Below are 54,899 nucleotides of genomic sequence, written 5' to 3'. Positions count from 1 at the left end.
TGGTTACAATTCAATGCTTATCAAGGCTTAGAATTCACTGAGAACCCTGGTCTCAAAGTCCCCCAAAATTGGCACTTGGGAGGCAGAAGATCTCAACAACGCAGCCTGGAGATTCATTGAGATTCATTGAATTGACATACCAATTAAAATTCAGGCGTTGCTGAATCAGGGGATGAATTGCCCCAAAGCGGCGGGAAACCCAAGGTTCAAAGTCCCCCAATTTTGGGGGATTTAGGGGGCGAAAAGATGGACACTTCCCACAGAGTCATCCCTCCAATCAGCAACGCCAAAATTCACTGTTTGCAATTCATTGTACAGGACTCATATTTAGCTGCGAAACAGGCGACTATAGAGCGTTTCATGGGCCATACTTGCCAGAGATAATCCCCAGCCGCAGGTCGAGAGGTCGTCGTCTTGCAGCGTCAAAACTTCTTGAGTCGATCGCTCGATCGCTTCCCCCAATCCCAGCAATAATCTTTGTCCAGCCGTCTGTCCGAGGGGAATCAGTTTCACGCCAGCGCTGATCAAATTGGTCGCCCAACTGTGGAGATAGCCCAACACTGCCGATCGTTCATCAATTTCCCAACTCGCGGACACAATGCCGAAGGCGATCGCAAAGTTGCAGTTTTCGGAGGGGGTGAGGAGCGAGGCGTGAGGCGTGAGAAGCAGTGAGTCGGGCTGAAGGTCTTGAAAGAGGCGTCGTAGCGATCGCCCCATTTGCCAACTTTGCGATCGTAGTTCTTCGGTTTCTCTCACAGCCGATAGCCAGCGGTTCCAATACAGCACAGTGGCAGGGTCAGAGAGCGAACGGGCCGCCCGCACCATCACAGCCGCTTCGAGGCGCACCGCTCCATACCGCAATTCTTGTCTTAGCCAATGTTCTAGACTTTCTGCACTCTCAATTTTTCCAGATTGAACGATCGCCTCAACCCCTTCTGAATAGCTGTAAGCTCCCACAGGCAACGTAGAACTGGCAAGCTGTAACAGGCGTAGCAGAGCAGTCTCTTGCATCATTTCTTGAACCATTAAGCCACCTTAGTTAATCTGAAGTCGCGACATGCCGCACTCTCATCTATTAACCCAACCTCACACATCAATCGTATCCATCTATTATTTGTCTAAAATCTTCACCCAAAACTGCCTAAAATGCTAAGTAAGTCCAGTTTGAGGTAAATTATGGCAATCAAAAGAGGCGATCTGGTGCGTGCGGTGCGAGAAAAACTAGAAAACAGTTTGGAGGCACAGGCCAGCGATGCGCGGTTTCCCTCCTACATTTATGAAACTAAGGGCGAAGTGGTCGATATGAAGGGCGATTATGCTTTCGTTAAGTTTGGTGCCGTGCCCACACCCAATGCCTGGTTGAGAATTGATCAGCTTGAACCTTTTGAATCATAGAGTGCTGATAAGTTAAACGAGTCGTTGGTGAATTTTAATCGATCGCCAGCGACTTTGCTTTTTGAGCATCTTCTGACTTTGCTTTTTGAGCATCTTCATAAAGGCTCGATCGTAAGTGGCTATTTCGTGACAAGCCTGAATTTTGAATCACACTCATGAAGAAGACTCAACTTGAGAAAGAGTTAAGACTTTGGGCAACTAGGGCAAAGTGAGGCTATCAAGTTCTTAATCTATAGAAAGCGCGATTAACCATGAATCGACGATGGGCAGGTTGTCTGATAGGTTGTCTGGTTTTGACGGCGGCAGGAGGATACACGTTTTCATTGGTCGCTGCGACTCCAGAAGAAGCGCTACGCCAGCCTTTTTCATGTCCCGGTAGGCCAGATTTAGAAGCAAAGAACTTTCAGGTCTTGACCACGCGCAAGTGGTCGAAGGGCATCGTCGCGGTTTATCGGGGGGCTTGCCCAGATGACGATAAGCCCACCTTTGCCAGCGAAAAGAAGGCCTCAAAACAGGTATTAAGCTACCGAGCCATGAAGCGAATCGGCATGGAGTGGCACCTGAGCAGCAGTGGGAGCCATCCGGCTCAGGAATCTCAAAAGGCTAAATCTACGTCAGCCAAGCTGATTGACTACGGAGTAAACCGCGCTGCCGTCAAAGGCAAAGACCGCCACACCGTTCTCTATGGTCAAGTACTGTCACCCCAGGTCTCGGCGATCGAAGCCACCTTTAACAACGGCAAAAGCCTGCGTGATGAGAGTCCAGACGGCATGTTTGCGATCGTCGCTCCGGGTGCAACGGGTGTCTGTGACATTCGAGTTTTTGGCTACGACAATCAAATCTTGCAGCGCGAAGAACTGATTTCACGCAACTCATCCGGCAAAGATGGCAACACCTGTCAGCCCATCTCAGGGCAATTGTAAAGGGGAATAGGCTGTAGAAAGCTTTGACCAAACGGCTCCCGACCTCCATTCCCCAATTTTTTTACGCTTCGTCCAGGGCTGCAATTCCGGGCAATTCTTTGCCTTCGAGCAGTTCGAGACTGGCACCGCCACCTGTAGAAATGTGGCTCATCTGACTGGCAAGACCAACTTTTTCGACGGCTGCTACTGAGTCACCGCCTCCGATAATGGTTGTAGTGCCTTTGGGTGTGAGTTCGGCTAGGGTGTGGGCGATCGCTTCTGTCCCCGCCGCAAACTTATCAAATTCAAACACGCCCATCGGCCCATTCCAAATCACACTCTTACAGTCAGCCAGCGCTTCTTGAAACACTTTGATCGAGTCAGGGCCGATATCCAAGCCCATCCAGCCGTCGGGAATGCTCTCAATGCTGGCGATTTGAGTGTTAGCATCCGCTGAGAAATTGTCTGCGAGAACCACATCCGTGGGCAACAGCAGCGCAACCCCTTTTTCTTTGGCTTTAGCTTCTAATGTTTTGGCGAGTTCCAATTTATCTTCTTCGACGAGCGACTTACCGACGCTCAGACCACGAGCTTTGTAGAAGGTAAAGATCATGCCGCCGCCAATTAGCAGTTTGTCAACCTTATCTAATAGCGTTTCGATTACGCCGATTTTGCTAGAGACTTTGGAGCCACCGACGATCGCCGCCAAAGGACGTTGAGGCTGCTCGATCGCGTTCTGCAAGTACTCCAATTCTTTCTCAACCAGCAGCCCAGCGACAGAAGGTTTGAGATACTTGGTAACGCCTTCGGTCGAAGCGTGGGCGCGGTGAGCCGTTCCAAAAGCGTCATTGACGTACAAGTCAGCCACAGCAGCCAGCTTTTGAGCAAATTCGGGATCGTTCTTTTCTTCTTCTTTGTAAAACCGAACGTTTTCGAGCAGCAGCACATCGCCCTCTTTTAGCTGAGAGACGGCGGCAGACACTTCATCTCCGATACAATCGTTGGTTTTGGCAACAGGCTGACCGAGCAATTCAGAGAGACGCTGAGATACAGGAGTCAGACGCAGCTTATCATCCACCCCTTTTGGTCGCCCAAAGTGACTGCAAAGGATGACTTTTGCCCCTTTGGATGTGAGATTTTGAATCGTCGGCAAAGCGGCCCGAATGCGGGTATCGTCCGTAATGTTGCCCTGATCGTCTACCGGAACGTTAAAATCTGCTCGCACCAATACACGTTTGCCTTGCAGATCAGAGGAGGATAAGTTGTTGACAGTCTTCTTGGGCACGGATGGGTCTCCTAAGTGAGTCTTTCTACCTATTCCTATTTTTCCATTAAATTGTCACGTCGATCGCAGATTTGAGCGATCGTGCGCTAACTTCAGAAAATAGAGAACGTTTTGTTCAATTGTCCGAATTTCGGAGACAACATTCATGTTTAAGACTGTTCTGTTTCCAGTGGATCAAAGCCGCGAATCTCGTCAAGCCGCTGAAACGGTTGCTGATCTGGTACAAACTCATCAAAGTCGGCTGGTGATTCTCTCTGTTGTTGAGCCTTCTGGCGAAACTCCTACGCCTGACACCATGACTTCTCCAGAAGCAGTGGCAGAACTCCTGCAAAATGCCAAAAATCTCTTTTCTCAGCAAGGCATCGAACCCGAAGTCCTAGAGCGAGAGGGAAAGCCCGCCTTCACGATCTGCGATGTTGCCGACGAAGTAGGAGCCGATTTAATTGTTATGGGCTGCCGAGGATTGGGATTGACGACCGAGGGAGCGATCGAGAGTGTTACCAATCGAGTGATCAGCTTATCGCCTTGTCCGGTGCTGGTTGTTCCGTAAGAGAGGGATGAGGGATGAGGGATGAAAGCGCTTAAGATGGAGGTTTGTGAGTAACCCATACAGGTAGTCAGTTCTGAAAGTCCTTGACGGGTGAGCTTGAATTTAGGTAGAGCCGACGAAATTCTGAGCTTGGAACGAGAACTTTTGTCTGAAAGTCCCCCAGAATTGGGGGGTTGGGGGGCAGAAGCGTTGAGTAACGAAGCAAAAAAACTTCATCACAAACGACTGAACTTGAAACCTGGTTACCCTGACTCCCATTCATCCCTCATCCCTCATCCCTCCCATGTCCTCCCCTCCCATCCAGTGGTATCCCGGTCACATCGCCAAAGCAGAACGATCGCTGCTTGAGCAACTTAAGCGTGTCGATGTCGTTCTGGAAGTGCGCGATGCACGAATTCCGTTGGCGACGCACCACCCCCAGGTCAATCAGTGGATCGAGGGCAAAGGGCGCGTCTTGGTTCTCAATCGTGTCGATATGGTGTCTTCTGAAATGCGGCAGCGCTGGACAAAATGGTTTCGGTCACACGGCGACGAGCCTCACTTTACAGACGCGCAACATGGTAAAGGGATTGAGGCGATTTCTCAGGCAGTCCAGGAAGCGGGGGCACAGGTCAATCAGAGAAGGCGCGATCGCGGAATGCTGCCCCGGCCGATTCGAGCGGTTGTGATTGGCTTTCCTAACGTGGGCAAGTCGGCGCTGATCAATCGCTTACTCAAACGTAGAGTCGTCGAAAGTGCTCGCCGCGCAGGGATCACTCGCCAATTGCGCTGGGTGAGAATTTCGGATCAAATCGAATTGTTGGATGCGCCAGGAGTCCTACCCAACAAGCTCAACGACCAAGACGCAGCCCTAAAACTTGCAATTTGTGATGACATTGGTGAAGCAGCTTATGATAACCAGCGCGTGGCGGCTTCTCTGATCGATCGCCTTCAGACCCTCCAGCTTACTTCCTCGCTGCAAGCCCGATATGGATTAGCGCTAGACGATTTGACTGGTGAAAGCTACATCAAAACCTTTGCGGAACAAAAAATTCAGGGCAATCAAGAGCGGGCGGCTCGTCAAATCCTTAATGATTTTCGGAAGGGAGCATTGGGCGCGATCGCGTTAGAGTTGCCCCCCTCAGATACCCTCTAATCGTTACGCTTCTACTGAGTCGTCGAGCTTTCTCCAGGCAGAATACAAATCTTCTTCGATGCGATCGACGACTCCTTTTGCGTCAACAACCATCACTTTCAAGGTTGTCTGATACACATCGTTGAGCATTTGATGACTGTATCCGACGACTTTTCCAAACCGTCCAGTTTTCCGATTCAAAGCAAAATCACCCACTGAAAACATTGCCCTGTCCCTATTTTTCTAAAAGTTACTTAAGAACAGAATGCAAAACTCAACCGGGGATCACCTCCCTCTATCAGTAGATTCCTAAGCGCTGAATGTCGCAAATCAGATCAATGCGATCGTGTTTTCCCTGGCGTACCAAAAATTTCAAGACGGGTTGAATTAAACTTTTCAAGAAATTTTGGAAGAAGTAGGAACCTTTAGCGATGCGGTTCGTCCACTACCTCGAAGCCAAGCGAAATCTGATGAACCCTTTGTGTTTGCAGCGGACTTTTTACGGGTTGTGATCGCCGTATATTAGCCGCAAATATTTCTAAATCGAAACGTCGGTTTTTGTCTAGATCAGCGAAAATCGTCAAGTAAGTTAAGAATTGCAACACATCGCTAAAGCGGTTGACCTGCATAAGCTTTTAGGTGACCCGGTGTATAGCTTGATAGAGATAGCTTCATATAGCAATGCTCTTGCTTAACTAAATGCGTCTTGGGGTGTTTTCATGGCTCTGATTCGTGAGGTAGTGCAACAGGCACTCAATACTGGCTTGCTGACCATCGAAGCTGAAAATCAACTCCGCCAGCTTCTGATGACCAAGTACGATCGAGAAGATTTTCGAGCCTTCATGGTTTTACAAAGCGCTGCGATGTCAGGCTGTGTGAAACAAGAGTCCCGATCGTTGATCTCCTCTTCATAACGTCCAAAGTCCAGAGTCCCAAAAGCAAGACGATCGAGAAGATTTCCAAGCCCTGATGGTTTTGCAAATCGCCACGATCCCTGCTGTGTGGAACAAAAGTTTGGCGATCGTTGTTTCTTCTTACGGTCAGCTTGATGAAGGGTTCACGTCGTTGTTCAGCCCTTCCGCCCAAAAATTTCCCACTTCTGAAGCACTTTCTAGACAAACCTTTCACTCTGAAGTCACTCACTTGTGGGTTTTGAGGGCATTTCCAAATTCGCACCTTCTGATGAACCAATCAAGGCGACAGTAGCAGCAAGATTTATCAAGCTCACATCTTCCAAGTCGTAGTGTCCAAAGTCTAACGTCCTAAAAGTCACCCACAAACAGACTTTTCCAAGGATTTTTCTCATTTTCAAGACTGTTGGTTAGAAAGCACACAAAAGCGCTCTATCTGTGGCAATCTGAAAGACAGAAAGACTACTGAGTCCGTCTTGTTGCTGTTGAGCTTATCCAGCGTATGCAAACTTTGCCTAGCCCTGTCACTTCTGTTGCTTCCCCACTGTCGATCGACACCACCATTCACCGTCGCAAAACTCGCCCTGTCCCCGTTGGCAGCATCACGATCGGCGGCAACAACCCCGTCGCAGTGCAGTCCATGATCAACGAAGACACCCTGGATATTGAAGGATCGGTTGCGGCGATTCGTCGGCTCCATGAGATCGGCTGTGAAATTGTTCGCGTTACCGTGCCCAGCATGGCCCACGCCAAAGCAATGGAGGAAATTCGAGACAAACTACACCAGACTTACCAACCCGTCCCGCTCGTCGCCGACGTACATCACAACGGACTGAAGATCGCCCTAGAAGTCGCAAACTATGTAGACAACGTGCGAATCAATCCAGGATTATATGTCTTTGAAAAGCCCAAGAGCGATCGTACCGAGTACACCGATGCAGAATTTCAAGAAATTGGCGAAAAAATTCGGGAGACATTAGAACCGCTTGTCATTTCCCTTCGTGACCAAAACAAATCGATGCGGATTGGCGTTAACCACGGCTCCCTCGCAGAACGAATGCTCTTTACGTACGGCGACACCCCCCAGGGCATGGTCGAATCCGCTCTAGAGTTTATCCGTATTTGTGAATCCCTCGACTTCTACCATATCGAACTCTCGCTCAAAGCCTCCAAAGTGCCCGTCATGCTGGCCGCAAATCGCCTCATGGTGCGCCGCATGGACGAACTGGGAATGGACTATCCCCTCCATCTAGGCGTGACCGAAGCCGGAGACGGCGAATACGGACGCATCAAGTCTACCGCCGGGATTGGCACTCTACTTGCAGAAGGCATCGGCGACACCATTCGCGTTTCTCTCACAGAAGCGCCCGAAAAAGAGATCCCCGTCTGCTACGGCATTTTACAAGCCCTGGGACTCCGCAGAACGATGGTCGAGTATGTCGCCTGCCCTTCCTGCGGACGAACGTTGTTTAATCTCGAAGAAGTTTTGCACAAAGTGCGCGAAGCCACTCAGCATCTCACGGGGCTAAACATCGCGGTCATGGGCTGCATCGTCAACGGGCCAGGCGAGATGGCAGACGCGGACTATGGCTACGTCGGCAAACAGGCAGGCTTTATTTCTCTCTACCGAGGGCGAGAAGAGATTAAAAAAGTTCCTGAAAGTGAGGGCGTGACGGAGCTAATTAATCTAATCAAGTCTGACGAGAAGTGGATCGACCCTTAAAAGGTAAGCGGTGGGTTTTGAGGAAGATTGCAAATTTAACGCTGATCCCTCAAAACTCATTGCGCTCCAGCGATCGCTCATCGTCGCCTATGTTAAATTGAGCATAATCTTTTAGTCACTCTTCACGGTTCTAGCGGTATGACGATTACGAAAAAAGCAATTGTCCTTAGTGCAACGGCCGCAGCAGTCACGGCAGTAATCGTTACAGGAGCAGGGCTGCAACTCTCCAAAAGCCAGGCGCTTTTTCGTGAAAGTCCTAAAGAAATTGTCGATGAAGTCTGGAACGTAATCGATCGCAGCTATGTCGATGGCACGTTTAACCAGGTCGATTGGAAAGCCCTGCGGATGCAGTATCTCAATCGCAACTACGCCAGCAAAGAAGAGGCGTATAAGGCAATCCGCGAAATGCTGAAGAAGCTCGGCGATCCCTACACGCGCTTCATGGACCCTGCCGAGTTCAAAAATATGCAGATTGATACCTCTGGTGAACTGACCGGGGTTGGGATTCAATTAGCAGCAGATGAAAAAACGAAAAAACTGACGGTCATTTCCCCTGTCGAAGGCAGTCCGGCCTCCTCTGCGGGCGTTTTGGCCAAAGATATTATCACCAGGATTGACGGCAAAAGTACCGAGGGTATGGATGTCAACAAGGCTGTAACCCTGATTCGAGGGCCCATCGGGACACAGGTAAAATTGAGCGTTTTAAGGGGCGATCGCGAACTCGAATTTCAACTTAAACGCGCCAAAATTGAGATTCATCCCGTCCGCTTTAGCGTACAAAAATCTCCTACAGGGGGAAACATTGGCTACATTCGCCTCGTCCAGTTTAGTGCCAACGCTGCGCCCGAAATGCGGGAGGCCATTCAAAACCTAGAAAAGCAGCAGGTTTCTGGCTACATTCTGGATCTGCGCTCCAATCCTGGCGGTCTGCTCTATGCCAGCGTCGATATCGCTCGAATGTGGCTTCAAGACGGGGGCATCGTCTCCACGGTTGACCGTCAGGGTGAAAGCGATCGCGAAACCGCCAACCGTCGGGCGCTTACCGACAAACCTCTGGTTGTTTTAGTGGATGGTGGATCTGCCAGCGCAAGCGAAATCCTCTCAGGGGCGCTCCAAGACAACAAGCGAGCGACGATCGTCGGCACCAAAACCTTTGGAAAAGGACTAGTCCAATCCGTCAGAGGCTTAGGAGATGGGTCAGGAATGGCCGTCACGATCGCCAAATACCTGACTCCTAACGGACGCGATATCAACAAACACGGCATTGATCCCGATGTCGTCATCGAACTCACCGACGAACAGCGTCAGGCATTGGTGCGCGATCGCGACAAGATTGGCACCGCGGCTGATCCACAATTTGCCAAAGCGCTGCAAGTTCTCAACCAGCAGGCGGCCGCCAAACCCCAAGCAGTCCAGGCAGAGTCAAAACCAAATTAATCAGGCTTGCATTTACCCGCCCGAATTAGACCGACCCGACGAGCGATCGCCGCTCCCGATGACTCAAAGGGGCCCCACTGCTCTGTCTGAGTGACCTGAGCCGAAGATTCATTCCCAACCACCACTTCGCTGGCTGGCACAACTTCACAATGTCCATCTGTTTGCTTGATCACATACCAGGCTTCTATATTGCTCATGCTGTTTCTCGATCGCTCAATTAAGGACTAAACAATCAGTTATCTCTAGTTTAAAGTGTGCCACCTGCAGGTTTGGACAATTAACACCATGCAAACATCCTTTATCTTATTTAATAGATGCGGCAGGGTGTGCTCAAAAAACTTTAATTTGCGACTTAAACCATTCGGGTTGGCAAAACCCGGTTGAAAGGTTTTCTTGTGATGAGAAGGTAGCGTGTGAGCAGCATTGCTTTCTACCAACCCCAGACACGCTTGATATAGCATCTGAGCTTTTGGGCAGTCTTAGTAACAGTTAGGGGTCTGTCATTTCAATGACTTAAAAAGCGTAAAAACTTTGTAAAACACTGACTCATTCATAAGCTAAAGAATTGTTCTAGTTGCGCGCTCACCCCCAGTAGAAAACTAGATGACCGACCGTTAGTTCGCTTTGACCAAACCCCGCAGCACCTTTAAGGGCCTTCTCATCACCACGCAGGAATATGACACCAGAAATACAGCGTCCGTCTATCACGCCTCCTCCAGTGCCTCGTGTTCCCCCGGCTCCTCCTCCACCCATGCGGGTTTCTTCGACTAACACGCCGATCGAGATTAGTGAAGCCACCGCCGAAAAACCAGATGCAACCCTGCAAACTCTGGTCATGCCGTCCTCACCCACGACTTCTAATTCAACTAATCTTGTGTCGTCTGTTGTGTCGTCACCCGCAGGGCCGTCTGGGTCGCAGGTTTCGGCTCCGCCCCCTCCCCCGCCTGTCACAGGTCACCGTCCCGCGGCCCCTCCGTCCGTTCCAGGAACTGCTCAGAGACTGCCAAATGGCTCTCCTAGACTCGATCAACTCATTCGGACAGCTTTTGATAAAGGGTTTTCAGACGTGCATCTGGGTGTGGGAGAAGTGCCGCGCTATCGCAACCGAGGAGAAATCGAATCAACGGAGTGGCCAGAGACCGATCGCGAAACCTTTTTTAGCTGGTTAAGAGAAATTCTTACAGAAGCAGAGATCGCCCAATTTCAGGAAACTCTGGACTTTGACGGAGCAACCCAGTATGAATTTGCGCGCGTTCGGATTAATATTTTTGACTCACTGCATGGGCCAGCGATGGTTCTGCGGCTGATTCCGCTCAAGATTTTGACGTTAGAGCAGTTAAATCTGCCGCCTGTCTTTAAAGACATTTGCCACTATCACAAGGGGTTAGTCCTCGTCACGGGGCCGACTGGTTCTGGGAAGTCAACGACGCTGGCAGCGATGATTGACTACATCAACAAAGAGATGCCCAAGCACATTATTACGATCGAAGACCCGATCGAATTTATTCACAAGAGCCAGAAAGCGCTGATCAAGCACCGAGAAGTGGGAATGCACACCTTAAAGTTTGATAGTGCTCTAAAAGCGGCTTTGCGGGAAGACCCTGATCTGATTCTTGTAGGTGAAATGCGCGACAAGGAAACGGTCAACACGGCGCTCAAAGCGGCTCAAACTGGACACTTGGTCATGGGGACGCTACACACAAATAGCGCAGTAAAAACGATCGAGCGGATTCTCAGCCTTTACAACCCCAGTGAGCAAGAGCCGATGCGGGTTTCGCTCGCAGAATCTCTAGTGGGAGTCATCGCCCAGGGGCTGTGTCGGACGACTGACGGCAAACGGGCTGCATTCCATGACATTTTGATTAACACAGACGCGATTAAAGACTACATTCGCAAGGGTGACATTGACGAGATCGAAGCCATCATTCCCAAATGTACGTTTGATGGAATGTGTACGATGAATCAGTCGCTCTACAAACTTTATGAAGCGGGACGAATCACTGAAGAAGTCGCCCTCGAAATGTCACCAAAACCAAATGAAATGGCCCAAATGCTGCGCGGTCGAGTGTAGAAGCTTAGAGGGTTTCATTCAAATTTCTTAGCGTCCCCAGACGACGATCGACCGGATCGATCGTCGTCTGGGGACTTTTTTGATCCGATAGTACAATCCAGTACAATCTTCCATAAGGCAAACCCATGAAAAGGCACTGCTATGACCTCTTTTCTAAGCCAACTCAACTACGATCCAGATACGATCTACCCAGAATCGGACGGCAATCCGATGACTGAGAGCGATCCAACCCGCGATTATTTGGTCTACAGCGTTGAAGCGTTGAGTATTTATTTTCAGGAACGATCGGATGTCTATGTCTCAGGCAATTTGTTTGTTTATTACGAACGAGGTGTCCCGGATGCCGTGGTGTCGCCGGATGTCTTTGTGATTTTTGGCGTTGAGAAGAAGAAGCGACGCACTTATAAAGCTTGGGAAGAAGGAAACAAGCTCCCTTCATTTGTTCTGGAAGTGACTTCTAAGACGACTCGCGGCAACGACGAACAGGATAAGCCACAGAAGTATCAGCGCATGGGTGTATTGGAGTACTTTCAGTATGACCCGACGGGCGATTATCTAAAGCCGCCGCTCAAAGGTTCGCGCTTGATTGGAAATCGCTATGAGCCAATTCCAGTCACGACTTTGGCCGATGGCAGCGTTTCGATCTACAGCCAGACACTTGCGCTCGATCTGAGATTAACAAACGGTGAATTGCGCTATTACGTTCCTCACACAGAGACAAAGCTCTTAACTCACGCTGAGACAGAACAGGCGCGACAAGAAGCAGAACGATCGCGATATGAAGCGATTCCTCGTTTGAGGGAAATGGGGCTGACCGTGGAGCAAATTTCTGCTGCACTAAATTTATCGGTTGAGCAAGTCAGACAGCATCTCTAAGCGAATGCTCTGAAAAGACAATTCTGCCCTTAAGCAGTAAGCAGCTAGAGAGGCACTTTGCTACTTAACTGTAAAACTCATCGTTTCTAGATCTAGAAGTTTCTACAAAATGTTGCTTCCAAATCGGATTATATTGGCGACAATACTGATTGAAGTTTGGCAGCTTATAGCGAGGTTGAATGGGAATCCATCTTGTTCGCAGCGCGTCAGCTAAAGAATTAGTAGAATGGTACACGTCCTTGAAATCGTCGTCCCTAGCATGAAGCCTCGTCGCGTACTCAAGAGTACTGAGGATAGCGGATTCAGTATTCTGCCAGTAGGCGGCAAGAGTCTCCTGTAAAACGCGACTAGTTAGGTACACATGAATTTTTTCCAGTGCTGGTTTGTAGAGCACTAGATGCTCGGCAATGTAGTCTGCGAGTTCCTCGTCCAGATCTGCATAGAAAAGATACTTTCGTTTGAAAATCTCAAGATCAGAAAGAGGGCGGTCAAAATTCTTTACTGCTCGACTAATTTCGGAAACGCGATACGTAATTTCATCTACCATGCCAATTCTGTCATAGCAGTATGGCTTATCTTATCAGCAGACTAGATTTAGTTCAAGCGTTCTATCTGAATTGAGTTAACAATGAATTGTCACAACAAAGCTGGAAAACCAAACAAAAAGGAGGGCAAAACTCCCTCCCTGTTGTGTCAATTGAATGATTAAAGTTTCTAAATCGAACCACCTGCGGCTTGAAGTCGGGCACGGGCACGTTTTAGCGCTTGAGTTGCCTGAATCTGTTCTTGCCTTGAGGTACTAGACTGCATCTGGTTAAAGCGAGACTCAGCTTCGGTGTAGGCAGTCCGAGCTTCTTCGAGGTTGATAGTGTCTCCTCGTTCGGCACCGTTGACAAGAATAGTCACCTCGTTGGCTTCCACTTCGGCAAAGCCCCCTAAGAGAGCGATCGGCACCCATTTTTTGTCAGCCCGAACGCGCATCACACCCGTATCTAGAGCCGTCAGCAAAGGCGCGTGACCGCTAAGAATACCCAGTTGCCCAGTCGTGCTAGGCAGAATCACTTCGTCAGCTACAGAATCCCAAACCGTTTTATCTGGAGCGACAACACGAACAGTTAAAGCCATAATTTTCTCCAAGGGTTAGGCAAAGGTTTTGAGCGTTTGAGTTTTGAATTTTGAGCGGTCAGACAACTCACTCAAGACCCAAAACTCAGAACTAAGTTACTTGCCTTCTGCCTTCATTTTTTCGGCTTTGGCGATCGCTTCGTCGATGTCCCCAACCAGATAGAATGCTTGCTCCGGGAGGGCATCCAGTTCACCTGCGAGGATTTTTTTGAAGCCTGCGATCGTTTTCTCTAAGCTCACATACTTACCAGGCGAGCCGGTGAAGACTTCTGCCACAAAGAAAGGCTGAGACAAAAAGCGCTCAATCTTGCGGGCACGAGCGACGGTGATGCGATCGTCTTCCGACAACTCATCCAGACCCAGAATGGCGATAATATCCTGAAGCTCTTTGTAGCGCTGAAGGGTAGATTGCACAGCACGAGCGGTGTCGTAGTGGTCATCACCGACGATCGCAGGTTGCAGCATAGTCGAAGTCGAATCCAACGGATCAACTGCTGGATAAATTCCTTTTGAGGCCAAACCACGAGAGAGAACAGTGGTGCCATCCAGGTGAGCAAAGGTGGTAGCAGGCGCGGGATCAGTCAAGTCATCCGCAGGCACGTAGACGGCTTGAATGGAGGTAATTGAGCCTTCCGTCGTCGAGGTGATCCGCTCTTGCAGATCGCCCACATCGGTTCCTAGAGTCGGCTGATATCCTACCGCAGAAGGCATCCGTCCTAAGAGAGCAGACACTTCAGAACCCGCTTGCACAAATCGGAAAATATTGTCTACAAACAGCAAAACGTCTTGCTTGTTGACATCGCGGAAGTATTCGGCCATTGTCAATCCTGACAAACCAACCCGCATTCTGGCTCCGGGCGGCTCATTCATCTGACCATACACAAGCGCGATCTTGGAGTCGTTAAGGTTATCCTTTTTGATCACACCAGATTCCATCATTTCATTGTAAAGGTCATTGCCTTCACGGGTGCGCTCACCCACCCCAGCAAATACCGATACGCCGCCGTGGTTAGTTGCAATGTTGTTAATCAATTCCATCATGATCACGGTCTTGCCCACACCTGCCCCACCAAACAGACCAATTTTGCCGCCCCGCCGATAGGGAGTCAGCAGGTCAATCACCTTAATGCCCGTCTCAAACACGGAGGGCTTAGTTTCTAGCTCGGTCAGTTTGGGAGCAGCGCGGTGAATCGGCAGAGTTTCTGTGTTGCCTACGGGCCCCTGATTATCAACAGGCTCACCCAAGACGTTAAAAATGCGTCCCAGGGTTGATGGCCCGACAGGTACACTGATTGGCGCTCCAGTATCTACGACTTCCATGCCGCGAACTAAACCGTCTGTAGAACTCATGGCAACGGCGCGAACCTGGTTGTCACCGAGAAGTTGTTGAACTTCACAGGTAACGGAAACTTCTTGCCCAGCTTCATTAGTGCCTTTGATGGTGAGCGCGTTGTAGATCCGAGGCATCTTGCCGTTGGAGAACTTTGCGTCTAGAACGGGCCCAATAATTTGTGTGATGTAACCGATGTTCGTTTTTTCTGCGGTGGTGACCATGCTTACGCCCTACTCCGTGGTTCAGCTATTCAAACAGTTTAATAATTTGCGCGTTACCGCCATTTTTCAGCTTATCACTGAGGGGTTACAGATGATTAAGCGGTTTTTGGGAAGCATCACGCGACTTGCAAACCAGTCACCTCAACTCAAAAGCTCCCCTTAGCGTGACACAGAGGAGCCTTTATGAGGAGTTCTACAGGTTTGGCGAGTGCAGTTTGACCAAGGCGGGTTTGACTAATGCGCGTCCTGCAATTCGTAGAAGTCTTGAGAAACGTAGTCCTTACGCAGCGGGAAGCCCTGCCAATCTTCAGGCATCAGAATGCGCTTGAGACTGGGGTGACCTTCGTAGATGATGCCAAACATGTCGTAGGACTCGCGCTCTTGCCAATCGGCGGCCTTCCAGATCCAGTAAACTGAGGGGACTTTGGGGTTGTTACGAGGCAAAAAGACCTTGAGGCGGACTTCATCAGGGCGATCGGCGTTATCGCTCAATTTCGCTAGATGATAGAAGCTAACCAACTCCTGTCCAGGGCCGGCATCATACGCACCCTGACATTGCATATAGTTAAACCCATAGGCATACAAAGCCGTCGCAAACGGAATCAACAGTTCTGCATCGACTTTGATGACCTCAACACCGCTGGCATCCAGACCCATTGATTCATGCTCAAAGCCGTTTGAGGTTAGCCATTTAGACGTTTTGCCTGCTTCAACAATAGGAGCGGCTTCAGTCGTTTTGGTTTCTTCTTCAGCCACGATCGACCCCCTCTTTCTCGGTTGCTCTGAGCGCGGGAGCCACAGGCAAGCCCATTGCTTCCATCAACTCTGGAGGGGGCGCTTGACGGGTAGCTTCTGCTAGATATTTGCCGTCGTGAACGGGTTCCACAATCTCCATGTTGTGAGTGGTGCTGTAGTAGCGATGAACTTGACGCAGATTGCCGCGTTCTTGCATCGACTCGTTGGAGATTTTTTTGCGAAGCTTGATAATGGCATCAATAATCGCTTCGGGGCGAGGCGGGCACCCCGGTAGATAGACATCCACAGGGATTAATTTGTCAACTCCACGCACCGCGGTCGGAGAATCAACGCTAAACATGCCGCCCGTAATCGTACAAGCACCCATCGCAATCACGTACTTCGGTTCGGGCATCTGTTCGTAGAGTCGAACGAGAGCAGGAGCCATTTTCATGGTGATCGTGCCAGCCGTGATGATCAAATCTGCCTGACGAGGCGCAGAGCGGGGCACCAGACCAAAGCGGTCGAAGTCAAATCGTGACCCAATCAAAGCGGCAAATTCAATAAAGCAGCAGGCAGTTCCAAATAACAAAGGCCAGAGGCTCGACAATCTTGCCCAGTTGTAGAGGTCGTCCACGCTGGTTAAGATTACGTTCTCAGAAAGCTCTTGAGTGATTTTGGGACGCTCGATCGGGTTGATCAATGCCCCATTGGTTGTAAGTTCAGAATTCATGACCATTCCAACGCTCCTTTGCGCCAAGCGTAGACCAGACCGACAATCAAAATACCGATAAAAATCAAGGCTTCAATAAACGCCAACAGTCCCAGCCGACTAAATGCCACTGCCCAGGGGTAGAGAAACACCGTTTCTACATCGAAGATCACGAAGACCAGGGCAAACATATAGTAGCGAATGTTGAACTGAATCCAGGCTCCTCCGATCGGTTCCATCCCTGATTCATAGGTAGTGCGACGCTCAGGGCCGCGACGACTGGGGCGAACCAGCTTAGAAGCCGTTAAAGCCAAAATGGGCACTAGTGAGCAAACTAGTAGGAAACCCAGGAGATATTCGTAGCCGCTCAGGACAAACACAGTGATTAGCCGCCTCTTACGAAAAAGTAAGTCAGAACATTTGTGTTACTTCTGCTTCACATTATAGAGTGACACGGTTGACCTCGCCGCCCGAAAAGCTTGACGATTCGAGAAATTTGCCCGGAAATATTCTGAACTCCTTCATAAAGAGATTTCTATATCTAAAGGAGATCCCGGAGGGTAAAAAATGTATTTCTTAAGGGCCTGGTCATAATGTCATAATAATTAACGGAGATTTTAAGATTGGCAGTCTAGTCCTCTACCCCTCCCTCAGCCATGAGTACCGAAGAAGAAATTGTCAGTCCAGACGCGATCGCCGAAGAACCCAGATCCCTCGATCGTCATGAGTGCGCCGCTTGCGGATATGTGTATGAACCCGTGAAAGGGGACGATCGCCGCAAAATCGCGGCCGGAACCTATTTTGAGGATTTGCCCAAAGATTGGCGCTGTCCAGTTTGTGGCGCACCCACTTCACGCTTTCAAAACATCGGCCCCGTGGGTAGCGCCTCTGGGTTCAAAGAAAATTTGAAGTATGGATTAGGGGTCAACACGCTCACGCCGGGACAAAAAAACCTCCTGATTTTTGGAGGGCTGATTGTGGGGTTCATCTTCTTTCTGAGCCTTTACGGGCTGCAATAGTAGAAGCGAAACCTCCATCGAACGTAAAAAGAAATTTGTATCAGAGATTGAAAGCGATGCACTGGATTGTGAGAGCCTGGAAACAACTTGTCATATTGTTAGCCGTAGTTTTGCTGACAACTGGCTGTAAGTCTGTCTTTTTGCCCGTCCTCAGCAGTAACCCGTGGGAGCAGATTGCGCTGCCCGTCGAGGAAAACTTGTTAGACATCAGCTTTGATGATCCCAATCATGGCTGGCTGGTTGGCACAAAATCGGCGCTGTTGGAGACGCTAGATGGCGGCAAGTCCTGGAGACAGAGAGTTTTAGACCTGGGCGAGCAGCTCTATCGCTTTAGCTCTGTTAACTTTTCTGGTAAAGAAGGCTGGATTACTGGACAGCCCTCCATTTTGCTTCACACCACAGACGGCGGGAAATCCTGGGCGCAGATTCCGTTGAGTGAGCAGTTGCCAGGTTCACCTAGCACGATCGTTGCCCTCGCCCCCAAAACCGCAGAAATGACCACCGATCTGGGAGCCATCTATCGCACTACGGACGGCGGCAAAAACTGGAAAGCAATGGTCAACGAAGCCTTTGGGGTGGCGAAATCCATCGATCGCTACGCGGACGGTTCCTATGTGGCGGTCTCTTCGAGAGGTAACTTTTTCTCAGTGTGGAAGCCCGGAGACGATATCTGGCATCCTTACAACCGCAATAGTTCTCGCCGTCTTCAGAGCATGGGCTTTACCAAAGATGGTCGCCTGTGGATGTTGGCGCGGGGGGGTCAAGTTCAGTTCAGCAATTCTCCCGAAAATCCAGAAGACTGGCAAGAAGCGCAAAATCCTGAGTTTGCCACCAGTTGGGGGCTGTTGGATCTGGCCTATCGCACTCAAGACGAGCTTTGGGTAGTAGGCGGCAGTGGCAACCTTTTATGTAGCTTTGACAATGGCAAGACCTGGCAAAAAGACACCGACGTTGAGAACATTCCTGCCAACTTTTATAAAATTACCTTCCTCAGCGAGGATAAGGGATTCATTATTGGTCAGCGGGGGACTTTGTTGAGGTATCAAGGAGCCGCAAAAACTGCCTGAAATGGCTAAAGAATTTGTCGTTTTTGAGGTCGTTTTTAGCTTTGAAATTGAGCGCGGGATCAAGAACGGTAAATTGGTGAGAGGACTGACTTGTGAGGACTTTCATAGTCCCGTATGATGAGAGTAACAAGCTTTTGATTGTTGTCTGCGGAGGAATCTAAATGGCTGGTACTACTGGAGAGCGCCCCTTTGGCGACATTGTGACAAGTATTCGTTACTGGGTGATTCACAGCATCACCATTCCTGCTTTGTTTATTGCAGGCTGGCTGTTTGTGAGTACGGGTCTCGCTTATGACGTGTTTGGAACGCCTCGCCCCAACGAGTATTTTCCGGCGGCGCGGCAAGAAGCTCCGATCGTCAACAATCGCTTTGAAGCGAAGCAGCAAGTTGACAAATTTGTGAAAGGTGAACAGTAAGCATCTCAATAACAATTCAGAAAAATATGACTAGCAACATTCCAAATCAACCCGTTTCTTATCCGATTTTTACGGTTAGATGGTTGGCAGTTCACACATTAGCCGTTCCAAGTGTTTTCTTCTTGGGCGCGATCGCTTCCATGCAGTTTATTCAACGATAGGAGAAACCAGTGGCTATCAAAGGCGCACCAAACCCCAACAAACAGCCCGTCGAACTTAATAGAACTTCGCTCTTTTTGGGCTTGTTGATGATTTTCACGCTGGGCATTCTTTTCTCTAGTTACTTTTTCAACTAGAAATCTTTGGGCAGTTTCTTCTGTCTAAATTCGGCTACAAACACTTGTATTGTTGGGAGGTAAGACTGTGAGCGGTGGTGGAAGAATTCCTCTGTGGGTTGTCGCAACTGTGGCAGGAACAGGGGTTATCGGGCTACTTGGATTGTTTTTCTATGGAGCTTACGCAGGGTTAGGCTCTTCAATGTGAGCTTGTGTCTTCTAGTGTAATCACTCAACTAAAGACTCCAAATCAAGAAAGCCGTCTATCTAATCAGATAAGACGGCTTTTAAAGTAACGTTTTAATCAGGTTAGATGCCTGTGGGATCTTCGCGCTCAATGTACAAGAACAGCAAGCCCATGACAACAACGGGCAAGAGCCAGGTCACGATCGGGATGAGAATCCAGGGCAGATATGAGGCCGCGTATGAACCTGTCATAAGAATGTTTCCTATTGGTTGCTAGATGATTCCATTTGTGAATTTACCTGTGAAGGGTGACACACAGTGACGATTCTTAAAATTCTTAACAGTGGAGTGGGGACGTTGAAATGGCTTCCCAGAGAAGTTTAGTGATCTGATCGCTGGATTCTTCCGTTGTAGAACGTTCCGACTGAGCGGACTGATGGAAGACCTTTGTAACATCACCAAGGTCTTCCATCAGTCCGCTCCAGTCGGGTTATTATGCAGCGCCCACGTCTGACTTTCTCAAAGCTCTGCAAACAGCCTCTTCAATTGGTATGGAAGACGTTTCTTTGTCTATATATTTAATCGGAGACGTTTCCTTGTCTGCACCCTCAAAGGCTCCAACCGGGTAAAGCGGTGGCTGCGTCATGAATCGAGGTTGAGAGCCACAATTGATCTGGGCAGCATGAACCAAAAATGGATGGCAGAGGTAAACCGTCCCCGCTGCTCCAGTCGCAATCACTTCAGGGCAGTTTGCCGTGGCACTCACATCAAAATCCGTTAACCCTTCTTCCCTAGCAGGTGCAAGGATTCGTGCCACCTCCAGATGCGAACCTGAACGAATCCGAGTCGGTGCGTCTTGCTCACCCACATCCGAAAACAAGAACAACATCAACAAGGCACGATCGCGGGAATGGATATTGATGCGCCATGTTGAATAATCATTCGGGTCTGAGTCTTCGCATGGGAAGCTTGAGTCAATGTGCCAACCTGTGTCGCCGGGGTCTTCATTGATTGGAAAGCGCACAATGCAATATCCTGAACTAAACCTTGGTTGCCATCGCCCCTTACCCACAAGCTGATCGAAGGCAGTACGCAATTTCCGCGTGTTCGCTGCTTGTACAAACGGTGGTTCACTGTGATCCGGAGTCCGAATTACAGGCTTCTCCCAGGTTGAGCGGTCATCGGGGTCGCACCCAGTGTCAGCCCAAAAAATCTTGCGGCATCGATCTGCAAGCTCACGACAAAATGCTTGCTCGACCCGAACATATCCGTTGGTAGTGAACTGTTCAATTTGTTCGTTTGTCAACATTTGGGCTGATGACTCCATAGACGATCGCGCAAGAACCTGTAAACTCTGCCGATCATACTACACAATACTACAAAACTGCAATTGCTTGGACTCCGAATACTCACAAATAACTTTTAGGCTACTGTCCCCACTCAAGATTTAGCCGCATAACCAGTCATTCTGATCGCTAACCCAAAGCACAAGATGAAAAAAGTGAACGTGTGTCTAACTTCACCACTCCAGACGAAAGAGTAGAACGATCGCCGCCGCAATCATTGCCGTCCCAGTCACCCAACAGACATATCGATAGGCACCCGCGATCGTTCCCTGAGCCACCTGATCGGGATGTTGAAGTTTTTGGCTGGCGTAACGGGACTCAGCAACAATCGGAGACAAGATCACCACCGTTCCCAAACTGATAATTAGCGCTAGAAGTGCGATCCCTGGAGTCATGTTAGTCAAACTCTTTAGTCAAACTCTGGTGACCACAGATCCGTAACTTCCACTTCCCAGCCGGGGAGAAGGTCGGAAATTGTGAGGCGATCGCCATCTTTCAGCGTCACGGGTTCTTCTCCAGAGCGACGAATCTCAACCCAACGCTTTTCTGGATTAATCAAAATCCCCACTCGTGTCCCCAAGCTTAGAAAGTCATCAATTTTCTGTCGCAACTTTCCCACACTATCTGTCGGTGACTTAACCTCGACCATTAAATCAGGAGCAAGTTCAGCAAAACTGCGGGGACTGCGGCGCAACCGTTCTGCAAAAACAAAAGAAACGTCAGGAGCGCGAGTATCGGAATTTGGCAAAATAAAGCCCGCACTAGAACCTGTCACCCGACCTAAACGGCGATCGTCCACCCAGTTAAATAACTTTGCCGACATGCGGGTTGCCACCTCTTCTGATTCGTAGCCCGATGGACTCATAATGATAATCTCTCCATCGACTAACTCCATACGGTAGTCGGGGTAGTCAGTTTGCAGCTTCTCCAAATCCTTAATAGTCAGTGACATAAGGCCTCCAACAGATTTGATTAAATTTAGCGTAGCGTCTGTATCGTCCGGTCACACCTCAAAATCATCCAGGGAGAGATCGGGTAAATTGGGCGGCATGACAGAGCGATCGACCACAACTTTATGACTTTCTCGCTGGGTTGAGACTTCGACAGCGATCGCTTCGAGTTGGATTTCTAAACTACCAAAGGGCACCGTCAACTGAGTGCTGGCTTCGAGATCGCCTAAGCCATTGGGATTGAAATCGACCAGCCAGCGAGGGCCATCCAACAAAGCGCGAGTTTGGCGATCGTTAATCCAAAATTTCACATAAAACTTGGGCAACAGATTGGGCAATTTGGCTCTGACCAAAATCGGTTGTCCTGCAATCAATTCCTCAGTGGTGACTTCCAAAGTTGGCGTGGGCACAGGTTCGTCGTCGGCTAAAAGTAGCGGATTAGCAACAGGTTTAGCCTTTTGTCTGAGGGAAAAGGCCGATTCTCCGGGTTCGTCATCTACCACTACTTCGTGAGACAAATCAGGATCGACGGGCGGTTCTTCTGCCGATTCAGAAATTTCTGCTAATTCTGCGATCGACTCAGTTTCAGTCAAAGCGCTCTCCTCAGACACCACAAACGGATTAGCGGCCGCCTTCAACTCCTCTGACAGGTCGGCATCGCTGGCTAAAGAATTGAGCCGACTAAAAAACCGATCCTGCAAATTTAAAGCCTGGAAAGCCGACTGAATGGGCGAGCTTAAAGAAACATCTGCTAAGTCAGGCGCTGGAGGCAAGGCAGGCTGGTCAGGCAGGGAAGGCTCCTCTGAGTCGATCGCCAATTCAAGCTGGTTAAGATCTGCCTCAAATGGATTGTCAGAGATAGCTTCAGGACTAGCTTCTGGCTCAGTAATCGGAGGCGAAAAAGACGGGAGATCTAAACTTTTTTTGCCCTCTTGAGACGCAGGTGAATAAATCTGAGGGGGTAGCGGTTGAGCGGCGATCGGTCTAAAGTCAGACGGCAGCGCTTTGGACGGGTCAACCAGATCCAAAAAAGACAGGTTTAGCTGAGAAGTTTGGGGGGCGGGCTGACTGGGATTGGCAGACGCTTCTAGGGCTTGTTCTAGCGACTCCTCATCGGGGGCCATTCCCTCAGAAACCGACTCCAGCAGATCGCTCGCATCCGCCATCAGCGTAAAAGACTGAGTAACCAACACAGACGGCGCTTGAGACGGTTGACTCAGGTCATAGAGAGTAAGTTCGCCCAGCAGCAAGCGTGCTCTAAAGTCAACTGGCAATGCCAACTCAAACGCTAACGGCATGGGAAGCGGCTGGTTGAGAATGAGTTCGCAAGTCTCTAGCAACACATCTGAACTTTGGGGATCGCGCAGTGCGGCCTTTAACTCTGCGGAAGAGAGCATTAACCCAAAAGAAGTCTCTACAGACGCAATCTGACCCGTCAAAGTGAGTGTCTGTCCGCGATGCGCGACAAAGGTTTCTTGAGCCAGCGTGATTTGTAGCGGGGGCAAGGCTTGAGCCACCAACTGGGCAGATTCGGCCGTCTGTGACAGTTGTTCGGCAATTTGCAGCAGGCGATCGACGGATGAATTGCTGACGGGCGGTGGTTCAGGTGGAGATTCTTCAGGCGAGTCCGTTTCAGCCGTTTCAACAGCCGCCTCTTCAGATAGACTTTCCCAGTCAGGCTCCCAATCATCAGCATCCTCCTCGGCTGCTCTGGGCACCACATGAAGCTGAATCGAGGCTTGCCACCCGTTGCCCATCAGATCAGACATGAGATCGCCAGAACAGTTGAGTTCCCAGATTCCAGGCTTGAGCGAAGTAAAGGGGATCACGACCACCAGCCCATCTTGATTGGTGCGGTGCGATCGCTTTTGAGTTCGACGTTTGGGCGGAATTTCGTCGGTTGCCTGATGGGTAATTCTCACCTCGACATTAGAATTTTTACGATGCGATCGCGCCACAATCCGATATCGCCCTTCTAGAATTTCTACATCAGACGAATCAAGCGGCAACCAGGAGCGATCGCCCTCTTTTTGCAATAGAAATTCCCAATAATCCGTCTCAGGCATAAGTCAGGTTTTGCGGCTTGAAGGTTAACCTGTTTGTTTTGAGCATTTTACCTGAGTCTCTGGGCAAACCTTAAAAAGGGCCTGAATGTTATCAGCAATCAGGCCCTCATGTCGATAAACAGTTCGAGAGAATTTAGTTAAATCCGCCTCGGAAAATACCATCGACGATCGCGAAGTTGTTGAGCAAGAAATAAGCCACAAACGCGCTACTCATCGCACCGACAAAGAAACCTCCTGTAAACTGTCCCCAGCCTTCAGAAGTTTTGAGCGGATCATCAGAGAGCGTTTCGTCTTGAAAGGACACCAGACCATAAGCAGAGAGGCAAATGGTGGCGATCGCAATCAAAGCCGCCCCAGAAATCAAGCCCCCCAGAGCCGCCACATCCGAGTCCCGCAGCGGCCCAAGTTTGACCCAGGGGCCAATCAAGAAGTAGCCGTGAGCCAGACCAACTTCTAGACCGCGCAGCAAGGGAGAAACGCCCTTACGGTAAGCAGGCAGGTTGCCGATAAAGTTGCGAGTAAACGCAGAGTCGTTGATCGGAGTTGAGAGGTTTCCTACGAAGGGGTCGCCGTTGTAGGGTTTAATCAATTCGTCAGCCATAATGTTTAGATTTCCGAATGATTCTGAATAACGACAGCAGAATTTGAGACTCATTTTAAGCAAGCAGGGGGACGGATTCGTGAAAACCGCTACCTGGCTTTAGAAAAGTTCACTTATTTGTCATCTCTCAGGCGGGAGATTTGGCTTCTCAGCTTCTCTGTCATTTGGGAGAGGTCTGATTGAGCGATCGCCGTCTGTTCCCCTGTTTTCAGCCATTTCAACTGCACCGTTTTGCTTTCTGCTTCGGCATCTCCGAGAATCAAGCAGGCAGCGGCACCACTGCGATCGGCCCGTTTAAACTGTTTGCCAAAGGCACTGCCGCTCAGATCCAATTCGGTGATGAAGCTCGATCGTCGTAGGTTTTGCGCCACAACTAAGGCTTGAGATTCCGCCTGTTCTCCTTTAGAAACGATGTAGAAGTCAACCTTAGAAGACTGCGCCGTTTCAAGTCGCTGCAAGAGGATCACCAGACGCTCTAAACCCATTGCCCAACCGATTCCTGGCGTGTTAGGGCCGCCCAACTCTGCGACCAGTCCGTCGTAGCGTCCCCCCGCGCAAACCGTCGCCTGCGATCCCAGGTCATCGGACTGGATCTCAAAAACCGTGTGGGTGTAGTAGTCCAAGCCCCGCACCAAGCGATCGTTGACCCGACAAGAAATTCCCAAATCCTTGAGAAGCTGCTGAAGGCGATCGAATCGTTGCTGAGACTCCGCACCCAAATAATTCAAAATACTGGGGGCATTGTCGAGAATGCTCTGAGTTCCAGCATCCTTACTGTCAAGAATTCTTAACGGGTTGCGCGTCAAACGATCTTGAGAATCCGTGTCCAGTTCAGTCTTAAAGGGAATCAGATAATTGATCAGCGCCTCTCGATATTGTTGGCGATCGTCTCCATCCCCAATCGAATTCAACTCAATCCGCAGATCCTTCAATCCCAAACTTTGCAGAATGTCGGTTGCCAGCGCGATCGCTTCCGCATCCGCTCGAAAGTCAGCGCTCCCCAACACCTCCACCCCCAATTGGTGAAACTGTCGCTGTCTTCCTGCTTGTGGCCGCTCATATCGAAACATCGGCCCCAGATACCAGAGACGCTGCACGCCACCTTGAGCCTGTAGACCATGTTCGATAAACGATCGCACCACACCAGCCGTTCCTTCTGGCCGGAGCGTTAAGGGTCGATCGCCCCGATCCTTAAAGCTGTACATTTCCTTGCCGACGACATCCGTCGCTTCCCCGATGCCGCGCTCAAATAAGGCCGTCTGCTCAAAAATCGGGGTTCTAATTTCTTGATAAACTGCCCGACTCAGCAGGTCACGAGCGATCGCCTCAATGCGCTGCCACTGACCCACCTCATTGGGCAAAATATCCCGCGTCCCGCGAATTGCTTGAATTGAACTCATTGAACCTAAACACTTAAACGTTAGTCTGCCTGAACTTCTTTTTCCCAGGCACCATAGCGATCGCCATAGTAAGCCAAAATCCGATCCACCTGCGATAGACCCTTAACACTGGCTTCTGAAACCTCAACCCACAGACTCTCGACCTGACTTTGCTGATAGTCAAACTGAGACGACGATTGAGCGGTCAGCCCCGCCTTGACACCCTCCACCTGCGACAAGTGCGCCGCAACCTCCCGATACACCGCCAAAGGCAGCCCCGCACACCTCACCAAATACCGCAAACCCCTACACTCCCCATCCAAACGCTTCATCCCTCATCCCTCATCCCTCATCCCTCATCCCTTCCCATTCGGGTTATACGGCGGCAGGGCACAGCAATTGACCTCATCAATACAAACCTTGCCCCACTGCAACGCCCAACGGACAAGCGCAACCCGATTCTCAGTCTCCGTTTTGGTCAAAATATTACTGATATGGTTGTCAACCGTTCGCTTACTGATTTCTAGCTTTGCGGCAATGTCCTGATTGGTCAGGCCAATGGCTACTAGCTCAATGACCTGCAACTCCCGCTCCGACAGAGGAGCCTGGGCTTGCACTTGAGATTCGCCCTCAGCCATATCGTTTTCCTACGCTGTGTATATCTACTTATTGTGACTCAATTTTAGAGGGATTCTGGTCAACCGTAAAAGCCTTGGGACTAACATGAAGAAGAATCGCAGCCTTTTTAGGTGAAATGTGAGTCGATTGAACATAGACTATTGAATTCAGACGATCGCCAACTTCGATCGCCCATTCCCTTCAATCTTCTCGTGTCCTGGCTGGCAGCACACCCCCTAACCCTCAATGGATAACGATCGTCCCATTCTCCAATGCCCCAATTATTTTTGTCAGGCTCTCAACCCAGAAAGCCACAAGTTTTGTCACAAGTGTCGAACGCTGTTGCTCAAACGATATTTGTGGGCGGTGGGTCACTTGGAGAGCGATCGGTCTGGAGATTTGCTAGGAGATCGTTATCTGTTTAAGTCTGACCAAATTCTGCTCGACACCAAACCCGGTGCCCCACCCGAAACGCCCCCCGAACTGCCCCCTCGCTGGGAAAGCTATCTGAGACTTTTTCCCTATCGTCTGCATGTGCCGCAGGTCTACGGCTGGATTCGAGACAAGGAGCGACCCCCTGCGGGTAACTCGAAGAGCGCGACCTCACCCATCTATTTGTTAGAAACTGCTCCTATCTATCCCGCAGGAGCCACCGTTGAGGATTCTGACTTAGCAGGGCAACTCATGCCAACCCTAGAAAGCCTCTGGTCAAGAAGTACGCCGCTTCGTCAACTGGACTGGCTCTGGCAGATCGCTTCTCTCTGGCAGCCCTTCAGCTCAGAAAAAGTAGCTTCCACCTTGCTAGATCCAACTTTATTAAGGGTTGACGGAGCCTGTCTAAAACTATTAGAGCTGAAATTTGACAAGCAGCCTCCCGATTTGTCTGCCCTGGGTCAACTTTGGTCAACCTGGAATCAGCAGCCTGATGCGAGTGATCGATTGCCGATCGCGTATTTCACCCCAAGCAGACAAGTGCTCCAGTCTGAGTTTCTCACGCCGCTCTGTGACCAACTGATCCAGGGGCAAATTACCCACGCTGATCAATTATTGGATCTGCTGGATCAGGGCATTGCAAAATATGGACAGGTCGAGCGACAGATTCAGATTGCCACCGCGACCGATCAGGGGCCGAGTCGCCAAAGTAACGAAGATGCCTGCTATCCACCGGGTGGGTCGGTCTTGACGGTAAACCTGTCTGAAAATCAAGCAAACCCACTGGTAATCGTCTGTGATGGAATCGGGGGACATGAAGGTGGAGAAGTTGCGTCTGGGTTAGCGATCGCCACCCTTCAAACTCAAGCCGAAAGCCTCTTTGCCAGCAATCTTGACGCAGCCACGCTAGTCGATGGGCTAGAACGAGCCACCTTTGCTGCCAATGACGCAATCAGCCAGCGCAACGACACCGAACAGCGACACGAACGCCAGCGCATGGGAACGACCGTCGTCATGGCTCTAGCGCACAAACACGAACTCTATATCACCCACGTTGGAGACAGTCGCGCCTATCGTATCACTCGCACAGGCTGCTATCAGGTCACTTTGGATGACGATGTTGCTTCTAGAGAAGTGCGTTTGGGGTACGCCCTTTACCGAGATGCCCTACAGCAGCCCGCGTCTGGATCGCTCGTTCAGGCATTGGGAATGGGTAGTTCTGATTTTTTGCATCCCACCGTCCAGCGATTTGTTTTGGATGAGGATTGCGTATTTTTACTTTGTTCAGATGGATTGAGTGATCACGATCGCATTGAGGAAGTTTGGGACAGCGAAATTGCTCCTATTTTGGATGGCAACGCTGACCTTGGAATTGTTAGCCAGCGCTTGGTCGAAATCGCTAACACCCGCAACGGACACGACAACGTGACGATCGGATTAGTCTACTGCCGAGTCAATAGAAGCGAATCCACCCCGACTCCATCTTCGATCAACTGGCAGCAGTCTGCGAGAGAGAGCAGTGGAGCGACCGCCTTGCCTCAGGCTGCTGACGATTCCCCTGATGAAACCCCGGTTAGAACTCAAATTATTCAGCCACCGCGATCGCCCTTTAGCTGGCTCCCACCGTTCTTGACGCTAACGGCTCTGTTGGGTGTGGGTGGACTGCTGCTTTATCTACTGGTGCCAGAACTGCGGGCCCGCATTAACCCGATCGCCGTAGAACCGTCTCCACCCCTCACAACGCCCTCTCCGGAGCCAATTCCTAGTGCAGTCCCCACGGACAGCCCGTCTCCTACCGTTGGGGCATCGATAGATTCGGCAAATCCTTTGTTGGCGGTTGGCTCGTTTGTCAGGCTCGACCAAAAACAAAAGGATCTGACGGTCAAAAGCGTTGATCTCGGCTCAGTCAATCTGTTGAACTTGCCTGGGCCGGCGGATGCTACTTCTGTCACTTCTATGGTGGGGCGAGTCCCCGTTGGCAGTATTTTGCAAGTGGTGGGCAAACAAACAATGACCGACCAGCGATCGTGGCTGCGCTTAAAGGTTTGTTCGGTAGCAGGCAGCGCGGCAACTTCCTCAAGCACTCCCCTTCCCAGGCTGGTCAAACCCGGAGAAGCAGGCTGGCTAGAAGAAGCGACGATCGCGCCTTACGTCGCCCAAAACTTCAGCATCAAACCAGACCAGCTTGGACAGTGCGCTTCGCCTTGATGGACTGCTAACGTCCCGATCTCCCAAAAGATTTAAGCCCAAAAGATTTAAGCCCAAACGTCAGCCAAGTCGATAAACTAAGAAACAGGTGTGATTGCCCACCTCCCTCTGCATCTCCTGGTCTTTGTGAGGATTCCTTGTTCTGCGTCTGTGAATGTCATTGTCTGAACTTCCCTGTTTAAGCCTAGCGATCGAACGCCTCCGCGCCACCGAAGCCAATCACTTTGCGATTCATGTGATTCAGGCTCCTTATCGAGGTGGATATGTTTTGCATGACAGCATTTGGTCTGATGCCCTTGATCAAGTCTGGAACGCTTGGCAAGAGCTATTTTCAGCCCGAAGTCTGCCCAAAGTTCCCCACGTTTCTGAAGCTAATACCCCCCTGCTGGCGCTAGCGGATGTCGCTCAGTCACCGGGGCAGCCTTCTCGCAGCGTCCGTTTGATGCAAACTTTGGGGATTAGCCTCTGGCAGTGGCTCTTTGACGGGCCGATTCAGGGCAGCATCAATCAAAGCCAGGGGATCGCAATGGGGCAAAACAAGGCGCTGCGGCTGCGGTTAGACATTCGAGATCCCGATCTGATCGCGCTGCCCTGGGAAGTGATGCAAAGTCAGGCGGGCAAACAGGCCGTTTCGCTCAGTCAACAACTGCTGTTTAGTCGTACGACCAGCGATGTCGATGCCCTACCCGCGTTGAGAACTGACCAGAGTTTGAGCATTCTTCTGGTTTTGGGACAGGACGCTGCGCCAGATGTTCAGCCGATTTCTGGCGGGTTAGATGGTCGTCGTCGATCCGAACTTAAGAAACTCAAATTAGAGCAGGAAGCGCTGGCCCTAGCGAGAATTTTGCAGTGTCCTGACCATCAGGAAGACGCGAACGACTCGATTTTGCACAGTGCCAGTCGCTATATGGCTTCTTGTCAGGTCGATACCCTGTTGCAGCCTACCCCGGCTGAGTTAATCGATCGCCTCGAAACCGGACAATATAACGTTCTGTTTTATGCGGGGCATGGGGTGCCTGCGCCCGATGGAGGACTGCTGTTTCTCCGACCAGACATGACGCTCAATGGGACAGAGTTGGCTCAAGTGCTAACTCGCTGTCGAGTCAAACTAGCCGTCTTTAATGCTTGCTGGGGCGCACAACCCGATCAGCAAGGCTATCAGGCCATTCCTCGGAGCAGTTTGGCGGAAGTGCTGCTGCATCATGGGGTTCCGGCGGTGCTGGCGATGCGGGATTCCATCACTGATCAGGAAGCGCTGAGTTTTATTCAGGCGTTTGCTCAGGCCTTGGGAGAAAGAATGCCGATCGACCAGGCGGTGGCCGTTGCTAGACAGCATCTTTTGACGTTGTTTAAATTCAATCAGCAAGCCTGGACGCTGCCCGTTCTCTATATGCATCCAGAGTTTGACGGCGAGTTGCTCAAGCCGTGGGATGAAGGATTGACGCAAATTCCCCGCAGTCCGAGTCAGTTTGGGCGCAAAGTTCCGACGGCTTCGCTGCGATCGATTGAGAGTTCTAAAATCTGGACGGTTCGTGGTGGACTGATGCGGGTGGGCATGAGTGACGATAATGATCTGGTGCTGCGAGGCGAACCGGGCGTTTCTCGAAAACATGCTGAAATCTTTTATCGCAACTCTTCTCCTGATCCCAATCAGCCCACTTATTTTTTGCGTGACTTTTCCCGCTATGGCACCTGGCTCTATGGCGGAAGCGGTTGGCAAAAAGTTCATCATCAAGAAGTATTGTTAGAGTCGGGCGTTCAGCTAAAATTCGGAGGGTCGCAAAACTCGGTTTTAGAGTTCTCGATCGCTCACCCAGAACTCTCTGACACGCGATAAACACGATACAGAATGAGCATTTCTCGATTTGGTGTAACCGAGTATTTGCCGTTCCGCCTTGTGTAATATCGGTTCAGGAAGTGCTATTTATGCATGATTCGTAGAATTGGTGAGTTTCGTTACGGAACCTGTAACAGCGAGGCTGTAGGTATCAACAGCAAACGTTCAAGTCATTCAGTGGATGCGGGAATTTTCAATCATGGCAAACGAAGTAAGTCGGTCTCATCTCGGTGCAAATCTTCAAGCTCAAGTCGAACAAGATCTGGCAAACGCACTCCTTCAAACAGACGATGTGATTTTGCGCTGGCAGCCCACCGAGTTGATCGAGACGGCTGAGGTAGAGGTGCTTGAAAATCCTCAAGGGAGAATCTCTTATCCCTGGAATCCTGCTAATCCTGCTGCGGATAGTTTCTTTACCGAGTTAGAGCAAGGCTTTTCGCTCGATGATTGGCAAGAGAGTGAGATTACGGCTCGATCGACCACCTTTTTTGCTCACCTCGATCACCTCTGGTCAGCTAACTCTCTTCAAACGAGACTGACTCAAAAGTTTGCGGCGATGCCCCAGGCGTTTCTCAATGCGATCGCTCGTCAGGCTCAACAGGTTGCAGAAGCTTCTAATTCGCTGGCAGACCAATTAGTGCTGTGTGTGCAAGAAATCTTGCCAGCCTGGGCAGACGAAGATTTGCAGGTGTTGGCTCGTCCTTTGGCTTATGCGATGCGTGATGAATCGGATGCGATCAACTCCACGCTCAAGAGTATTCGTCCGGTTGAGTGGAGTGAGTTGTCTGAGACAGAGCAGGCCAAAATGAGTTTGGCAGTGGCGCGCTATGCGATCGACCAACTCAATGCTGACGCTCAATAGTGTCAAAAAGATTTACGCTGAAAGTCTATCGACAATAAACGGTGAATGATAGTCCGGTTGGTTTGGTCACTCACCGTTTATTAATTGAATGGAATGTTCAGTTGTGGTTTCGTTAGATTTACTTGGGGCACTGCCGCCCGATTGAGACTTGCAACACCAGCAAATTCATCCTGACACAATGGTTTTGTTGCAGGCCCCATTCTATATAAAGTGTGATGGCTCCAAATACCATTAGCGCGATCGTCAGTGCAGTCTTGAGATGCTCGACTTTCACTTTGGCTGTGATCACAGGATTTTCGGGAAAAACTACAGATCATCTATTAAAGCGCAAGCCAGCGATTCTGTAATCTATAGCTGCACAAATCTTATCTTGTGAAGTAACGGTTAAGTCGCCGCTAAAGCAGAGATGCCACTGATCTATTTAATATTTATTTAATAAACTAATTGAGTCAGCGTTAGACAGCCTTTGAGGGAGATATCTTTTTAGCCGATGACGTACGATCGTGCTCAATTGAATTTAGAGACGGGCGACTTGTTCTCTGATAGGTACACACTCTAATAGGTACACATATGTATACCTAAGTATGTATAACGTTGAAGTTGTCTAGTTTGCGTGGGTTAGTTCAAGTTTGACGAGTGACAGTATCATTTGAATCATGTCTTTGCATAGGCTTATGAACTGGTTGCCGTTTCTTGATCTTTCTAACCTGCTGGCCCAAACGCCGACTCCTTCTGATAGTCCAGCTTCGGTTGAGTTGTTGCGGCAGCAAATCGAGTTTCTCACCAGGGAGAACGCGCGGCAAACGGCAGAATTTACTGAAAAGCTGAAGCTAATCACGGATGAAAATAAGACGCTCAGCGAGAGTTTCAAGAATTTTATTAGCACAATGCAGTTTGCGCTGGTGGGTTTTGCCGCCTTGAGTGCAGGGATTACAGGGGCGATCGCTTATATCTTTAAGACCAATCTAGATGATGCCAAGCAGGTTGCAAAGGATGGGATCAATCAGCGTGTGGATGCTTATATGAGTGATTTGCTTGACTCAAAGCTAGAGGTGGTGCGGCGAACGTTGCAAAAAGAGGAAGTGATCAGTTCGACGTTGGTGGATTACTGTTTGTTGAGCAAAACGGCTGTCCCCACTGAGCTTGAACTGCTGAATGGAAGAGGGTTTCAATCAGTGCGCCTGCGGCAGGAAGAAACACAGCTTCGGCGATCGTCGGCCCAAGTCGTCGTTCTGGATTTGGAGAATTGGGTGAATGGGCAGGGGTTACGGTTTCCGACGTTGCCAGAGGGAGCGCGCGAACAGACCGCAAAACAGCAGGTTGATGTATTGTTGGATATTTTGCCGATCGAGGTGGTGCTAGTCGTCTATGTGCGATCGACGGTGAAGTATCTCTTTTCGGTGCCCAAGGATCGATATGTTTCGCCTGCCAACAATCCCATTACGCTAGTCGGAATGGTGACAGACGCAGCCTATGTAGCGGCGGGAATGAAGGGGCTGAGTTAAGAAAACTTGTAGCTATGTCGATCGTTCCCGATCAAAGTTGAATGAGACAAAGTTGAATGAGACTAACCAAAGCGACCGAATTCATTAAAATTTGAAGTCAGCCCATCAAGGTCGCTACAAGCAGAATTGATGCGATCGTGAAGCAAAAACTAAATCAGAAATTCCTGGGATACGGGACTGGCGGGACTCGAACCCTCGACCTACCGCTTCAGATTTGTGTGAGTTTCCTCACTCTCTGGACTATACCTTTACCATAGGCTAATGCCCGTAGGTAGTGACCTTCTAGTCTCTACACCTTCCGAAGAGTTTGAGTTCTCAGTTTTGAGTTCTGACTTCAAGTTCAAAACCCAAAATTTATCCTTCAAACCGCTCTTATCGGCTTGGCTCGGTATTCCCATAAGTCAGAAGATTTCTCACTTTGCAGGGTTCACCGAATTTGATCACATTCACTCGTAAAGTTTCCCTTACGGTGCCCAATTACTCAGGAGGCGGTCGCTCTATCCATCTGAGCTACAGCCCCAGGTTTCCTGAATTATTATAGCAGCCACAAAAAGTAGGGACGATCTCTTCGAGTTACCCGCAAGGGGTCGCCTTTCAGCAAATATTCGCAACTCAGTGCTGTAATCTGAAGATTCGTAACGTTTATGAATCGGAGTCTTGGTGACGATGGATCTCAGCCTGGTGATGTCCAATCTTTTGAATCCGCCTGTGTTATTTTTCTTTTTGGGGATGTTGGCGGTATTGGTCAAATCGGATCTAGAGATTCCGCCGCCGATTCCCAAGTTGTTTTCGCTGTATTTGTTGATTGCGATCGGCTTCAAGGGCGGAGTCGAATTGGTGAAGAGTGGCATTGGTCAGGATGTCATTTTAGCAATCATGTCAGCGATTCTGATGGCGTGTATCGTTCCCATTTACACGTTTTTCATTTTGCGAATCAAACTTGATCCTTATAATGCTGCGGCGATCGCGGCTACATACGGTTCGATTAGTGCGGTTACGTTTATCACGGCGGGTTCATTTCTCGATCAGTTAGGCATTGCCAGCGATGGTTATATGGTGGCTGCTCTAGCATTGATGGAATCGCCTGCAATCATAGTCGGTTTAGTGTTAGTGAAAGTGTTTGCGGCGACTGAGACGGGGCAAGCATTTGACTGGGGCGAAGTGTTGCGCGAATCGTTTTTGAATGGGTCGGTTTTTTTGCTGGTGGGAAGTGTGGCGATCGGCATTCTTACCGGAGAACATGGCGCACAGGTTTTGAAACCTTTTGTCGAAGATATGTTTTATGGAGCGTTGACGTTTTTTCTGCTAGATATGGGACTGGTCGCCGCCAAACGAATTCAAGATTTGCAGAAAGCGGGGGTGTTTTTGATTGCGTTTGCGATTCTAACTCCCGTTGTGAATGCAGGGTTGGGATTAGCGATCGCGAAAGTGATCCAAATGTCTCCTGGTGATGCGTTATTGTTTGCGGTTTTGTGTGCGAGTGCGTCTTATATTGCCGTTCCTGCTGCGATGCGTCTGACGGTTCCCGAAGCGAATCCTAGCTTATATATTTCGACTGCGCTGGCTGTCACGTTCCCATTCAATATTATTTTTGGAATTCCGCTTTATCAGTACGGTATCAACTTATTTTGGAGCTAACTTTATGCAATCGGTCAAACGCATCGAGATTATGGCCAGCTCGGTGGAGCTAAACAAAATTCTTGCAGGGCTTGAGAAAGCGGGTGTTCCGGGTTACACCATAATTCATAATGTGACGGGAAAGAGCGATCGCGGCACCATCTCCGAAGATTTTGCGCTCAACAGTTTAGATAATGTTTACGTGATTGCTTTCTGCAACCCTGACCAGATTGACGGCGTGATTGAAACGCTCAACCCGATTTTGAATAAGTTTGGTGGCGCGTGTTTTGTGTCGGATGCGATGCAGGTGGTGATCGTTCGGTGTGTTTCGTGAACGCGACAGAGAATGCGATCGTTAATGATGCAAAACGTGCAACGTACTTCTTCACGAATCGTCAATTACTCTTCGCTTTTAGTAAATAGTTTCAAGGCAGACAGTCTCAGTCATAGAGACATAGCCGATATTCATCATGTCCAGCTTATGGCATAAAGAGCCGACCTACACCCCTGCAATTCTCGTTACATTACAGGCATTTCCAGGACTTGAACAGCTTTTTGCCATACTGAGAATTGCTGGTTCAGCAATCTGCTCCATGCTAAATCCAAGTTGTAGCAATCGCGGCTGTCTCGTGTCAACTACATAGTTCAATTTATTGCATCAATTTTCGTTCTTTGAGATTGGGCAGGTTGTCCATTTCTTTACCCGTCGCAACGATGCTCGTGAGTATCTGCGCGTGTTAAATCAACTGAATGAAACGGCAATTTATAAGATTGTATTTGGCCCATTGCAATAGGCAAGCAATGAAAAAAGGCACGGTTTCTGCAACCGCACCTCTTCAAAACTGGGTTGAAATTGGCTAAATGCAGCCTACTTGACGGGGGTCGCCTTCACATCCACCGTATCAGCATTGACGGGAGCGCTATCCACCGTTTCGGTCGGCTCTGTTCCTTTGCGCGTCTTCACTCTATCAAGCAACACCTGAGACACTTCAGCAATCAGCAGAGTTAGCAGCAAACCATCGTCAACTTGACCAATGCCAGGAATCACATCAGGCAGCAAGTCGATCGGGCTTAACAAATAAGCCAACGTGCCCAAAATAATCAGCCAGCGATACTTAGAGTTGCGGATAATATTGCGATACCAGTCGTACAGTTTCATGGGTTTACCCTCTTTGATACTTTCATCTTGTCAAATTGTGCCCTAAAAGTCTGGTGTGGAAATCCTGCTAATTATAGTGAGGCTCTCCGCCAATGGACATATCCGTAATCTCAAAACAGGATGTGAAGTGTGGATTTCTTGAAATATGGGGTGATCGGGCTGACTTATTTGGGGTTAGCGATCGGCTACTTCCCAGGCTTGAGAATGAATCGAGCGACGATCGCACTGGTCGGATCTGCATTCGTGATTGCGTTGGGCGTTTTGAGTCTCAAGAATGTGTGGCAGGCGATCGACTCTACGACGATTGTATTCCTCCTAAGTATGATGATTGTGAATGCGAGTCTATCTTATGGGGGATTTTTTCGATTAGCGATCGCGTGGTTACTCGGTCTCACCAGCAGTCCATTTGGATTGATCGTTGCGTTGACTTTTGGATGCGGAGTCGTGTCTGCGGTTTTTTTGAATGATACGATCGCGCTGATCTTCACGCCGTTAATTCTCAGTTTGACAAAGACGTTACGCTTGAATCCAATTCCTTATCTGTTGGCGATGGCGGGCGCGACGAATATCGGGTCTGTTGCCACGTTGAGCGGTAATCCTCAAAATATTCTCATTGGTTCATTTTCACAAATCAGCTACTTAGAATTTGCTAAAGCCTTAACTCCGATCGCTTTGATTGGATTAGTGATTCAAATTGCATGGCTGTGGCTGTTGTATCCTGAAGTTCGGTCAATGATCGCTCGTGAACGCTTTTCTATTTCTGACAAGCAAATTTATCGACCTTTGCTGATCAAAACGATCGTCGTCATGAGTAGCTTGCTGACTGCGTTTGCGATCGGATTGCCCTTAGCCGAATCTGCCCTACTTGCAGCCAGTATCTTGTTAATCACACGCCGCGTCAAACCAGAGCGCATTTTACGCGAAGTCGATTGGAATTTGTTGGTGATGTTTTCAGGCTTATTTGTTCTCACCAAAGCCACTGAACAACTAAATTTATTAGCGCCGTTAACGAAAGCGATCGGGTCTTCTGCGGGACTAATCAGCGTCACAGCAATCTTGTCGAATCTTGTCTCAAATGTGCCTGCGGTGCTGTTGTTGAGTCCGTTAATTGGTGCAGACGATACGAAGTCCTGGTTACTGTTGGCTGCTAGTTCAACGTTGGCAGGGAATCTTACGGTTTTTGGATCGGTGGCTAATTTGATTACGATCGAAGCTGCTGCCAAACTGGGTTACAAACTCTCTTTTGTAGAACATTTGCGCTTTGGCTTTCCGCTAACGTTGGTGACGCTGTTGATAGCTTATTTTTGGGTGCGCTGAGAGAGGGAATGCGATTGAGTTCCTAGGCTTCGTTGTTCAGTGCTTCTGCCCCCCAACCCCCCAATTCTGGGGGACTTTAAGACTTCCACAGTTCAAAGTCTCTCACTTGTGGGGGATTTGGGGGCGTTCTCGAACTACCGTTAGGCCCGTTGAGCGCCAGGTTGACCATCCTCGACGACAAAAGAAGCTAGAGTGCTGATCGTCGCCTGCGGTTCGCGAATGGTTGAGACGACTCGATAATCACTTTGCCAGCGATCGCGGTTCAAATCACAGCGCACATACCCTCTCAAAGCACCATTAAAGAACTTTGTATGAGGATTATTGGACAACGCCAGGGTGACAGGTTCAATAAACTGAGTGGGGAAATCTGACGAAATGGAAGTGGCTACAAATTCAGTTCCGATCGTGGCAGAGGGCTGATTAAAATCTCGTTTGATGTCATGCACCCAACTAGAGTGAATATCCCCTGTTAATACAATCGGATTAGAGGGTTTCTGCTGATCCAAAAAGCTGAGAACGCGATCGCGGGCAGCCACATAACCATCCCATTGATCTACATTAAAGGCTTTAACTTCTGGACGCGCATCAAAATCAAATTGAGAAAACATCACCTGTTGAGCAATGACATTCCAGCGAGCAGGCGATTGTTGTAGACCTTGAAACAACCAGCGTTCTTGTGCCTTTCCGGTCAGAGTGGCCTTGGGGTCGAGAGCGGCTTCACAGAGTGGTTTTAGCCCATCGTCACAGGGTTGATCAGTACGATATTGGCGCGTATCTAGAATACTAAATTGAGCCAGATCCCCAAAGGTCAGCCGACGATAGAGACGCAGATTGGCACCTTTGGGTAGAGAAGATCGTCGCAACGGCATATGTTCATAATAAGCCTGATAAGCAGCGGCCCGTCGCACCAAAAAGTCTGCGGGTGAGTCGCCCTCGTTTTCAGAAATGCTGTTGGCGTAATTGTTTTCAACTTCGTGATCATCCCAGGTGACCGCCCAGGGAAAGGCTGCATGAGCCGCTTGTAGATTGGTGTCAGTCTTATAGAGTGCGTGACGATTGCGGTAGTCAGTCAGCGTGATGATTTCAGGGCTATTGTGCTGACGGGGGCCGCCGGGTTCTGGCCCATATTCATAGATGTAATCGCCAACATGAACGACTAAATCAAGATCTTCTTCTGCGACATGTTTATAAGCGGTGTAATAGCCATTTTGCCAGTCTTGACAATTGACTAATGCAAATCGTAGCCGATCTAATGGTTGATTTCTAGCGGGTGCGGTGCGAGTTCGACCGATCGGGCTAATTTCATTCCCCGCTTTAAACTGATACCAGTAGGTGCGCCCTGGCTCCAATCCGCGTACATCGACATGCACTGAATGAGCAAAGTCAGCCGTTGCGATCTTGGTGCCCGACTTCACAACCTGTCTCATGCCTTCATCTAAAGCAAGCTGCCATCTGACCGAGACGGCATTTTCTGGCATTCCACCGCCATTGAGCGGATCGGGAGCCAATCTTGTCCATAACAAAACGCCATCTGGCAATGGATCACCCGAAGCCACTCCCAACGTAAAGGGATAGCTAGAAAACAAAGGTCGGGCCATGACTCTATCAGGAAATTGAGAGGCGATTGCAACGCCAGTCAAAACACCCGCACCACGTAAAAGATCACGTCGCTTAAAACGAGTCGAGAGAAGACGCGAAGAATTGTACCAATCCATGATTGTGTAAGGAATTATCGGTAGATAACAGAACCCTACCAATCAGTCATTAACAGCCTGCCAAGGTTTTATTAAGGTTTTCCCAACGTTGAATAGGATTAGACGATCGCATTAATCAATCCGTTCCTTTATCTTGACCGATGCACCTAAGAAAACGTAAATTCGATGGGTCTTCCCCCTTCGATCAAAACCCAACAATTGAACTAAACCTATCCAAGCCTTAGTAAATTTCTTATAACTTTACCTCTGACCTGTGGATGAAACACCCAACAATTTACTAACACGAGAGGCATAAACTTGAGGAATGGGTTGAATCGATCAACTGAGACTCCATAACTGAGACTCCATAATTGTTTGTCTGACAAAAATGCTTGAAGGGGAAGAAGATTTTGAGGTCGATCGCATTCACAAGTTAAGCAGGATAGTTCAATTAGCGACTAATGCACTGATTTACATCCTGACTCAACCTCCACATCGATATAGGTCATTTGATAGAACGGCACAATATTTTTCTCAGTGATCTCATTCCTAAGACGTAGGGCGCTTTTGGTTTGAGTTTCTAGGATCGAACTTGGCAAGAAGAAACTAGACTCTCTGAGCTTTCTTCAGTTCATTCCTTTTAGGAGGTGCAGCCATGAATTTAACTTTAAAGCGAGTCCTTATGCCCGGTGTGATGGCAACCAGCTTGATCAGTGCAACAATGCTTCCCATTAAGCCTGCCTCTGCCGACCAAAACCTTTGGCGCGATGTAGGTATCGGTGCCGGAGTAGGAATCGGCTCTAGCATCGTCACGGGTCATAAAGTAGTGCCCAACATCATCAACGGGGCGGCCGCGGGGGCGGCGGTTAATCAGTCTCGCGGTCTAACGACTCCCAAAGGCAAACGACCCAATGCGCTGACGGATGCGGCAGTTGGTGCGGGGGCAAGTACGCTCACAGGGCAAGTCACAGGTCGCCGTCACAACATTAGAAATGCGGCCAACGGCGCGGCAGTGGGAACTGTAATCAACATTCTGACTCCCAACGTTCGTCGTTAATGTAATCGCTTCAAGTCATCTGCAAGGAGTTGTTTAACTATTGCAGGATTCAGTCCATAACCGTTGATCAAGAGTCAAGGATTGGTAAGCCTTTTTATCAGATTCTTGGCTCTTAATTTTGTTAAAAGCTGTGGTTGAATAAATAATCTTGTCGATCGCTAACCCAAAATATGATCCACAACCCATACTTCGCCAATGTTGTCTTCTCGATACAGCAGCAGTTTGACCGTGCGATCGTCCCGTAGAAGTGCTGAATTTGGTACAGTGAAATGCAAGCGTTTTAGAGGCTTCGGGCTATGGTTTCCAATCTGCAAGAAACCGTCGTTTACCCCGACAGTGACGGTCAGCCGATGTCAGACAACACCAAACAGTTTCGTTGGATTGTTGAGATAAAACAAAACTTAGATTGGCTGTTTACCAACGATCCGACAGTGTTTGTAGCAGGGGATTTGTTGTGGTATCCCGTAGAAGGCCGTCCTGAGATTCGGAATGCGCCTGATGTGATGGTCGTGTTTGGTAGACCCAAAGGAGATAGAGGCTCTTATCAGCAGTGGCGAGAAGATCAGATTCCGCCTCAAGTTGTGTTTGAGATTTTGTCTCCTGGCAACACCAAGACTGAAATGGAGAAAAAACTGCTGTTTTACGATCGCCATCAGATTCAGGAGTATTACATTTATAGATCCTGATACAAATATGTTTAGCGGTTGGCAGAGAGGCGAAGATGGGTTAGATGCGATCAAAGAAATCGCCAATTGGACAAGTCCTCGCCTTGGCATTCAATTTGATTCATCAGGCGAGGAATTACAACTTTATTACCCAGATCGCACCCGATTTCGCTCTTTTAATGAAATCAACAGTTCGCTAGAGCAAGAACGTCAACGAGCCGAGCAAGAACGCCAACGGGCCGAGGAGTTAGAAGCAATGTTACAGCGATATCGCGATCGCTTTGGCGATTTGTCTGAATAAGATCAGGTCATTTTTTTAGCCTGTAGCGCGATCGTCGGATTGCAAATCGCCCTCTAACTTGAGTCGAATCGTGCGCGAAAAGCCTTCGCCGTTGGGGTCGCCCATTGTGAACTCGATCGCCTCGCCTGACAACTGATCGAGACAACTGAGCAGCGATCGTAGGTTCGGCGTACTGGCTCCCGTATCGACGTAGATGCGTTCTGACAGTTTGTTGATGCGTTTCCAGGTGGTGTAGAGTTTGGCGATCGCTTGCTCTAATTGGGCGGCTTGACTCACCAAATCTGCGGTCGAACTTAGACAACCGACTCTCAAAGCTTCTTCTAGCGCCAGTTCTAGATTAAGAGATTCGTTATTGATGGTTTGGACTTGGGTGGCGGCTTCTAGATATTTCGCTAAATAACGCGCTTCGGAAGTGACTTGTTTGATATTGTCGATGTCAGAATTTTCGGCAACACTGTCGCGAATCGAAACTTGATGACTTTCGGGCAGCTTTTCTAACTGTTTGACCAGCGGTGACAGATAGCGCGTCGGAATCGTCTGATCGGCGGCTTTCTCGCGCACTTCAAGGGGCAGCAAATCGGATGTCATCACCGTCCAATCATCTGACAGTTGACGGACTTCTCGACGGGTAATGCGATCGCCCTTCTTGGCTGCGTCTCCGACCATTTGCTGGACTTCTGGCACCGATTGAGCCGTTTCGACAAACGCCCGCTTGCTAAATTGATTAACGTCTTCGGGTTCGAGACAGCCGCTATCGAGCAGGGTATCGGCGCTATTTGCGAGTTCGATCAAACTGTACGCCTGCGTTTTGCTGATTTCGCGATCTTTGAGCCAGTTGAGAAAGCCAAATCCGCGACCTTCACCATTTTTCTTCTCACGATCGCGCACCGTTCGCAAAATTCGGCCGCGCCAGATGTCAGTTTGTAAGTCAAAGCGATCGCACACCTGCCAGGCCCGATCGATCTGCTGCTGAAACTCTAATTCTGGAATCTGCTCGTCTTCTGGATCAGGTAGCTGAAACCCTAATTCTAAGGTCTGCTCAGGGGTCAGTGAAGTCAGGGTTGTTGGATGCCAGGCTTGAACCATCGGAGTCTTGTCAGAGACAGCCGAATCATTATTACACCCCTCGATCGATTTTGGGTGTCCACTTTTATCCGCCCGTCACCGTCTTCCACAGCCACGCGATCACAATCACCGCCAGGGCAGAAATGCCAATCGCCAGCAAGATAAATCCAGCCAGCAACAGTAAGACAAACCTCCGATCGGCCCGCTTTTGTCTGCGAGGGATTTCTGAATGAGCGTCCAAATGAGATTCTAAAAGTGCCACATTTTTGCTGTTTGCTTTCCAGGTCACATCCAGCAGATCGCCCAGCATAGGCACCGTTCCACCGACTGCATCCAGCACCAAATTTGAAACCATCTGCGTCACGACCGATCGAGGCAGTCCCATTCGCGCCGCTTCCCAAACGATGTATACCGAAAAGCCGGCCATGACCAGATCGCCCCCTCCTGGCAGCAGTCCGATCAGTGGGTCAATTCCAATCCGATAAGGGGTTCCTGGAATGCCGATCGCGTTGTCTAGTAGGTGAGCGAGCGATCTGAGTCGTTTGAGAGAAGCTGCTTTATCAGAAGTGTCTGTTTGCATCGCCAAGTAAAAAACTCTGCTTACAGCGTACCGGACTTATGCCAATTCTCCGAGTAAGCGCTGTGGAAGTCGCAGAATATTTTCTACGGGACTACTAGATGATTAATCGTCGTCGTCGTCATCATCGTCGTCGTCATCGTCGTCATCGTCGTCATCGTCGTCGTCGTCGCGTCGGGAGCGTTTTTCTCTAGAACGATCGTCATCATCGTCATCTCGACGAGATCTACGGTCTTCACCGCGATCGCTGCGATTTTCAGAGTCTTTACCTCGTAGGCGATCGAAGAAATTGTCGATATTCATACGTTTCCTCCGTTGATGTGAAGCAGTTTGCAGAGGGTGCTTTGCCTGACAGTTTGGACAAAAAACTGAATCGGTCACTCTTCCAAAAGGATTAGATCGCTGAAAAAAGTTGTTTGGCCGTTCAGCAGAATAAGCTTCCTCAAATCGAATCGTTGAGGCGAAACGGCTACAGAGAAAAGACGATCGTAGAAAGGAAAATGCTTCAGAAATTTAACAGATGGACTCCAGACTTCGGACTTTGGATGCTAGACGGGAAGCATTTTGCTGGTGTCTCTTGTCTAATGTCTTTTGTCTCTCTAGTCTTTTGTCTCTCTAGTCTTTTAAGTCTAAGGTTCGGTTATCACCCGCGACAAGCCGTATCATCTGGCGATTCCAACTTGCACAATTCTGCATAAGAATAGAGATGCCGTGCAATCTGTGTCGAACCGTGAATCAAGCTTCTCAATCTTCTCGATCGACCTCTCAAGAGTCGCAGCTAAAACGGGCGCGGAGTAGTTTGCGTCAGGCGTTTACCAACTATTCACAGACGGTGCGCTTGTCCAAAAATCCCGTTCTGCAAAACGCGCTTAAAGGTGAACTCGATCGCTTGGCTAACAATTTGAATAAGCTGGATAACGCGATCGTGCGGATTGCGGTTTTTGGTCTGGTGAGTCGCGGTAAGTCTGCCCTGCTGAATGCACTTTTGGGAGACAAAGTATTTGAGACGGGTGCGATTAATGGCGTGACCCAACAGCCTCAGATTGTTCGCTGGTCGCCAAAAGGGGGAATGGTGCCCGAAGAAAGTGCGATCGTGCCCCAGGGCGGTAAAGTTCAGATTGAGTTGATTGACACGCCGGGACTGGATGAAATTGACGGACAAACACGGGCAGAGATGGCGCGTCAGGTAGCAGAACAGGCAGATCTGATTTTGTTTGTCGTGTCAGGAGACATCACGCGCACTGAATACAAAGCACTCTGCGAGTTACGACAGGCCCAAAAGCCATTAATTCTCGTCTTTAACAAGATTGATTTATATCCTGAGCAAAGCCGTCAAGCAATCTATGAAAATTTGCAGCGATTGGGAGGCAGAACGGGAAGCCGTCAACAATTAGAACAGCTTTTGACTCAAGATGAGATCGTGATGGTTGCCGCAGAACCAACCCCAATGCAAATGCGAGTAGAATACCCAGATGGACGCATCACTTATGAATGGGAAACGCCACCGCCACAGATTGACGAATTGAAATACAAAATTTTGACGATTCTCAATCGAGAAGGTCGATCGCTCCTCGCTCTAAATGCTCTCACGCAGGCAAGAACCGCCGAAACCCAGATCGCAGAACGCATCATCGAACTCCGCAACGTCGAAGCAGAAGCTCTGATCTGGAAGTTTACTCGCTACAAAGCGTTAGCGATCGCTCTCAACCCCATTGCATTTGTGGATCTGATTGGTGGTGTGATTTCTGACTTAGCGATGATCCGATCGCTGGCTAACTTATATGGGTTACCGATGACCCGCTATGAAGCTGGCAAACTGTTGAAAACGATTTTGGTCAGTTCTGGGAGCTTGATTTTAGGTGAAATTGGCAGCGGCATTCTGTTGGGTATGGGCAAAAGTGCGGCCGCGATCGCGTCTGGGGTAGACAGTTCGGCAGGGCTTCCGGCGTTGGCGGGGGTGTCGATCGTTCAGGCTGGAATTGCGGGATATGGTTCCTATTCAGTGGGTCGCGCGGCACAAGTTTATCTAGAGCAAGGCTGCACCTGGGGAGCGCAGGGCGCAAGTACCGTGATTCAAGACATTCTCAATCAGGTTGAGCCAGATACGATCATTCATCGGCTACGACAAGAATTGATGTAGAAAGGTTGTGGTTTTTTACTTAGGATCGTGAATTAAACAACCTGTAATTCTCGCGGTTTCGCTTCGTTTAATTCGGCTTCTGCCCCCTAAATCCCCCAAATTTGGGGGACTTTGACTAAGTTTGACTGATCAATTGGTTGCAGCTTATTTTCAACTTGGTATTGAAGTCTCCTAGAACTGGCAGCTTGAGGGCAGAAGCGTCAAACAGCGAAGGGGAAGAACTCTAGTAAATTGAAGTTGAGCAATGCATTAATTCGCTGACTCGGTTGATTGAATGACAAAGAGCGACTGTCCGACGGCCACCATTTGCCCTTCAGTACAGAAGATTTCAATCACAGTTCCGGTAATGGGCGCAGTTATGGCAATTTCCATTTTCATTGATTCTAGAATGACTAATCGATCGCCTTCCGCCACGATCGCCCCTTTCTCAACCACAATTTGCCAAACATTGGCAGGAACGTGCGCTTCGACAATTTGACTGTTGGGCGGGAGATCAAAGGGAGGTTCATCGATCGCTAGCGTAGTGTCTTCTGGCTGCTCGATTGGGGGATTGGCGGCCCAGCGATCGCGTTCGGCTTCAAAGGCCGCTTGCTGTTTGGCTTTAAAGGTAGCGGACTCGGTGACGATCGACTCCAAAAATTCGTTGTATTGTCGCAGGCTAAACGTTGCTTCTTCAATCTCTAATTGAACTCTGCCATGAATGAAGTCTTCTCGAAATTTAAGTAGATCAGATGCCGAGACGGGATAAAAACGAATCTGATCAAAAAATCGCAGTAACCAGGGCTTTCCTTTTTCAAAATCTGGCGTTTGGCGATAGGTATTCCACATCTGCACTGTGCGCCCGACAAACTGATAGCCACCGGGGCCTTCCATGCCATACACACAGAGGTAAGCTCCCCCAATTCCAACGGCATTTTCGGGTGTCCAGGTGCGCGCAGGGTTATACTTTGTGGTCACTAACCGATGACGAGGATCAATGGGAGTGGCCACAGGTGCGCCTAGATAAACATCGCCCAATCCCAACACCAAATAACTCGCATTAAATACAATTTCGCGAACCTGTTCGATGTCATCCAAACCATTGATGCGACGAATGAATTCGATATTGCTAGGACACCAGGGCGCAGATGGATTGACCGATCGCAGGTATTTCTCGATCGCTAACTGAGTCGATTCGTCGTCCCACGATAACGGTAAATGAACAATTCGCGTCGGGACTTCCATCTCGTCGATCGCCGTCAATTCTCCTTCTGCGGCAATTAGCATTTCTAACAATTGTGTCAGAGGTAGAACGCGATCGTCGTAGTGAATTTGTAGCGATCGGATGCCAGGCGTTAGATCCCATATTCCGGGTAAGGGATGGTCGATCAGCCAATTCATCAAAGCGTGAACTCGAAAGCGGAGATTGAAGTCCAGCACCAGCGGCCCGTATTCAATCAGCAGATATTTGTCGCCCGATCGTCTGTACGTGACAGCAATCTGTCCAGGTGATTCTAAAATTCTATGTAGGATTGCTTCTTGTGAAGTAGGAGCCTTCTGAATCTGTGTTGCTTGTGTGGCTGTTAGCGTTGCAATTTGGTGATCTTGCTCAATCTCTTTTTGAATCGCGTCGTCAAGACTCCATTGACAAAATCGGATGGTATCCCCTGGTTTAAGTTGACCGATTTTCCATAGTTCTGCTTGCACGATCGTCGCTGGACAAACAAAGCCGCCTAAACTGGGGCCGTCTGGGCCGAGAATAATCGGCATATCCCCTGTGAAATCAATGGTGCCGATCGCGTAGGCGTTGTCGTGAATGTTAGAAGGATGTAGCCCCGCTTCGCCGCCGTCTTTTCTAGCCCATGCTGGCTTTGGGCCGATGAGACGAACCCCTGTTCGAGCCGAGTTGTAATGCACTTCCCAATCGGTTGAGAAAAACGTTTCGATGTCCGCTGGAGTGAAAAAATCGGGTGCCCCATGTGGCCCATACAAAACACCAATTGACCAATGGCTCGGATACCGAGGGATCAATTCGGATGGCAACGTGGTTAAATCAGCTTTTTGAATGCTAGAGCGATTGAGTTTGAGAACATCACCGACTCGCAGCGATCGCCCACAGTGACCACCAAATTTACCCAACGTAAACGTCGATTTGCTCCCTAAATAATCCGGTACGTTGAATCCATTCTGAACAGCTAGATAAGTGCGCGTTCCATTACCCTGAATGCCTTTCATCTGCAAAACGCTGCCCGCAGATACCGCAATCGCTTGCCAAAAAGGAACTGGACTTCCATCTAATTCGGCTTGCATGGGTGCCCCGGTTAGACAAACGATCGTATCGATATTAAAGCGCAATGTCGGCCCCGTTACGGTCAGTTCCAATCCCGCAGCAGACTCAGAATTGCCAACTAGACGATTGGCTAACCGAAACGCCAAATGATCCATCGCCCCAGACAGCGGAACGCCCACATTCCAATAGCCCAACCGACCGGGATAGTCTTGAATCGCGCTAAAAGCACCTGGCTGCAACACCTCGATCGTACAGGGCGCATAGTCAAATGACTGCAAAAATCGAGTGCTCACATTGCCCGTGTTGAAGGTCGGATCATCAAGAATTTGGCGCAGATAATCGAGATTGGTTTCAATGCCAGCCAGTTGAGTGCGATCGAGTGCCTCTTTTAACTGAGCGATCGCCCCTGCTCGTGAGTCTTGATGTCCGATTAGCTTTGCCACCAAAGGATCGTAGTAAGGCGTGACTTCAGTTCCTGTCTCAATCCAGGTATCACAGCGAATCTCAGACGAAAACTCTACCTCGGTTAAGGTGCCTGAACTGGGCTGAAACTGCTTCCCTGGATCTTCGGCATACAACCGCAACTGAATCGAGTGTCCCTGGGGTTGATGCTGATAGCCATTCAAGAAGCTAGAATCGCCAGCCGCCAGTTGCACCATCCACTCTACCAAATCCACGCCGCTAACGGCTTCTGTCACACCATGTTCGACCTGAAGGCGCGTGTTAACTTCGAGAAAGTAGAACTCATTGCGATCGACATCCAGCACAAACTCCACGGTTCCGGCAGATTGATAAGCGATCGCTCGTCCCAATCTCAAAGCTGATTCATAAAGTTGTTGACGCAGTTCGTTGCTGATGTTGGGAGCGGGTGTTTCTTCGATCACTTTCTGGTTGCGTCGCTGTACCGAGCAGTCTCGCTCACCTAATGTAATCACGTTGCCCTGACCATCTCCAAAGATCTGCACTTCGATATGTCTAGCGCGTTCCACGTAGCGTTCTAAATAAATGCCTCCTTGCTTAAAATTGTTTTGACTTAGGCGTTGAACCGTTTGAAATAATTCTGCGAGTTTATCTTCACTGTGACAAAGCTGTAAGCCAATTCCCCCGCCGCCTGCCGTACTTTTGAGCATGACCGGATAGCCAATGGCGATCGCTGCCCTTTGTGCCGCTTCTACCGTGTCTAACAACGACGTTCCGGGTAACAATGGCACTTGATTTTGGGCGGCTAATTCTCGTGCTGTATGCTTCAATCCAAACCTTCGCATCTGATCGGGCGTTGGGCCGATAAAAACAATTCCCTCTGACGCACAAGCTTCTGCAAATTCAGCATTCTCGCTCAAAAAGCCATAACCAGGATGAATCGCCTGGGCACCTGTCTGTTTCGCGGCTGCTAAAATTCGTTCCCAGCGCAAATAACTGTCTGACGCTAACGCAGACCCAATGAGAACCGATTCACTTGCCATTGAGACGTGACGGGCGTAAGCATCGGCTTCTGAGTAGACGGCAACTGACATGACTTGGAGGCGATCGAGGGTGCGAATAATCCGACAGGCAATTTCACCCCGATTGGCAATCAAAACTTTTTCAAACATGCTGAAGATTAGTAAGGATAGGAGAATTGAATCATCAACGGACACACTAAATTGATAAAACTAGAAACGCATTTGAGCAAATTAATTAAACGTAAATTCAATAAGCTTTTTCGCTTTGTTGTTTGGAGCTTTTGCCCCCGATTTTGAGCAAATTAATTAAACGTAAATTCAATAAGCTTTTTCGCTTCGTTGCTTGGCTCTTCTGCCCCCCAACCCCCCATTTTGGGGGACTTCCAGATAAGAAATTTTAAGACAAGAGTTCCAGTTCAAAGTCCCTCACTGGTGGGGGATTTAGGGGGCGAGAACGTTGAGTAGCGAAACAAAAAAGTCATCAAGTTCGCGTTAAGCGGATAGAGTTTAGAACACGTTACACAAACTTGTTAATCAGCATCCCAAACGATTAGTTGAATGGGCGTTGGATTGTACCCATTACAGGGATTATTCATTTGAGGACAGTTGGAGATGACCACTAGCGCATTCATTTCTGCTCTCAGATCGACAGTGCTGCCGGGATCAGAAATTCCATCGACAATTTCTAAAGTTCCATCCTGACTGACAGGCACATTCATAAAGAAATTGATGTTGCTCGTCATGTCTCGTTTGCCCATGCCGTAATCTTTGAGCGCATACAAAAAATTCTCGACGCAAGCATGTTGCCACTTTTTGTCTAAGCCAAATCGGACAGCGTTACTTTCACAGCTACAAGCTCCGCCAGATGTGTCATGTCGCCCACAAGTGTCATTCAAAACAGTCATCAAAACGTTGTTGTCGTTGGAGTGAAGCTGCGTTCCGGTTGTGATGAAAATGTTGTTTTGAGCGCGAATCGTTTCCGGTGCGCTGTAGCGTTCACTCGTGTCATCTGCGTTGTATACCAAAAAATCGACGGCCTGATTTCCGCCCAGGTCTACAATTCTCAAGATTTGACCTTTTTTAATCACCTTAGCCCAGGGCTTACGGGCAGGCAGAACCTGATCATAAACCGCTAGTTTGGGATCGAGTTGAGGAGCAAGCGTTGAAGTCATAGTTAATGAAGGTTAGAGTTCAAAAAGAACAGGATTAAACAAACACAGCATCCGTATTTTGAAAGCCGCGAATCGCTTCTGGATTAGCCGTTCTGCACAGATCATCAGCAGTTGGTGTCGGAGACTTCCAGACGATCGCTCTGACTGGTTTGGGATCATACGCCCCTGGATCAAGCGGATGGGGACAATTAGACAGCACTACCAAAACATTCATCTCGGCTCGCAGGTCAATAAAGTCGCCTGGTTTCGCCGTCTTATCTGCCCAAGAAAGGCTACCATCTGGCTCGACAGCAATGCGCGTAAACAGGTTGAGATTTGGCATGATGTCGCGTTTGCCTAGATTGCGTTTGGTGAGCGCCAGCAGGAAATTGTCGCGAGAATTTTTGTAGTCGCCTTCCCCGTATTTTCGATTGGTTGCTAGATTGCTGCATCCGCCCAGGGTGTCGTGGAGTCCGCAGGTGTCATCGGCGATCGCAAACAAAACGCGCCCCATGTCAGAGTAGAGCAGCATTCCCTTTTTCAAAAATGCATTAAATTGAATCTTTGCGGTATCCGCCGCGTTGTAGCGTTCGATTAAATTATCAGCGTTGTAGCATAACAGAGAAACGTTTCTTGAGCCTTCGGGGGCTACGATTCGCAGGGTCGTCCCACGAGCAATAATGCGCGACCAATAGGCACCTCCGGGAATCGTTTCATCCCACAAAATCAAAGCAGAATCGAGGTCGGCTGACATAAATAAACTCCTTGATAAATGGCAAAAACCCAGGCAGCCTGTCAACAGCAATGATCTGTCGGATGGCTCTCCCGGGCTTTTCTCCCTCCGTGTGACTGCTTTTGTAGAATGATTTCTGTCAAAAGGCAGTGGCTTCTCTCGGACCAGACATCTCGCTGACCAGTCAGCTAAATCGGAACCCTAGAAGCGAATTATTGTGTGAACAGCAACTGTGTTTAGAAGATTGCTGGGTTACGTCTCTTCGAGTTGCCCGCAAGGGGTGGCTCAATCCACTGAATCCAATGAACGAAACGATCAACTCCTAAACTTCTAGCACAATGGCACTAAAAAATAAATAATCGCATTTGAACAAAGAGAATTGTGTTGACAGCTACATTTTAGAAATTGCTCAATTCAGCCAGAATTCATCTCCTAATATTTATTTTGCAACCTGGTAAATTTTCTATCTCTGTTTGCAAGTCCTGTTAAGGAACATCGGCGTTGCTGATTGGAGGGATGAATCTGTGGGAAGTGTCCATCTTTTCGCCCCCTAAATCCCCCAAAATTGGGGGACTTTGAACCTTGAGTTTCCCGCCGCTTTGAGGCAATTCATCCCCTGATTCAGCAACGCCGGAACATCAATACTCTAAAGCCGTTGGAGAGTCCGATCGAGGGTTAATCGTTGATCGATCGGCCTGTGCATTTTCGATTTTGGCGGACTCATTTGCAGCATTTGAATCCTCATTTTCAATTTTGGCGGATTCATTTACCGTATTTGAACACTCGTTTTCAAGTTTGGGGGATTTGTTTGCAGCATTTGAATCCTCATTTTCTGTATCGGTACATTTATTTGCTGGTTTTCTACGTAAGTAACGCAAAAAGATTAGGTTCTAAATCGAATAAATGAATAGATCTACGAATCTCATTCAGAAGGAAACGAAATTAGGGTAGGGCAGACCTGAATGATTAGAACGGTATTACTCATGGGATTGAAAACTCGCGGTTCTGCTCAACTCGACAAAGCACAACGTCGGATAGCGCTGATTAAATCGATCGAAGAAAACTTAGATCTTGGTTATGACTTGACGGTTCCCAATTATGCCAAGCTGATCGACGATACTCGCAGGGCGCTGGAGGCTTACAATACGCTGCTGCCAGAGTTGGGTGAAGCAAGACAAAAGCTGGAACAGTTGGAGAAAGAACTGGGTGAAACTTCGGAGCGAATGCTGACTGGGGTGGCGCTGAAGTTTGGAAAGTCGAGTATGGAATATGCCAAAGCGGGTGGCTCAAATCGGAAAAAATCAAAAAATTCCAGCCCCGAATCGAGTGAAGCTCTATCGACGCTGCCTGTTGAGAAGAATGGCTCGAAGTCTAGCAGCAATCAGGTGAACTCAGTGAATTAACTGCGTCACTAATCACAATTTTTTTGAGAGGCATGGGACGATCCTGTGCCTTTTTTGTTTTAATTTCGAGGGGTTAAGATAAAAACATTAGAGACATCCGGAAATCAGCATAATTTCGTAGTTTCTTTTAGCAGTGTCGTTGAGTAGAAGTCTCTTATGTCGGACATTAAAATCACGATCGAAGGAAAGGGCGCGATCTCTGCCGCAAAAGCGCTGTTGGATCTGCCCGGAGTTTCAGGAAGTTGGGCAACTACAGATGAGGTGAAACGAAATGGAGCGCTGGAAGTGATTGTGACGATCGTCGGATTAGTCAGCGGTGGCTTGAGTGCGGCGGAGCAGATTCGCAAATGGCATGAGGAGTACAGCGGCTCGGAAACAAACAAGATTGAAAATGTGGTGATTATTACGCCAAAGGAACGGATTGCGATCGAGGATGCAACGCCCGAACAAATTGCAAAAGTGCTGAAAGCGATCGCGAAAGATTCACCTGAATGAAAACGCTTCAAATCACCCTCACCTTAGTCGATGAGCAACACGCGAGATTAACGGCACACCGAGATCAATCGCGGCTTCTCTCCGAAAGAACGATCGCACTCAACACCATTCAAACCCTGATCCAAAAGTCGAAAACGGACTTCTATAATGCTGATCCCAATCCGATCGAGGTGGGTAAACAGCTTTATTTTTGGCTGGATGGGGACGATCGCTGGCTAAATCAAGCGCTGGATCAAACGAGTGAAGGACTGGTTTTGGCGATCGAGGTGGCGGAACGATTGGCGCATTTGCCCTGGGAGACAATGCACGATCGCACGGGGTTTTTGGTGATGCGATCGAATCCGATTGTGATTGTGCGGCAGGTGTTGGGCGTGGCGAAACTGCGAGAACTGCCAGAACGATCGCTTCAGGTGATGTTTATGGCGACTGATCCGGAGTTGCCGGGGGAAACGAAGCTGGAGTTTGAGCGGGAGGAGGCGAATATTCTGGATGCGACGCGATCGTTACCAATGGTGCTGCGGGTTGAGGAGAGTGGCTCGATCGACGGATTGAAAGACATTTGGCAACGGTATGACGGGGCGCTGGATGTGCTGCATTTGTCGGGTCATGCGAATATTCGCGAGGAGAAAGCGGAGAATGGGCAGCCTCAATTTGTGCCGTACTTTGTGACGGAGACGCAGACAGGAGAGCCAGACACCGCAACGGCAGAGACGATCGCGCAAGTGCTGAAGTTTCGAGAGCCGCGATTGGTGTTTTTGTCGGGCTGTCGGACGGGAGAGGCGGGCGGACGTGGGGCGGCTCCCTCATTGGCGGAACGGTTGGTGAATCTGGGGGTGCCTGCGGTGTTGGGGTGGGGTCGTCCGGTGGGCGATCGGGTGGCGACGGTGGCGGCGACGGTGCTGTATGAGAAGTTGGCGACGGGATATACGCTGGTGCAGGCGTTGGCGTTTACCTATCAAGCGGTGGCGCGGGATCAGTCGCTTTCGGTGCGGGAGCGGCATCAGTGGCAGTTGTTGCGGCTCTATGCTCAGGGGTCGGCAGAAGCTTGGGGGGCGTTTGTGTTGCCGTCGGGCGATCGCATCGTTGAGCAGAGAATGGAATTTGAGGATCTGTTTCTCGATGCTGAGGGGCGGGTGCGGGTGGCGGGTGCGGCGGAGTTTGTGGGGCGGCGGCGAAATTTGCAGCGGTGTTTGAAGGCGTTGAAGTCGCAACCAGGTGTGGTGCTGCATGGGTTGGGTGGGGTGGGCAAGAGTACGGTAGCAAAGCGATTGCTGGAGCGGTTGGTGGGGTATGTGCCGCTGGTGATTTATCGTGATTTGACGGAGGCGAGGCTGTTAGATGCACTGTTGCGGCAGTGTGAATCGGAGGTAGGCTGTGAGATTCTGAATGGAAAACTGGGACTGGCGCAGAAGTTGAGTAAGTTTTTTAAGCAGCGATCGACCGAAAAATCTCCGCCTTTTGCGATCGTCCTGGATGATTTTGAGGCGAATTTGGAGGATCGGGGGGATGGATTGCAGGTGATGCGATCGCCAGTCGTTCCGGTGTTGCAGGAATTGTTGGAAGGGGTGAAGCTGTCGGGCGTACCGCATCGGGTGATTGTCACGAGTCGATATGATTTTGGGACGGGAATGCGGGATCAGTTGCATCGAGAGCCGCTGGCAGGGTTGCGCGATGGGGATTTGCAGAAAAAGTGCGATCGATTAGCAGCGTTTCAATCGGAAGAAATTGCACTGGAGCTACGGAAAAAGGCGATCGAGCTTTCGGATGGGAATCCGCGCTTGTTGGAGTGGTTGGATCGGATCTTGCTGGATCGTGAGACGGATCAGATCAAGATTTTGGCGGCGATGGAGGGGAAACTGGTTGAGTTTCGGACGAAGATTTTGGCGGAGGAGTTGCTGAGACAGCAGCTAGAAGATCTCGTAGAGATGTTGAAACGGGGAATGGTGTTTGAGATTGCAGTTCCGCGATCGTCCTTTGAGATCATCTGTGAGGGATCAGAGTGGAGCGATCGAGCCGTTGCGATCGGGCTGTTGGAGGTGGAGCCGGAGGGAGCGGTGCGGGTTCCTCGGATTTTGGGCGTGGAGCGATCGCGGGAGGATTTGGCGGGCGGGGCAGCGCGGGAGCTTTATCGGGTTTGGTGGGAAGAATCGGACGCGACTGAGGCGCAGGCTTTGGAGATTCATCGGTTGGCGGTGTTGGGGCAGGAGAAGCAAATCGCGGCGGAAATTGCTGATCGTGTGGCGAGTCGATGGAACAATCAAAGCCGATTTCGAGAAGCGGTGGTGCTTTGTCAATCGACCTTAGAAGTCACCGAAGATTTTCGCGTTCGTCACACGCTTGCAAATGCTGAAAAACCACTAGGAGAGACGGATTCTGCCATTCAAAACTACCAAAGAGCATTAGAAGACTGCCCAGATACAAATGATCAAGCGGTTTTACGTGAAAAAGCTGCAATCATTCACAACCTGGCAATCATCTACGCCAATCAAGGACAAGTCGAACAGGCGATCGAGCTTTATCAACAATCGCTGCAACTCTTTGAGCAAATCGGCAATGTGCAGGGAAAAGCGGCGACGTTACATCAAATGGCAATCATCTACGCCAATCAGGGACAAGTCGAACGGGCGATCGAGCTTTATCAACAATCGCTGCAACTC

62 protein-coding genes and 1 riboswitch are annotated in these 54,899 nt (G+C 49.4%); of the genes, 31 read left to right on the top strand and 31 right to left on the bottom strand.

Features of this window, described 5'->3' with window-relative positions; genetic code table 11:
- Positions 1-327 precede the first annotated feature (327 nt).
- On the bottom strand, positions 328-1,026 hold the full coding sequence (locus ACKFKF_RS16905) for an urease accessory protein UreF (protein WP_446868744.1): 699 nt from the start codon (positions 1,024-1,026) through the stop codon (positions 328-330).
- A gap of 150 nt (positions 1,027-1,176) precedes the next feature.
- Between ACKFKF_RS16905 and ndhO the strand changes: the two genes are divergently transcribed.
- Positions 1,177-1,395, top strand: coding sequence for an NAD(P)H-quinone oxidoreductase subunit O (gene ndhO, locus ACKFKF_RS16900; RefSeq protein ID WP_446860188.1), 219 nt, complete (start codon positions 1,177-1,179; stop codon positions 1,393-1,395).
- A 34-nt stretch (positions 1,396-1,429) separates the two neighbouring features.
- On the opposite strand, the gene ACKFKF_RS16895 is transcribed toward ndhO, so the two are convergent.
- Entirely contained in the window at positions 1,430-1,552 is a 123-nt protein-coding gene (locus ACKFKF_RS16895; protein WP_446868743.1) for a hypothetical protein, read from the bottom strand.
- Positions 1,553-1,646: 94 nt separating this feature from the next.
- On the opposite strand from ACKFKF_RS16895, the gene ACKFKF_RS16890 reads away from it, so the two are divergent.
- The gene (locus tag ACKFKF_RS16890) at positions 1,647-2,318 is read left to right on the top strand and encodes a hypothetical protein (RefSeq protein ID WP_446860189.1); all 672 of its coding nucleotides are present in this window, start codon (positions 1,647-1,649) and stop codon (positions 2,316-2,318) included.
- A 61-nt stretch (positions 2,319-2,379) separates the two neighbouring features.
- On the opposite strand, the gene ACKFKF_RS16885 is transcribed toward ACKFKF_RS16890, so the two are convergent.
- Positions 2,380-3,582, bottom strand: coding sequence for a phosphoglycerate kinase (locus tag ACKFKF_RS16885; RefSeq protein WP_446860190.1), 1,203 nt, complete (start codon positions 3,580-3,582; stop codon positions 2,380-2,382).
- A gap of 145 nt (positions 3,583-3,727) precedes the next feature.
- Between ACKFKF_RS16885 and ACKFKF_RS16880 the strand changes: the two genes are divergently transcribed.
- Both ACKFKF_RS16880 and ylqF read left to right on the top strand, forming a co-directional pair.
- Entirely contained in the window at positions 3,728-4,132 is a 405-nt protein-coding gene (locus tag ACKFKF_RS16880) for a universal stress protein (protein ID WP_446868742.1), read from the top strand.
- Between the two features lie 283 nt (positions 4,133-4,415).
- Positions 4,416-5,267: a ribosome biogenesis GTPase YlqF gene (ylqF, locus tag ACKFKF_RS16875; protein WP_446868740.1), complete on the top strand. Its 852-nt coding sequence runs from the start codon at positions 4,416-4,418 to the stop codon at positions 5,265-5,267.
- 3 nt (positions 5,268-5,270) lie between these two features.
- On the opposite strand, the gene ACKFKF_RS16870 is transcribed toward ylqF, so the two are convergent.
- Positions 5,271-5,447 carry a hypothetical protein gene (locus ACKFKF_RS16870; protein ID WP_446868739.1) on the bottom strand — a complete coding sequence of 59 codons (177 nt, stop codon included), beginning with the start codon at positions 5,445-5,447 and terminating at the stop codon, positions 5,271-5,273.
- A gap of 518 nt (positions 5,448-5,965) precedes the next feature.
- Between ACKFKF_RS16870 and ACKFKF_RS16865 the strand changes: the two genes are divergently transcribed.
- The 3 genes from ACKFKF_RS16865 (at position 5,966) to ctpC (ending at position 9,317) form a co-directional block, all read left to right on the top strand.
- Positions 5,966-6,160, top strand: coding sequence for a hypothetical protein (locus ACKFKF_RS16865; RefSeq protein ID WP_446868738.1), 195 nt, complete (start codon positions 5,966-5,968; stop codon positions 6,158-6,160).
- A 499-nt stretch (positions 6,161-6,659) separates the two neighbouring features.
- Positions 6,660-7,880, top strand: coding sequence for a (E)-4-hydroxy-3-methylbut-2-enyl-diphosphate synthase (ispG, locus tag ACKFKF_RS16860; protein ID WP_446868736.1), 1,221 nt, complete (start codon positions 6,660-6,662; stop codon positions 7,878-7,880).
- A 138-nt stretch (positions 7,881-8,018) separates the two neighbouring features.
- Positions 8,019-9,317, top strand: a complete 1,299-nt coding sequence (gene ctpC / locus ACKFKF_RS16855) for a carboxyl-terminal processing protease CtpC (RefSeq protein ID WP_446860197.1) — start codon at positions 8,019-8,021, stop codon at positions 9,315-9,317.
- On the opposite strand, the gene ACKFKF_RS16850 is transcribed toward ctpC, so the two are convergent.
- Complete coding sequence (locus ACKFKF_RS16850) at positions 9,314-9,514, bottom strand: hypothetical protein (RefSeq protein ID WP_446868735.1); 201 nt, start codon at positions 9,512-9,514, stop codon at positions 9,314-9,316. The two genes, ctpC and ACKFKF_RS16850, sit on opposite strands and share 4 nt — an antisense overlap.
- A gap of 479 nt (positions 9,515-9,993) precedes the next feature.
- Between ACKFKF_RS16850 and ACKFKF_RS16845 the strand changes: the two genes are divergently transcribed.
- Positions 9,994-11,388, top strand: a complete 1,395-nt coding sequence (locus tag ACKFKF_RS16845) for a type IV pilus twitching motility protein PilT (protein WP_446868734.1) — start codon at positions 9,994-9,996, stop codon at positions 11,386-11,388.
- 4 nt (positions 11,389-11,392) lie between these two features.
- Here ACKFKF_RS16845 and ACKFKF_RS16840 read toward each other — a convergent pair whose 3' ends face one another.
- A complete protein-coding gene (locus tag ACKFKF_RS16840) occupies positions 11,393-11,515 on the bottom strand; it encodes a hypothetical protein (protein ID WP_446860200.1) in 123 nt (40 codons plus the stop codon).
- Between the two features lie 14 nt (positions 11,516-11,529).
- On the opposite strand from ACKFKF_RS16840, the gene ACKFKF_RS16835 reads away from it, so the two are divergent.
- Positions 11,530-12,264 carry a Uma2 family endonuclease gene (locus ACKFKF_RS16835; protein ID WP_446860201.1) on the top strand — a complete coding sequence of 245 codons (735 nt, stop codon included), beginning with the start codon at positions 11,530-11,532 and terminating at the stop codon, positions 12,262-12,264.
- Between the two features lie 64 nt (positions 12,265-12,328).
- On the opposite strand, the gene ACKFKF_RS16830 is transcribed toward ACKFKF_RS16835, so the two are convergent.
- From ACKFKF_RS16830 to atpD, 3 genes are all read right to left on the bottom strand, one after another.
- The gene (locus ACKFKF_RS16830; RefSeq protein WP_446868733.1) at positions 12,329-12,811 is read right to left on the bottom strand and encodes a hypothetical protein; all 483 of its coding nucleotides are present in this window, start codon (positions 12,809-12,811) and stop codon (positions 12,329-12,331) included.
- Positions 12,812-12,978: 167 nt separating this feature from the next.
- Positions 12,979-13,389, bottom strand: coding sequence for an ATP synthase F1 subunit epsilon (gene atpC, locus ACKFKF_RS16825; protein ID WP_446860202.1), 411 nt, complete (start codon positions 13,387-13,389; stop codon positions 12,979-12,981).
- 96 nt (positions 13,390-13,485) lie between these two features.
- Positions 13,486-14,943, bottom strand: a complete 1,458-nt coding sequence (gene atpD, locus ACKFKF_RS16820; RefSeq protein WP_446860203.1) for a F0F1 ATP synthase subunit beta — start codon at positions 14,941-14,943, stop codon at positions 13,486-13,488.
- Here atpD and ACKFKF_RS16815 point away from each other — a divergent pair.
- Positions 14,942-15,106, top strand: coding sequence for a hypothetical protein (locus ACKFKF_RS16815; protein ID WP_446868732.1), 165 nt, complete (start codon positions 14,942-14,944; stop codon positions 15,104-15,106). The two genes, atpD and ACKFKF_RS16815, sit on opposite strands and share 2 nt — an antisense overlap.
- A gap of 71 nt (positions 15,107-15,177) precedes the next feature.
- Here the strand turns inward: ACKFKF_RS16815 and ACKFKF_RS16810 are convergent, their stop codons facing one another.
- From ACKFKF_RS16810 to ndhC, 3 genes are read right to left on the bottom strand one after another with little or no spacing between them, the layout of a single operon-like run.
- Positions 15,178-15,699, bottom strand: coding sequence for an NAD(P)H-quinone oxidoreductase subunit J (locus ACKFKF_RS16810; RefSeq protein WP_446860204.1), 522 nt, complete (start codon positions 15,697-15,699; stop codon positions 15,178-15,180).
- Entirely contained in the window at positions 15,692-16,417 is a 726-nt protein-coding gene (locus tag ACKFKF_RS16805; RefSeq protein WP_446868731.1) for an NADH dehydrogenase subunit K, read from the bottom strand. The genes ACKFKF_RS16810 and ACKFKF_RS16805 overlap by 8 nt, the downstream gene beginning before the upstream one ends.
- Positions 16,408-16,770 (bottom strand): photosynthetic/respiratory NAD(P)H-quinone oxidoreductase subunit C, encoded by a 363-nt coding sequence (gene ndhC / locus ACKFKF_RS16800; protein WP_446860206.1) that lies wholly within the window; start codon positions 16,768-16,770, stop codon positions 16,408-16,410. The genes ACKFKF_RS16805 and ndhC overlap by 10 nt, the downstream gene beginning before the upstream one ends.
- A 276-nt stretch (positions 16,771-17,046) precedes the next feature.
- Between ndhC and ACKFKF_RS16795 the strand changes: the two genes are divergently transcribed.
- From ACKFKF_RS16795 to ACKFKF_RS16770, 6 genes are all read left to right on the top strand, one after another.
- Positions 17,047-17,409, top strand: coding sequence for a rubredoxin (locus ACKFKF_RS16795; RefSeq protein WP_446860207.1), 363 nt, complete (start codon positions 17,047-17,049; stop codon positions 17,407-17,409).
- A gap of 56 nt (positions 17,410-17,465) precedes the next feature.
- Positions 17,466-18,476, top strand: coding sequence for a photosynthesis system II assembly factor Ycf48 (locus ACKFKF_RS16790; RefSeq protein WP_446868730.1), 1,011 nt, complete (start codon positions 17,466-17,468; stop codon positions 18,474-18,476).
- A gap of 161 nt (positions 18,477-18,637) precedes the next feature.
- On the top strand, positions 18,638-18,892 hold the full coding sequence (gene psbE, locus ACKFKF_RS16785) for a cytochrome b559 subunit alpha (protein WP_446860209.1): 255 nt from the start codon (positions 18,638-18,640) through the stop codon (positions 18,890-18,892).
- 26 nt (positions 18,893-18,918) lie between these two features.
- A complete protein-coding gene (gene psbF / locus ACKFKF_RS16780) occupies positions 18,919-19,053 on the top strand; it encodes a cytochrome b559 subunit beta (RefSeq protein ID WP_446868729.1) in 135 nt (44 codons plus the stop codon).
- A gap of 9 nt (positions 19,054-19,062) precedes the next feature.
- Positions 19,063-19,188, top strand: a complete 126-nt coding sequence (locus ACKFKF_RS16775) for a photosystem II reaction center protein L (protein ID WP_446860211.1) — start codon at positions 19,063-19,065, stop codon at positions 19,186-19,188.
- A 67-nt stretch (positions 19,189-19,255) separates the two neighbouring features.
- Complete coding sequence (locus ACKFKF_RS16770; RefSeq protein ID WP_446860212.1) at positions 19,256-19,375, top strand: photosystem II reaction center protein J; 120 nt, start codon at positions 19,256-19,258, stop codon at positions 19,373-19,375.
- A 101-nt stretch (positions 19,376-19,476) separates the two neighbouring features.
- On the opposite strand, the gene ACKFKF_RS16765 is transcribed toward ACKFKF_RS16770, so the two are convergent.
- The 9 genes from ACKFKF_RS16765 to pedR all read right to left on the bottom strand — a co-directional run bounded on the left by ACKFKF_RS16765 (position 19,477) and on the right by pedR (position 26,333).
- The gene (locus ACKFKF_RS16765; protein ID WP_446860213.1) at positions 19,477-19,605 is read right to left on the bottom strand and encodes a photosystem I reaction center subunit VIII; all 129 of its coding nucleotides are present in this window, start codon (positions 19,603-19,605) and stop codon (positions 19,477-19,479) included.
- A 241-nt stretch (positions 19,606-19,846) separates the two neighbouring features.
- A complete protein-coding gene (locus ACKFKF_RS16760; protein WP_446868728.1) occupies positions 19,847-20,662 on the bottom strand; it encodes a phytanoyl-CoA dioxygenase family protein in 816 nt (271 codons plus the stop codon).
- 210 nt (positions 20,663-20,872) lie between these two features.
- Positions 20,873-21,094: a hypothetical protein gene (locus ACKFKF_RS16755; RefSeq protein ID WP_446860215.1), complete on the bottom strand. Its 222-nt coding sequence runs from the start codon at positions 21,092-21,094 to the stop codon at positions 20,873-20,875.
- Positions 21,095-21,108: 14 nt separating this feature from the next.
- Complete coding sequence (locus tag ACKFKF_RS16750) at positions 21,109-21,651, bottom strand: Uma2 family endonuclease (RefSeq protein ID WP_446868727.1); 543 nt, start codon at positions 21,649-21,651, stop codon at positions 21,109-21,111.
- 51 nt (positions 21,652-21,702) lie between these two features.
- A complete protein-coding gene (locus ACKFKF_RS16745; protein ID WP_446868726.1) occupies positions 21,703-23,715 on the bottom strand; it encodes a hypothetical protein in 2,013 nt (670 codons plus the stop codon).
- Between the two features lie 133 nt (positions 23,716-23,848).
- Positions 23,849-24,316, bottom strand: coding sequence for a photosystem I reaction center protein subunit XI (locus ACKFKF_RS16740; protein ID WP_446868725.1), 468 nt, complete (start codon positions 24,314-24,316; stop codon positions 23,849-23,851).
- A gap of 113 nt (positions 24,317-24,429) precedes the next feature.
- Positions 24,430-25,716 (bottom strand): histidine--tRNA ligase, encoded by a 1,287-nt coding sequence (gene hisS / locus ACKFKF_RS16735; protein WP_446868724.1) that lies wholly within the window; start codon positions 25,714-25,716, stop codon positions 24,430-24,432.
- Between the two features lie 20 nt (positions 25,717-25,736).
- On the bottom strand, positions 25,737-26,027 hold the full coding sequence (locus ACKFKF_RS16730) for a hypothetical protein (RefSeq protein ID WP_446868723.1): 291 nt from the start codon (positions 26,025-26,027) through the stop codon (positions 25,737-25,739).
- Between the two features lie 24 nt (positions 26,028-26,051).
- Complete coding sequence (pedR, locus tag ACKFKF_RS16725) at positions 26,052-26,333, bottom strand: photosynthetic electron transport-dependent transcriptional regulator PedR (protein ID WP_446868722.1); 282 nt, start codon at positions 26,331-26,333, stop codon at positions 26,052-26,054.
- A gap of 226 nt (positions 26,334-26,559) precedes the next feature.
- Between pedR and ACKFKF_RS16720 the strand changes: the two genes are divergently transcribed.
- The 3 genes from ACKFKF_RS16720 to ACKFKF_RS16710 all read left to right on the top strand — a co-directional run bounded on the left by ACKFKF_RS16720 (position 26,560) and on the right by ACKFKF_RS16710 (position 31,652).
- Complete coding sequence (locus ACKFKF_RS16720) at positions 26,560-28,953, top strand: PP2C family protein-serine/threonine phosphatase (protein WP_446868721.1); 2,394 nt, start codon at positions 26,560-26,562, stop codon at positions 28,951-28,953.
- A 154-nt stretch (positions 28,954-29,107) separates the two neighbouring features.
- Entirely contained in the window at positions 29,108-30,790 is a 1,683-nt protein-coding gene (locus ACKFKF_RS16715) for a CHAT domain-containing protein (RefSeq protein ID WP_446868720.1), read from the top strand.
- Positions 30,791-30,989: 199 nt separating this feature from the next.
- Complete coding sequence (locus ACKFKF_RS16710; RefSeq protein ID WP_446868719.1) at positions 30,990-31,652, top strand: hypothetical protein; 663 nt, start codon at positions 30,990-30,992, stop codon at positions 31,650-31,652.
- Between the two features lie 118 nt (positions 31,653-31,770).
- On the opposite strand, the gene ACKFKF_RS16705 is transcribed toward ACKFKF_RS16710, so the two are convergent.
- Positions 31,771-31,941, bottom strand: a complete 171-nt coding sequence (locus ACKFKF_RS16705; protein WP_446868718.1) for a hypothetical protein — start codon at positions 31,939-31,941, stop codon at positions 31,771-31,773.
- Positions 31,942-32,326: 385 nt separating this feature from the next.
- Here ACKFKF_RS16705 and ACKFKF_RS16700 point away from each other — a divergent pair, with 385 nt between their 5' ends.
- The 4 genes from ACKFKF_RS16700 (at position 32,327) to ACKFKF_RS16685 (ending at position 35,568) form a co-directional block, all read left to right on the top strand.
- Complete coding sequence (locus ACKFKF_RS16700) at positions 32,327-33,157, top strand: hypothetical protein (RefSeq protein ID WP_446868717.1); 831 nt, start codon at positions 32,327-32,329, stop codon at positions 33,155-33,157.
- A gap of 666 nt (positions 33,158-33,823) precedes the next feature.
- Positions 33,824-34,795, top strand: a complete 972-nt coding sequence (locus tag ACKFKF_RS16695) for a sodium-dependent bicarbonate transport family permease (RefSeq protein WP_446868716.1) — start codon at positions 33,824-33,826, stop codon at positions 34,793-34,795.
- Between the two features lie 4 nt (positions 34,796-34,799).
- Positions 34,800-35,108: a P-II family nitrogen regulator gene (locus tag ACKFKF_RS16690; RefSeq protein ID WP_446868715.1), complete on the top strand. Its 309-nt coding sequence runs from the start codon at positions 34,800-34,802 to the stop codon at positions 35,106-35,108.
- Between the two features lie 319 nt (positions 35,109-35,427).
- Entirely contained in the window at positions 35,428-35,568 is a 141-nt protein-coding gene (locus ACKFKF_RS16685) for a hypothetical protein (protein WP_446868714.1), read from the top strand.
- Between the two features lie 74 nt (positions 35,569-35,642).
- On the opposite strand, the gene ACKFKF_RS16680 is transcribed toward ACKFKF_RS16685, so the two are convergent.
- Complete coding sequence (locus tag ACKFKF_RS16680) at positions 35,643-35,933, bottom strand: YkvA family protein (protein WP_446868713.1); 291 nt, start codon at positions 35,931-35,933, stop codon at positions 35,643-35,645.
- A 129-nt stretch (positions 35,934-36,062) separates the two neighbouring features.
- On the opposite strand from ACKFKF_RS16680, the gene ACKFKF_RS16675 reads away from it, so the two are divergent.
- A complete protein-coding gene (locus tag ACKFKF_RS16675) occupies positions 36,063-37,250 on the top strand; it encodes an anion transporter (protein WP_446868712.1) in 1,188 nt (395 codons plus the stop codon).
- 140 nt (positions 37,251-37,390) lie between these two features.
- On the opposite strand, the gene ACKFKF_RS16670 is transcribed toward ACKFKF_RS16675, so the two are convergent.
- Positions 37,391-38,965, bottom strand: coding sequence for an alkaline phosphatase D family protein (locus tag ACKFKF_RS16670; protein WP_446860231.1), 1,575 nt, complete (start codon positions 38,963-38,965; stop codon positions 37,391-37,393).
- A 634-nt stretch (positions 38,966-39,599) separates the two neighbouring features.
- On the opposite strand from ACKFKF_RS16670, the gene ACKFKF_RS16665 reads away from it, so the two are divergent.
- From ACKFKF_RS16665 to ACKFKF_RS16655, 3 genes are all read left to right on the top strand, one after another.
- Positions 39,600-40,001, top strand: coding sequence for a hypothetical protein (locus ACKFKF_RS16665; RefSeq protein WP_446868711.1), 402 nt, complete (start codon positions 39,600-39,602; stop codon positions 39,999-40,001).
- A 296-nt stretch (positions 40,002-40,297) separates the two neighbouring features.
- Complete coding sequence (locus tag ACKFKF_RS16660; RefSeq protein ID WP_446868710.1) at positions 40,298-40,687, top strand: Uma2 family endonuclease; 390 nt, start codon at positions 40,298-40,300, stop codon at positions 40,685-40,687.
- A gap of 7 nt (positions 40,688-40,694) precedes the next feature.
- Positions 40,695-40,967 carry a hypothetical protein gene (locus tag ACKFKF_RS16655; RefSeq protein WP_446868709.1) on the top strand — a complete coding sequence of 91 codons (273 nt, stop codon included), beginning with the start codon at positions 40,695-40,697 and terminating at the stop codon, positions 40,965-40,967.
- A 15-nt stretch (positions 40,968-40,982) separates the two neighbouring features.
- On the opposite strand, the gene ACKFKF_RS16650 is transcribed toward ACKFKF_RS16655, so the two are convergent.
- The 3 genes from ACKFKF_RS16650 to ACKFKF_RS16640 form a co-directional block, all read right to left on the bottom strand.
- Entirely contained in the window at positions 40,983-42,053 is a 1,071-nt protein-coding gene (locus ACKFKF_RS16650) for a hypothetical protein (RefSeq protein WP_446868708.1), read from the bottom strand.
- Between the two features lie 64 nt (positions 42,054-42,117).
- On the bottom strand, positions 42,118-42,612 hold the full coding sequence (locus ACKFKF_RS16645) for a DUF4112 domain-containing protein (RefSeq protein WP_446868707.1): 495 nt from the start codon (positions 42,610-42,612) through the stop codon (positions 42,118-42,120).
- A 102-nt stretch (positions 42,613-42,714) separates the two neighbouring features.
- On the bottom strand, positions 42,715-42,912 hold the full coding sequence (locus ACKFKF_RS16640) for a hypothetical protein (protein WP_446868706.1): 198 nt from the start codon (positions 42,910-42,912) through the stop codon (positions 42,715-42,717).
- Positions 42,913-43,339: 427 nt separating this feature from the next.
- Here ACKFKF_RS16640 and ACKFKF_RS16635 point away from each other — a divergent pair, with 427 nt between their 5' ends.
- Positions 43,340-44,749: a GTP-binding protein gene (locus ACKFKF_RS16635; RefSeq protein ID WP_446868705.1), complete on the top strand. Its 1,410-nt coding sequence runs from the start codon at positions 43,340-43,342 to the stop codon at positions 44,747-44,749.
- A 249-nt stretch (positions 44,750-44,998) separates the two neighbouring features.
- Here ACKFKF_RS16635 and uca read toward each other — a convergent pair whose 3' ends face one another.
- The 4 genes from uca to ACKFKF_RS16615 form a co-directional block, all read right to left on the bottom strand.
- Positions 44,999-48,610 (bottom strand): urea carboxylase, encoded by a 3,612-nt coding sequence (gene uca / locus ACKFKF_RS16630; RefSeq protein ID WP_446868704.1) that lies wholly within the window; start codon positions 48,608-48,610, stop codon positions 44,999-45,001.
- A 380-nt stretch (positions 48,611-48,990) separates the two neighbouring features.
- Positions 48,991-49,632 carry an urea amidolyase associated protein UAAP2 gene (locus ACKFKF_RS16625; protein ID WP_446868703.1) on the bottom strand — a complete coding sequence of 214 codons (642 nt, stop codon included), beginning with the start codon at positions 49,630-49,632 and terminating at the stop codon, positions 48,991-48,993.
- Between the two features lie 34 nt (positions 49,633-49,666).
- Positions 49,667-50,365 carry an urea amidolyase associated protein UAAP1 gene (locus ACKFKF_RS16620; RefSeq protein WP_446868702.1) on the bottom strand — a complete coding sequence of 233 codons (699 nt, stop codon included), beginning with the start codon at positions 50,363-50,365 and terminating at the stop codon, positions 49,667-49,669.
- Positions 50,366-50,431: 66 nt separating this feature from the next.
- Positions 50,432-50,560, bottom strand: a riboswitch (guanidine-I (ykkC/yxkD leader).
- A 422-nt stretch (positions 50,561-50,982) separates the two neighbouring features.
- Positions 50,983-51,222 (bottom strand): hypothetical protein, encoded by a 240-nt coding sequence (locus tag ACKFKF_RS16615; RefSeq protein ID WP_446868701.1) that lies wholly within the window; start codon positions 51,220-51,222, stop codon positions 50,983-50,985.
- 105 nt (positions 51,223-51,327) lie between these two features.
- Between ACKFKF_RS16615 and ACKFKF_RS16610 the strand changes: the two genes are divergently transcribed.
- From ACKFKF_RS16610 to ACKFKF_RS16600, 3 genes are all read left to right on the top strand, one after another.
- Positions 51,328-51,747, top strand: coding sequence for a hypothetical protein (locus ACKFKF_RS16610; RefSeq protein WP_446868700.1), 420 nt, complete (start codon positions 51,328-51,330; stop codon positions 51,745-51,747).
- A gap of 156 nt (positions 51,748-51,903) precedes the next feature.
- Positions 51,904-52,242, top strand: coding sequence for a hypothetical protein (locus ACKFKF_RS16605; RefSeq protein ID WP_446868698.1), 339 nt, complete (start codon positions 51,904-51,906; stop codon positions 52,240-52,242).
- Positions 52,239-54,899: CHAT domain-containing protein (locus tag ACKFKF_RS16600; RefSeq protein WP_446868697.1), on the top strand; the 2,661-nt coding region annotated here is incomplete at its 3' end. The genes ACKFKF_RS16605 and ACKFKF_RS16600, both read left to right, overlap by 4 nt.

Source organism: Phormidesmis sp. 146-12 (genome assembly GCF_052939495.1).
This window is presented reverse-complemented; position numbering and strand designations above follow the sequence as displayed.

Excerpts from the sequence above, each read along its gene's own strand:
- ACKFKF_RS16710 (WP_446868719.1), top strand. The coding sequence starts at position 30,990 with ATGGCAAACGAAGTAAGTCGGTCTCATCTCGGTGCAAATCTTCAAGCT.
- ACKFKF_RS16730 (WP_446868723.1), bottom strand. The coding sequence starts at position 26,027 with ATGAAGCGTTTGGATGGGGAGTGTAGGGGTTTGCGGTATTTGGTGAGG.
- ACKFKF_RS16700 (WP_446868717.1), top strand. The coding sequence starts at position 32,327 with ATGAACTGGTTGCCGTTTCTTGATCTTTCTAACCTGCTGGCCCAAACG.
- ACKFKF_RS16610 (WP_446868700.1), top strand. The coding sequence starts at position 51,328 with ATGGGATTGAAAACTCGCGGTTCTGCTCAACTCGACAAAGCACAACGT.
- ACKFKF_RS16905 (WP_446868744.1), bottom strand. The coding sequence starts at position 1,026 with ATGGTTCAAGAAATGATGCAAGAGACTGCTCTGCTACGCCTGTTACAG.
- ACKFKF_RS16750 (WP_446868727.1), bottom strand. The coding sequence starts at position 21,651 with ATGTCACTGACTATTAAGGATTTGGAGAAGCTGCAAACTGACTACCCC.
- ACKFKF_RS16890 (WP_446860189.1), top strand. The coding sequence starts at position 1,647 with ATGAATCGACGATGGGCAGGTTGTCTGATAGGTTGTCTGGTTTTGACG.
- ACKFKF_RS16805 (WP_446868731.1), bottom strand. The coding sequence starts at position 16,417 with ATGGTCATGAATTCTGAACTTACAACCAATGGGGCATTGATCAACCCG.
- psbF (WP_446868729.1), top strand. The coding sequence starts at position 18,919 with ATGACTAGCAACATTCCAAATCAACCCGTTTCTTATCCGATTTTTACG.
- ACKFKF_RS16680 (WP_446868713.1), bottom strand. The coding sequence starts at position 35,933 with ATGAAACTGTACGACTGGTATCGCAATATTATCCGCAACTCTAAGTAT.
- psbE (WP_446860209.1), top strand. The coding sequence starts at position 18,638 with ATGGCTGGTACTACTGGAGAGCGCCCCTTTGGCGACATTGTGACAAGT.
- ACKFKF_RS16645 (WP_446868707.1), bottom strand. The coding sequence starts at position 42,612 with ATGCAAACAGACACTTCTGATAAAGCAGCTTCTCTCAAACGACTCAGA.
- ACKFKF_RS16665 (WP_446868711.1), top strand. The coding sequence starts at position 39,600 with ATGAATTTAACTTTAAAGCGAGTCCTTATGCCCGGTGTGATGGCAACC.
- ACKFKF_RS16620 (WP_446868702.1), bottom strand. The coding sequence starts at position 50,365 with ATGTCAGCCGACCTCGATTCTGCTTTGATTTTGTGGGATGAAACGATT.
- ndhO (WP_446860188.1), top strand. The coding sequence starts at position 1,177 with ATGGCAATCAAAAGAGGCGATCTGGTGCGTGCGGTGCGAGAAAAACTA.
- ACKFKF_RS16660 (WP_446868710.1), top strand. The coding sequence starts at position 40,298 with ATGGTTTCCAATCTGCAAGAAACCGTCGTTTACCCCGACAGTGACGGT.
- ylqF (WP_446868740.1), top strand. The coding sequence starts at position 4,416 with ATGTCCTCCCCTCCCATCCAGTGGTATCCCGGTCACATCGCCAAAGCA.
- ACKFKF_RS16650 (WP_446868708.1), bottom strand. The coding sequence starts at position 42,053 with ATGGTTCAAGCCTGGCATCCAACAACCCTGACTTCACTGACCCCTGAG.
- ACKFKF_RS16795 (WP_446860207.1), top strand. The coding sequence starts at position 17,047 with ATGAGTACCGAAGAAGAAATTGTCAGTCCAGACGCGATCGCCGAAGAA.
- ACKFKF_RS16850 (WP_446868735.1), bottom strand. The coding sequence starts at position 9,514 with ATGAGCAATATAGAAGCCTGGTATGTGATCAAGCAAACAGATGGACAT.
- ACKFKF_RS16830 (WP_446868733.1), bottom strand. The coding sequence starts at position 12,811 with ATGGTAGATGAAATTACGTATCGCGTTTCCGAAATTAGTCGAGCAGTA.
- ACKFKF_RS16765 (WP_446860213.1), bottom strand. The coding sequence starts at position 19,605 with ATGACAGGTTCATACGCGGCCTCATATCTGCCCTGGATTCTCATCCCG.
- ACKFKF_RS16670 (WP_446860231.1), bottom strand. The coding sequence starts at position 38,965 with ATGGATTGGTACAATTCTTCGCGTCTTCTCTCGACTCGTTTTAAGCGA.
- ACKFKF_RS16740 (WP_446868725.1), bottom strand. The coding sequence starts at position 24,316 with ATGGCTGACGAATTGATTAAACCCTACAACGGCGACCCCTTCGTAGGA.
- ACKFKF_RS16845 (WP_446868734.1), top strand. The coding sequence starts at position 9,994 with ATGACACCAGAAATACAGCGTCCGTCTATCACGCCTCCTCCAGTGCCT.
- ACKFKF_RS16865 (WP_446868738.1), top strand. The coding sequence starts at position 5,966 with ATGGCTCTGATTCGTGAGGTAGTGCAACAGGCACTCAATACTGGCTTG.
- pedR (WP_446868722.1), bottom strand. The coding sequence starts at position 26,333 with ATGGCTGAGGGCGAATCTCAAGTGCAAGCCCAGGCTCCTCTGTCGGAG.
- ACKFKF_RS16815 (WP_446868732.1), top strand. The coding sequence starts at position 14,942 with ATGCTTACGCCCTACTCCGTGGTTCAGCTATTCAAACAGTTTAATAAT.
- ACKFKF_RS16880 (WP_446868742.1), top strand. The coding sequence starts at position 3,728 with ATGTTTAAGACTGTTCTGTTTCCAGTGGATCAAAGCCGCGAATCTCGT.
- ACKFKF_RS16835 (WP_446860201.1), top strand. The coding sequence starts at position 11,530 with ATGACCTCTTTTCTAAGCCAACTCAACTACGATCCAGATACGATCTAC.
- ACKFKF_RS16655 (WP_446868709.1), top strand. The coding sequence starts at position 40,695 with ATGTTTAGCGGTTGGCAGAGAGGCGAAGATGGGTTAGATGCGATCAAA.
- ACKFKF_RS16755 (WP_446860215.1), bottom strand. The coding sequence starts at position 21,094 with ATGACTCCAGGGATCGCACTTCTAGCGCTAATTATCAGTTTGGGAACG.
- uca (WP_446868704.1), bottom strand. The coding sequence starts at position 48,610 with ATGTTTGAAAAAGTTTTGATTGCCAATCGGGGTGAAATTGCCTGTCGG.
- ACKFKF_RS16720 (WP_446868721.1), top strand. The coding sequence starts at position 26,560 with ATGGATAACGATCGTCCCATTCTCCAATGCCCCAATTATTTTTGTCAG.
- ACKFKF_RS16640 (WP_446868706.1), bottom strand. The coding sequence starts at position 42,912 with ATGAATATCGACAATTTCTTCGATCGCCTACGAGGTAAAGACTCTGAA.
- ACKFKF_RS16790 (WP_446868730.1), top strand. The coding sequence starts at position 17,466 with ATGCACTGGATTGTGAGAGCCTGGAAACAACTTGTCATATTGTTAGCC.
- ACKFKF_RS16605 (WP_446868698.1), top strand. The coding sequence starts at position 51,904 with ATGTCGGACATTAAAATCACGATCGAAGGAAAGGGCGCGATCTCTGCC.
- ctpC (WP_446860197.1), top strand. The coding sequence starts at position 8,019 with ATGACGATTACGAAAAAAGCAATTGTCCTTAGTGCAACGGCCGCAGCA.
- ACKFKF_RS16760 (WP_446868728.1), bottom strand. The coding sequence starts at position 20,662 with ATGTTGACAAACGAACAAATTGAACAGTTCACTACCAACGGATATGTT.
- atpD (WP_446860203.1), bottom strand. The coding sequence starts at position 14,943 with ATGGTCACCACCGCAGAAAAAACGAACATCGGTTACATCACACAAATT.
- ACKFKF_RS16625 (WP_446868703.1), bottom strand. The coding sequence starts at position 49,632 with ATGACTTCAACGCTTGCTCCTCAACTCGATCCCAAACTAGCGGTTTAT.
- ACKFKF_RS16745 (WP_446868726.1), bottom strand. The coding sequence starts at position 23,715 with ATGCCTGAGACGGATTATTGGGAATTTCTATTGCAAAAAGAGGGCGAT.
- ispG (WP_446868736.1), top strand. The coding sequence starts at position 6,660 with ATGCAAACTTTGCCTAGCCCTGTCACTTCTGTTGCTTCCCCACTGTCG.
- ACKFKF_RS16695 (WP_446868716.1), top strand. The coding sequence starts at position 33,824 with ATGGATCTCAGCCTGGTGATGTCCAATCTTTTGAATCCGCCTGTGTTA.
- ACKFKF_RS16715 (WP_446868720.1), top strand. The coding sequence starts at position 29,108 with ATGTCATTGTCTGAACTTCCCTGTTTAAGCCTAGCGATCGAACGCCTC.
- ACKFKF_RS16895 (WP_446868743.1), bottom strand. The coding sequence starts at position 1,552 with ATGAGTGTGATTCAAAATTCAGGCTTGTCACGAAATAGCCACTTACGA.
- hisS (WP_446868724.1), bottom strand. The coding sequence starts at position 25,716 with ATGAGTTCAATTCAAGCAATTCGCGGGACGCGGGATATTTTGCCCAAT.
- ACKFKF_RS16840 (WP_446860200.1), bottom strand. The coding sequence starts at position 11,515 with ATGGGTTTGCCTTATGGAAGATTGTACTGGATTGTACTATCGGATCAA.
- ACKFKF_RS16690 (WP_446868715.1), top strand. The coding sequence starts at position 34,800 with ATGCAATCGGTCAAACGCATCGAGATTATGGCCAGCTCGGTGGAGCTA.
- atpC (WP_446860202.1), bottom strand. The coding sequence starts at position 13,389 with ATGGCTTTAACTGTTCGTGTTGTCGCTCCAGATAAAACGGTTTGGGAT.